Source organism: Cupriavidus sp. UBA2010, assembly GCF_002335265.1.
In the GTDB taxonomy this organism is placed as follows: domain Bacteria; phylum Pseudomonadota; class Gammaproteobacteria; order Burkholderiales; family Burkholderiaceae; genus Cupriavidus; species Cupriavidus metallidurans.
Genome location: NZ_DDCI01000013.1, coordinates 1 through 56,260 on the forward strand (window position 1 = coordinate 1; position 56,260 = coordinate 56,260).

Annotated in this window: 53 protein-coding genes (1 of these 53 cut by a window edge); 33 read left to right on the forward strand and 20 right to left on the reverse strand. The window is 65.9% G+C overall.

The genetic code is table 11. The annotated features are described in order from the left end of the window. Positions 1–331: 331 nt before the first annotated feature. Genes minE through minC form a run of 3 tightly spaced genes read right to left on the reverse strand, consistent with a single transcriptional unit; the run spans position 332 to position 2,311 of the window. Complete coding sequence (gene minE / locus B2246_RS08595) at positions 332–586, reverse strand: cell division topological specificity factor MinE (protein WP_008645119.1); 255 nt, start codon at positions 584–586, stop codon at positions 332–334. 15 nt (positions 587–601) lie between these two features. Further along, positions 602–1,414: a septum site-determining protein MinD gene (minD, locus tag B2246_RS08600; RefSeq protein ID WP_008645118.1), complete on the reverse strand. Its 813-nt coding sequence runs from the start codon at positions 1,412–1,414 to the stop codon at positions 602–604. A 48-nt stretch (positions 1,415–1,462) separates the two neighbouring features. Beyond that, positions 1,463–2,311, reverse strand: a complete 849-nt coding sequence (minC, locus tag B2246_RS08605; protein WP_186425504.1) for a septum site-determining protein MinC — start codon at positions 2,309–2,311, stop codon at positions 1,463–1,465. Between the two features lie 198 nt (positions 2,312–2,509). Here minC and B2246_RS08610 point away from each other — a divergent pair, with 198 nt between their 5' ends. From B2246_RS08610 to B2246_RS08660, 11 genes are all read left to right on the forward strand, one after another. Beyond that, the gene (locus B2246_RS08610; RefSeq protein ID WP_008651792.1) at positions 2,510–3,481 is read left to right on the forward strand and encodes a magnesium and cobalt transport protein CorA; all 972 of its coding nucleotides are present in this window, start codon (positions 2,510–2,512) and stop codon (positions 3,479–3,481) included. Positions 3,482–3,704: 223 nt separating this feature from the next. Beyond that, the gene (locus B2246_RS08615; protein ID WP_008651794.1) at positions 3,705–3,866 is read left to right on the forward strand and encodes a hypothetical protein; all 162 of its coding nucleotides are present in this window, start codon (positions 3,705–3,707) and stop codon (positions 3,864–3,866) included. Then, positions 3,866–3,955 (forward strand): K(+)-transporting ATPase subunit F, encoded by a 90-nt coding sequence (gene kdpF / locus B2246_RS08620; protein WP_008651796.1) that lies wholly within the window; start codon positions 3,866–3,868, stop codon positions 3,953–3,955. The genes B2246_RS08615 and kdpF overlap by 1 nt, the downstream gene beginning before the upstream one ends. After that, the gene (kdpA, locus tag B2246_RS08625; protein WP_035881215.1) at positions 3,955–5,787 is read left to right on the forward strand and encodes a potassium-transporting ATPase subunit KdpA; all 1,833 of its coding nucleotides are present in this window, start codon (positions 3,955–3,957) and stop codon (positions 5,785–5,787) included. Before kdpF ends, kdpA begins: the two co-directional genes overlap by 1 nt. A gap of 18 nt (positions 5,788–5,805) precedes the next feature. After that, complete coding sequence (kdpB, locus tag B2246_RS08630; RefSeq protein ID WP_411860079.1) at positions 5,806–8,046, forward strand: potassium-transporting ATPase subunit KdpB; 2,241 nt, start codon at positions 5,806–5,808, stop codon at positions 8,044–8,046. 21 nt (positions 8,047–8,067) lie between these two features. Continuing rightward, positions 8,068–8,679: a potassium-transporting ATPase subunit KdpC gene (kdpC, locus tag B2246_RS08635; RefSeq protein WP_035881217.1), complete on the forward strand. Its 612-nt coding sequence runs from the start codon at positions 8,068–8,070 to the stop codon at positions 8,677–8,679. 148 nt (positions 8,680–8,827) lie between these two features. Beyond that, the gene (locus B2246_RS08640; protein WP_286880159.1) at positions 8,828–11,731 is read left to right on the forward strand and encodes a sensor histidine kinase; all 2,904 of its coding nucleotides are present in this window, start codon (positions 8,828–8,830) and stop codon (positions 11,729–11,731) included. A 1-nt stretch (position 11,732) separates the two neighbouring features. Beyond that, a complete protein-coding gene (kdpE, locus tag B2246_RS08645) occupies positions 11,733–12,428 on the forward strand; it encodes a two-component system response regulator KdpE (protein WP_035881219.1) in 696 nt (231 codons plus the stop codon). A gap of 138 nt (positions 12,429–12,566) precedes the next feature. After that, a complete protein-coding gene (locus B2246_RS08650) occupies positions 12,567–13,277 on the forward strand; it encodes a tetratricopeptide repeat protein (RefSeq protein WP_035881220.1) in 711 nt (236 codons plus the stop codon). Positions 13,278–13,381: 104 nt separating this feature from the next. Then, on the forward strand, positions 13,382–16,030 hold the full coding sequence (locus tag B2246_RS08655; RefSeq protein ID WP_286962627.1) for a circularly permuted type 2 ATP-grasp protein: 2,649 nt from the start codon (positions 13,382–13,384) through the stop codon (positions 16,028–16,030). Continuing rightward, positions 16,027–16,929, forward strand: coding sequence for a transglutaminase family protein (locus tag B2246_RS08660; RefSeq protein ID WP_286880155.1), 903 nt, complete (start codon positions 16,027–16,029; stop codon positions 16,927–16,929). Before B2246_RS08655 ends, B2246_RS08660 begins: the two co-directional genes overlap by 4 nt. Positions 16,930–17,001: 72 nt before the next feature. Here B2246_RS08660 and gatB read toward each other — a convergent pair whose 3' ends face one another. Genes gatB through gatC form a run of 5 tightly spaced genes read right to left on the reverse strand, consistent with a single transcriptional unit; the run spans position 17,002 to position 21,971 of the window. Further along, positions 17,002–18,498, reverse strand: a complete 1,497-nt coding sequence (gatB, locus tag B2246_RS08665; RefSeq protein ID WP_411860088.1) for an Asp-tRNA(Asn)/Glu-tRNA(Gln) amidotransferase subunit GatB — start codon at positions 18,496–18,498, stop codon at positions 17,002–17,004. A 37-nt stretch (positions 18,499–18,535) separates the two neighbouring features. Continuing rightward, positions 18,536–19,606: a dienelactone hydrolase family protein gene (locus tag B2246_RS08670; RefSeq protein ID WP_186425510.1), complete on the reverse strand. Its 1,071-nt coding sequence runs from the start codon at positions 19,604–19,606 to the stop codon at positions 18,536–18,538. A gap of 33 nt (positions 19,607–19,639) precedes the next feature. Beyond that, positions 19,640–20,113 (reverse strand): hypothetical protein, encoded by a 474-nt coding sequence (locus B2246_RS08675; protein WP_024569258.1) that lies wholly within the window; start codon positions 20,111–20,113, stop codon positions 19,640–19,642. A 7-nt stretch (positions 20,114–20,120) separates the two neighbouring features. Then, complete coding sequence (gene gatA / locus B2246_RS08680) at positions 20,121–21,620, reverse strand: Asp-tRNA(Asn)/Glu-tRNA(Gln) amidotransferase subunit GatA (RefSeq protein ID WP_286880152.1); 1,500 nt, start codon at positions 21,618–21,620, stop codon at positions 20,121–20,123. A gap of 51 nt (positions 21,621–21,671) precedes the next feature. After that, complete coding sequence (gene gatC / locus B2246_RS08685) at positions 21,672–21,971, reverse strand: Asp-tRNA(Asn)/Glu-tRNA(Gln) amidotransferase subunit GatC (RefSeq protein ID WP_008648047.1); 300 nt, start codon at positions 21,969–21,971, stop codon at positions 21,672–21,674. A 965-nt stretch (positions 21,972–22,936) separates the two neighbouring features. On the opposite strand from gatC, the gene B2246_RS08690 reads away from it, so the two are divergent. The 7 genes from B2246_RS08690 (at position 22,937) to B2246_RS08720 (ending at position 31,094) form a co-directional block, all read left to right on the forward strand. Next, entirely contained in the window at positions 22,937–23,980 is a 1,044-nt protein-coding gene (locus B2246_RS08690; RefSeq protein ID WP_008648066.1) for a rod shape-determining protein, read from the forward strand. Positions 23,981–24,122: 142 nt separating this feature from the next. Continuing rightward, a complete protein-coding gene (gene mreC / locus B2246_RS08695) occupies positions 24,123–25,133 on the forward strand; it encodes a rod shape-determining protein MreC (RefSeq protein ID WP_286880109.1) in 1,011 nt (336 codons plus the stop codon). Further along, complete coding sequence (mreD, locus tag B2246_RS08700; RefSeq protein ID WP_008640831.1) at positions 25,130–25,642, forward strand: rod shape-determining protein MreD; 513 nt, start codon at positions 25,130–25,132, stop codon at positions 25,640–25,642. The genes mreC and mreD overlap by 4 nt, the downstream gene beginning before the upstream one ends. Positions 25,643–25,685: 43 nt before the next feature. Continuing rightward, positions 25,686–28,067: a penicillin-binding protein 2 gene (gene mrdA / locus B2246_RS08705; protein ID WP_286880105.1), complete on the forward strand. Its 2,382-nt coding sequence runs from the start codon at positions 25,686–25,688 to the stop codon at positions 28,065–28,067. Between the two features lie 13 nt (positions 28,068–28,080). Then, a complete protein-coding gene (gene rodA, locus B2246_RS08710; RefSeq protein WP_008652644.1) occupies positions 28,081–29,223 on the forward strand; it encodes a rod shape-determining protein RodA in 1,143 nt (380 codons plus the stop codon). 52 nt (positions 29,224–29,275) lie between these two features. Continuing rightward, on the forward strand, positions 29,276–29,947 hold the full coding sequence (locus B2246_RS08715; RefSeq protein WP_035881227.1) for a DUF484 family protein: 672 nt from the start codon (positions 29,276–29,278) through the stop codon (positions 29,945–29,947). Between the two features lie 19 nt (positions 29,948–29,966). Next, complete coding sequence (locus B2246_RS08720; RefSeq protein WP_186425512.1) at positions 29,967–31,094, forward strand: tyrosine recombinase XerC; 1,128 nt, start codon at positions 29,967–29,969, stop codon at positions 31,092–31,094. Here the strand turns inward: B2246_RS08720 and B2246_RS08725 are convergent. Then, on the reverse strand, positions 31,091–32,047 hold the full coding sequence (locus tag B2246_RS08725) for a transcriptional regulator GcvA (protein ID WP_186425513.1): 957 nt from the start codon (positions 32,045–32,047) through the stop codon (positions 31,091–31,093). The genes B2246_RS08720 and B2246_RS08725 overlap by 4 nt on opposite strands. Before the next feature lie 193 nt (positions 32,048–32,240). On the opposite strand from B2246_RS08725, the gene B2246_RS08730 reads away from it, so the two are divergent. The 9 genes from B2246_RS08730 (at position 32,241) to pcp (ending at position 39,796) form a co-directional block, all read left to right on the forward strand. Further along, positions 32,241–32,609 (forward strand): DUF2917 domain-containing protein, encoded by a 369-nt coding sequence (locus B2246_RS08730; protein WP_008646630.1) that lies wholly within the window; start codon positions 32,241–32,243, stop codon positions 32,607–32,609. A 138-nt stretch (positions 32,610–32,747) separates the two neighbouring features. After that, the gene (gene lipB / locus B2246_RS08735; protein WP_286880100.1) at positions 32,748–33,476 is read left to right on the forward strand and encodes a lipoyl(octanoyl) transferase LipB; all 729 of its coding nucleotides are present in this window, start codon (positions 32,748–32,750) and stop codon (positions 33,474–33,476) included. Between the two features lie 76 nt (positions 33,477–33,552). Then, positions 33,553–34,545 carry a lipoyl synthase gene (gene lipA / locus B2246_RS08740; RefSeq protein ID WP_008646626.1) on the forward strand — a complete coding sequence of 331 codons (993 nt, stop codon included), beginning with the start codon at positions 33,553–33,555 and terminating at the stop codon, positions 34,543–34,545. A 340-nt stretch (positions 34,546–34,885) separates the two neighbouring features. Next, positions 34,886–35,536 (forward strand): 5-oxoprolinase subunit PxpB, encoded by a 651-nt coding sequence (gene pxpB / locus B2246_RS08745; RefSeq protein ID WP_008646610.1) that lies wholly within the window; start codon positions 34,886–34,888, stop codon positions 35,534–35,536. Continuing rightward, positions 35,533–36,552, forward strand: a complete 1,020-nt coding sequence (locus tag B2246_RS08750) for a biotin-dependent carboxyltransferase family protein (protein WP_286880098.1) — start codon at positions 35,533–35,535, stop codon at positions 36,550–36,552. Before pxpB ends, B2246_RS08750 begins: the two co-directional genes overlap by 4 nt. 59 nt (positions 36,553–36,611) lie before the next feature. Then, positions 36,612–37,352 carry a 5-oxoprolinase subunit PxpA gene (pxpA, locus tag B2246_RS08755; protein WP_008646606.1) on the forward strand — a complete coding sequence of 247 codons (741 nt, stop codon included), beginning with the start codon at positions 36,612–36,614 and terminating at the stop codon, positions 37,350–37,352. A gap of 67 nt (positions 37,353–37,419) precedes the next feature. Beyond that, entirely contained in the window at positions 37,420–38,163 is a 744-nt protein-coding gene (locus tag B2246_RS08760; protein ID WP_008646604.1) for a DUF969 domain-containing protein, read from the forward strand. A 3-nt stretch (positions 38,164–38,166) separates the two neighbouring features. Then, complete coding sequence (locus B2246_RS08765) at positions 38,167–39,117, forward strand: DUF979 domain-containing protein (protein ID WP_035881231.1); 951 nt, start codon at positions 38,167–38,169, stop codon at positions 39,115–39,117. Positions 39,118–39,130: 13 nt separating this feature from the next. Continuing rightward, positions 39,131–39,796, forward strand: a complete 666-nt coding sequence (gene pcp, locus B2246_RS08770; RefSeq protein ID WP_008646602.1) for a pyroglutamyl-peptidase I — start codon at positions 39,131–39,133, stop codon at positions 39,794–39,796. 16 nt (positions 39,797–39,812) lie between these two features. Here pcp and B2246_RS08775 read toward each other — a convergent pair whose 3' ends face one another. Genes B2246_RS08775 through B2246_RS08795 form a run of 5 tightly spaced genes read right to left on the reverse strand, consistent with a single transcriptional unit; the run spans position 39,813 to position 44,777 of the window. Beyond that, positions 39,813–41,135: a VanZ family protein gene (locus B2246_RS08775; RefSeq protein WP_035881232.1), complete on the reverse strand. Its 1,323-nt coding sequence runs from the start codon at positions 41,133–41,135 to the stop codon at positions 39,813–39,815. Between the two features lie 51 nt (positions 41,136–41,186). Then, positions 41,187–41,825, reverse strand: a complete 639-nt coding sequence (locus B2246_RS08780) for an ABC-type transport auxiliary lipoprotein family protein (protein WP_008648920.1) — start codon at positions 41,823–41,825, stop codon at positions 41,187–41,189. A 44-nt stretch (positions 41,826–41,869) separates the two neighbouring features. Beyond that, the gene (locus tag B2246_RS08785; RefSeq protein ID WP_008648921.1) at positions 41,870–42,811 is read right to left on the reverse strand and encodes an MlaD family protein; all 942 of its coding nucleotides are present in this window, start codon (positions 42,809–42,811) and stop codon (positions 41,870–41,872) included. Then, complete coding sequence (locus B2246_RS08790) at positions 42,811–43,650, reverse strand: ABC transporter ATP-binding protein (protein WP_008648922.1); 840 nt, start codon at positions 43,648–43,650, stop codon at positions 42,811–42,813. The genes B2246_RS08785 and B2246_RS08790 overlap by 1 nt, the downstream gene beginning before the upstream one ends. After that, positions 43,647–44,777 (reverse strand): MlaE family ABC transporter permease, encoded by a 1,131-nt coding sequence (locus tag B2246_RS08795; protein WP_008648923.1) that lies wholly within the window; start codon positions 44,775–44,777, stop codon positions 43,647–43,649. The genes B2246_RS08790 and B2246_RS08795 overlap by 4 nt, the downstream gene beginning before the upstream one ends. A gap of 160 nt (positions 44,778–44,937) precedes the next feature. Here B2246_RS08795 and B2246_RS08800 point away from each other — a divergent pair, with 160 nt between their 5' ends. Genes B2246_RS08800 through B2246_RS08810 form a run of 3 tightly spaced genes read left to right on the forward strand, consistent with a single transcriptional unit; the run spans position 44,938 to position 47,462 of the window. After that, complete coding sequence (locus B2246_RS08800) at positions 44,938–45,795, forward strand: biotin--[acetyl-CoA-carboxylase] ligase (protein WP_008648924.1); 858 nt, start codon at positions 44,938–44,940, stop codon at positions 45,793–45,795. Continuing rightward, positions 45,792–46,625 (forward strand): type III pantothenate kinase, encoded by an 834-nt coding sequence (locus B2246_RS08805; RefSeq protein WP_011514998.1) that lies wholly within the window; start codon positions 45,792–45,794, stop codon positions 46,623–46,625. The genes B2246_RS08800 and B2246_RS08805 overlap by 4 nt, the downstream gene beginning before the upstream one ends. 42 nt (positions 46,626–46,667) lie before the next feature. Beyond that, positions 46,668–47,462: an SPOR domain-containing protein gene (locus tag B2246_RS08810; RefSeq protein ID WP_186425517.1), complete on the forward strand. Its 795-nt coding sequence runs from the start codon at positions 46,668–46,670 to the stop codon at positions 47,460–47,462. A 123-nt stretch (positions 47,463–47,585) separates the two neighbouring features. Here the strand turns inward: B2246_RS08810 and rfaE2 are convergent, their stop codons facing one another. The 6 genes from rfaE2 to B2246_RS08840 form a co-directional block, all read right to left on the reverse strand. After that, positions 47,586–48,077 carry a D-glycero-beta-D-manno-heptose 1-phosphate adenylyltransferase gene (rfaE2, locus tag B2246_RS08815; protein ID WP_008648234.1) on the reverse strand — a complete coding sequence of 164 codons (492 nt, stop codon included), beginning with the start codon at positions 48,075–48,077 and terminating at the stop codon, positions 47,586–47,588. 77 nt (positions 48,078–48,154) lie between these two features. Beyond that, entirely contained in the window at positions 48,155–49,015 is an 861-nt protein-coding gene (locus B2246_RS08820; protein ID WP_008648236.1) for a hypothetical protein, read from the reverse strand. A gap of 129 nt (positions 49,016–49,144) precedes the next feature. Continuing rightward, positions 49,145–50,329: a patatin-like phospholipase family protein gene (locus tag B2246_RS08825; protein WP_234706927.1), complete on the reverse strand. Its 1,185-nt coding sequence runs from the start codon at positions 50,327–50,329 to the stop codon at positions 49,145–49,147. A 68-nt stretch (positions 50,330–50,397) separates the two neighbouring features. Then, positions 50,398–51,291, reverse strand: a complete 894-nt coding sequence (locus tag B2246_RS08830; RefSeq protein ID WP_286880084.1) for a PhaM family polyhydroxyalkanoate granule multifunctional regulatory protein — start codon at positions 51,289–51,291, stop codon at positions 50,398–50,400. Positions 51,292–51,345: 54 nt separating this feature from the next. Beyond that, positions 51,346–52,173: an enoyl-CoA hydratase/isomerase family protein gene (locus B2246_RS08835; protein WP_008648241.1), complete on the reverse strand. Its 828-nt coding sequence runs from the start codon at positions 52,171–52,173 to the stop codon at positions 51,346–51,348. Between the two features lie 380 nt (positions 52,174–52,553). Next, positions 52,554–53,534, reverse strand: coding sequence for a fumarylacetoacetate hydrolase family protein (locus B2246_RS08840; protein WP_008648243.1), 981 nt, complete (start codon positions 53,532–53,534; stop codon positions 52,554–52,556). A 103-nt stretch (positions 53,535–53,637) separates the two neighbouring features. Here B2246_RS08840 and B2246_RS08845 point away from each other — a divergent pair, with 103 nt between their 5' ends. The 3 genes in view from B2246_RS08845 to pcaD are tightly spaced (at most 54 nt apart) and all read left to right on the forward strand, a layout consistent with a single transcriptional unit that may run on beyond the window. Continuing rightward, positions 53,638–54,495, forward strand: coding sequence for an IclR family transcriptional regulator (locus B2246_RS08845; protein ID WP_286880082.1), 858 nt, complete (start codon positions 53,638–53,640; stop codon positions 54,493–54,495). 52 nt (positions 54,496–54,547) lie between these two features. After that, complete coding sequence (locus tag B2246_RS08850; protein WP_286880080.1) at positions 54,548–55,552, forward strand: DUF3108 domain-containing protein; 1,005 nt, start codon at positions 54,548–54,550, stop codon at positions 55,550–55,552. A gap of 54 nt (positions 55,553–55,606) precedes the next feature. Next, positions 55,607–56,260, forward strand: partial view of a 3-oxoadipate enol-lactonase gene (pcaD, locus tag B2246_RS08855; RefSeq protein WP_035881239.1) — the 5' portion only. Its footprint extends 195 nt past the window's final position; only the first 654 of its 849 coding nucleotides appear in the window; it begins with the start codon at positions 55,607–55,609; the stop codon falls past the right edge of the window.

The window sequence follows — 56,260 nt, forward strand, 5'->3', positions numbered from 1 at the left end:
GGACATTTCAACTTAGCCTTGACATAAAACCAAGCAAGAGCAGTGCTTCAGGAGGGGATTTGGTGCAATTCCGTTGGTTTGCCGCTACACAATGCCTCTGAACGCTGAAAATGGTGCGCAGCAGCACGCGCCGTTCTGGTGCAGGGCACGAACGGGCAACGACAGGGCAACGAAAAACAGGGGGATAAACGGAAGTGCGGAGCACAGCGCAGCAGTCGTGGAATACGACTGCTGCGCTGCAATAATCTAATCAAAAATGCGGGTTTTCCCTTAGAAGAAAATGCCGCGGATTTATCGCGGATTTACTTTGGAATTACCCACAGCCTCGATCTCAGGCTTGTGGAATTTCTATCTTGACCTCGAGAACCTCGAGGTTGTCCTGGCGCTCCAGGCTGACGCGCAGGTCCTGATCGCTGATCTTGACGTACTTCGAAATCACGGCCACCAGCTCGCGCTGAAGGGCCGGCAGGTAATCGGCCGGCGCCGAATGGCCCGAACGTTCATGGGCGAGAATGATCTGCAGGCGCTCCTTGGCGACCGATGCGGATTTCTTCTTCTCTCCCAGCAGGAAGGACAGGATCGACATGTGGATGAGCCCTCCTTATTTGTTGCCGAAGATGCGCGAGAACAGCCCCGGCTTCTGATAATCGGTAAAACGCAGCGGCTTGTCCTTGCCCAGGAAGCGGTCCACGATGTCGCCGTAGGCATCGGCGACATCGGTGCCTTCCAGGTGGATCGCCGGCGTGCCCTGGTTGGAGGCATGGAGCACCGCCTCCGATTCCGGAACCACGCCGATCAGCTTGATGCGCAGGATTTCCTGAATATCGGTGAGCGACAGCATCTCGCCACCGTGCACGCGCTTGGGGTTGTAGCGCGTGATCAGCAGGTGTTCCTTGATCGGCTCACCTTCGCTGGCGCGCTTGGTCTTCGACGACAGGATGCCGAGAATGCGGTCCGAATCGCGTACCGACGATACCTCGGGGTTGGTCACGATCAGCGCCTCGTCAGCGAAATACATCGCCATCAGCGCGCCCGTCTCGATGCCGGCCGGCGAGTCGCAGATGATGTACTCGAAGCCCATTTCCTTCAGGTCGTTGATGACCTTCTCCACGCCCTCGCGCGTCAGCGCTTCCTTGTCGCGCGTCTGCGACGCCGGCAGGATGAACAGGTTTTCGCACTTCTTGTCCTTGATCAGCGCCTGGTGCAGGTTCGCTTCGCCCTGCACCACGTTGATCAGGTCATACACCACGCGACGCTCGCAGCCCATGATCAGGTCGAGGTTGCGCAGGCCGACGTCGAAATCGATCACGGCAGTCTTGTGGCCACGCAGGGCCAGACCGGCGGCGAAACTCGCGCTGGTGGTGGTCTTGCCAACGCCCCCCTTGCCGGAGGTCACTACGATGATTTTTGCCATGGCTCTATGGTCCGGTATGAGTGGAATTCGTTCGTTTGCGTGCTGCCGTTACTTCATGCGCAGCGGTTCAAGGATCAGCTTTTCGTCGGCCAGGCGAACCTGTGCCGACTTGCCGAGCACGTCGGCCGGGAGTGTCTGCTCCGCGGTCCGATAGATGCCGGCGATGGAAATCAGTTCGGGCTCCAGGCACGTGCAGAAGATGCGCGCATCGGGATTACCCTTGACACCCGCCAGCGCGCGGCCGCGCAGCGGGGCATAGATATGGATATTGCCTTCGGCGATGACTTCGGCGCCGTAGCTGACCAGATCCAGGATCACCACGTCGCCCTGGGCGTAGATCTGCTGGCCCGAGCGCAGCGGCTTGTCGATCAGCAGCGTGGGGATTGCGCGGGGGGCGGAAGCCGCGTTCGCGGCCGCCATGATCTCGGCGATTTCCGAGGCCTTGCCGTTGACGACGGCGCCCTCGCTGTCCTTGCCCTTGCCGGTGTTCCTGGTCGCCTCGGCGCCCGCCTGTCCGCCTGCCGTCGCGGATTCGGGGTTGCCCGCCTTCTCCTTCGGGGCCTCGTCCTTGCCGCCACGCCGGCTCTGGCTGTCCAGCAGCGGCAGGCCGAAGCCGCCGGCCCAGTCGCGCTGGTCGGCACGGGCCACCACGCCGATGGCACGGGCCCTGAGGGTGGCCAGGGTGTCGATCACACGGTCCAGCGCCAGCGCCCCGTCACCTTCCAGGCGGCGCAGGTCCAGCGCGACGACGTCATCGGAAAAGAAATCGGGGGTTGACTCGAAGCGGGAGAGGAGGTCGTCCCGCACCGCGTCCAGATCGGCGGTATTGAGAGCGAGAAGGAGGGCGTCGACGTTGCCACTGCGCAGCTCGAAGCGTGGCGATTTCTTCTGAGACATAGCCGGGTGACCGTGGAAATGCCACATTCTAACGTCGTATCTCCGGGGAACTGTAACAAATGTCGGACGGCCAGCCCCAGGTGGCCGATGCGGACCACGGGCGCGCCAGCCGCATGTCAAAAAGTGGTGATGGCGGGGATGGTTCACATCAAATGCCTCGGCTTGTTACGATTGCACGTCCTCAAGTACGGAGCATCCATGGGAGCCATCGTTAACTGCGCGGCCTATCGCGAAGGCAGAAAGGTCGGAGATGTGGAGTTCGACGGCATTGCCAGAGCGCTGGCCGAGCCCGGCACCTTCGTCTGGCTGGGGCTGCACGAACCAGACCTGCCGCTGCTGCGCAAGGTGCAGCAGGCGTTCGGTCTGCACGACCTGGCCGTGGAGGACGCGCTGGAGCCACATCAGCGCCCCAAGATCGAGGCCTACGGTGACTCGGTGTTCGTGGTGCTGGGTACCGCGCGCCTGGTCGACGACGAAGTGGTGGTGGGTGAGACGCATCTGTATGTCGGCCCGAACTACGTAGTTTCGGTGCGGCATGGCGCCAGTTCCACCTACACGCCGGTGCGCGAACGCTGCGAGGAAGACCCGCGCGGCATGGCGCATGGCACGGGGTTCGTGCTCTATGCGTTGATGGACTACATCGTCGATCACTACCTGCCGATCGTGACCCGGCTCGAAGAAGCCTTCGAGGCGCTGGAGCAGGACATCTTCCACGACGAGTTCGATCGCGCGGCCATCGAGCGTCTCTATAAGGTCAAGCATCAGGTCTTGCGCCTGCGCAACGTGGTCTATCCGGTCGAAGACATCTGCAGCCAGTTGATCCGCCTGCATGAAGACCTTGTGCCAAAGGACCTGCGCGCGTACTTCCGCGATATCCAGGACCACAGCAGCCGCGTTGTGCGCACACTCGACGTGGTACGAGAGATGCTGACGACGGCCGTCCAGGTCAACCTGGCGCTGGTTACCGTGACGCAGAACGAGGTGGTCAAGCGGCTGGCCGGGTGGGGTGCGATTCTGGCGGTGCCTACCGTCGTGTTCTCGCTTTATGGCATGAACTTCAACTTCATGCCGGAACTGAAGTTCCACTACGCGTATCCCGTGGTGATCGGCTTCACGGCGGCCGCGTGCAGCTTTCTCTGGCGCAAGCTGCACCGCGCGGGCTGGATCTGACGGTTTCGTCGCCATGATTTCCCTTCTCCCGCGTGCCGGAGTGGGGAGATCCTCCTCCTGAAGACATCGGCAGAACAGCCTTCGAGCGCTGGCTGTTGCTGGCCTCCTGCATTTTTATATTTCGTTTACACCCCCCTCCCGCCTCTCTACCCCGTTTTTACCCCCCGATCCCTAACCTGCTATCCGTAAATCACTCAGTCAGGTGTTATCGCCTGCACAAGTCATGGACGGGATCTACTTCCTTGTATTGCTGGCCTTCGGCGCGTTGACGGGCGCGCTGCTGGCTCTTTGCGCCGCGCTTGGCGCCAATCCGCCGGCCAGTCGAGGTAACGGCGAAGCCGCCGCTGCCGATTCCAGGCCAGCCGCCGACAACAGGGGGCAGTAATGGAATGGACTGACCTGCTTAGCGCCGGCCTGGCCGCCGCGCTCTTCATTTACCTGCTCATTGCGCTGTTCCGGCCGGAGAAATTCTGATGTCGACACCGCACTTCACTCAATTTCTCGGACTGCTGGTTCTGTTTCTGGCCATCCTGTTCGTGGTGGGCCCATTTCTGGGCCGCTACATGCGCCGTGCCGTCGAGGAGGGCAACTTCAGCCTGACCGCCTGGGGGCGGCCCATCGAGCGCGTGCTGTATCGCGTGGCCGGTGTGCGTGCCGATGCCGAAATGGGCTGGAAGCAATACGCCATTGCGGTGCTCGTCTTCAACGTGATCGGCGTGATCGCCGTCTACGCGCTCCAGCGCGTGCAGGGTTTGCTGCCACTGAATCCGCAGGCGTTTGGCGCGGTCTCGCCCGATTCGTCGTTCAACACCGCCATCAGCTTTGTCACCAATACGAACTGGCAAGGCTACAGCGGCGAGTCGACGATGAGCTACCTGACGCAGATGCTGGCCCTGACGGTCCAGAACTTCGTCTCCGCAGCCACTGGCATTGCCGTGGTCTTCGCTCTGATCCGTGGCTTCGCGCGCCATACCTCGGCCACGATTGGCAACTTCTGGGTCGATATCACGCGCACCACGCTCTACGTGCTGCTGCCGCTGTCTGTGATCACCGCGCTGCTGCTGGTCAGCCAGGGCGTGATCCAGAACTTCGACGGCTACAAGGACGCGAATCTCGTCACGGCGGTCGAGTACACGCAGCCCAAGGTCGATGCGGCGGGCCAGCCCGTGCTCGACCCGCAAGGCAAGCCCGTGACAGAGGCGATGAGGACGACCACGCAAACGCTGGCGATGGGGCCCGTGGCCTCGCAGGAAGCGATCAAGATGCTCGGCACCAATGGTGGCGGCTTCTTCAACGCGAACTCGGCGCATCCGTATGAGAACCCGACGCCGTTGTCCAATTTCATCGAGATGTTGGCGATCTTCCTGATCCCGGCCGCCCTGTGCTTCACGTTTGGCGAGATGGTGCGGGACCGGCGCCAGGGCGTGGCCGTGCTGGCCTCGATGACGGTGATATTTGTCGTGATGGCCGTGGCGGCGATGGCTTCCGAGCAGCACATCACGGCGGCGCTGTCGTCTCTGCCGATTGACCATGCCGCGTCCGCACTGCAGGCAGGCGGCAATATGGAAGGCAAGGAAGTGCGCTTCGGCATATCGGCCACTTCGCTGTTCGCCACGATCACGACCGCCGCTTCGTGCGGCGCGGTCAACGCCATGCACGACTCGTTCACGGCGATTGGCGGCCTGGTGCCGATGCTGCTGATGCAACTGGGTGAAGTCGTGTTTGGCGGCGTGGGCTCGGGCCTCTACGGGATGCTCGTGTACGCCGTGCTGGCTGTGTTTATCGCGGGCCTGATGATCGGACGCACGCCCGAGTACCTCGGCAAGAAAATCGAGGCCTACGAGATGAAGATGACTGCCGTGGCGATCCTGGTCACACCGCTGCTCGTGCTTGTGGGTACCGCCATCGCGGTGATGCTGGAGCCGGGTCGCGCCGGCGTGTTCAATCCGGGCACGCACGGCTTCTCCGAGATCCTGTATGCGCTGTCGTCGGCGTCGAACAACAACGGCAGCGCGTTCGCCGGCCTTTCCGCCAACACACCGTTCTATAACACGCTTCTGGCCGCGGCCATGTGGTTCGGACGTTTCTGGATCATCGTGCCGGTGCTGGCGATGGCCGGTTCGCTGGCTGCCAAGCGCCGTACGCCAGTCACAGCCGGCACCATGCCGACACATGGCCCGCTGTTCATCGTTTTGCTCGTGGGTTCGGTGCTGCTGGTTGGCGCGCTGACCTATGTGCCGGCACTGGCCCTCGGGCCCGTGGCGGAGCAACTGCAGCCCGCGGCGGTGACCGCGGCTGCGAAGTAATCCTGCGGAGAATCGCACATGCAACAACAATCCACCGCGACACGCTCCAGCGCTGCCGGCACGGCGTCGCGCAATCCGGCACCGGGTTCCACGGTGATGACAGGCGGGGGCCTGCCAGGCCATCCGCGTCCTTCGCGCGGCATGATGTCGCCCGAGCTGGTGAAGCCGGCCATCGTCGATGCCTTCCGCAAGCTGAATCCACGCGATCAGTTGCGCAACCCGGTGATGTTCGTGGTCTACGCCGGCAGCATCCTGACGTCGATCCTGTGCGTGCGTGCCTGGCTGCACCCGACGCCGGGTGGCGAATCGGCCGGCTTCATCCTGGCCGTAACGGTATGGCTCTGGTTCACGGTACTGTTCGCGAACTTCGCCGAAGCCCTGGCTGAAGGTCGCAGCAAGCAGCAGGCCGCCGCGCTGCGCGGACTCAAGACCACCACCATGGCACGCGTGGTGCGCGCCGGCTATCGGGATGCGCGGGATGCGCGCGCGCAGGGGGCCACCGAGCAGCGTGCGGCCACAGAACTGCGCAAGGGCGATGTCGTGCTCGTCGAGGCGGGCGACATGATCCCGGGCGATGGCGAAGTCATCGAGGGCGTGGCGTCGGTCGATGAAAGCGCTATCACTGGCGAATCGGCGCCGGTGATCCGTGAGTCGGGTGGCGACTTCTCGTCGGTCACTGGTGGCACGCGTGTGCTGTCGGACTGGATCATCGTGCGCATCACGGCCAACCCAGGCGAGAGCTTCATCGACCGCATGATCAGCATGGTCGAAGGCGCCAAGCGCCAGAAGACACCGAACGAACTCGCGCTGACGATTCTGCTGGTGGGTCTCACGCTGGTGCTGTTGCTGGCCACAGCCACGCTGCAGCCGTATTCGCTCTACGCGGTGCTGGTGGCCAAGGCCGGCGTGCCGGTCTCGGTGACGGTGCTCGTGGCGCTGCTGGTCTGCCTGATTCCGACCACGATCGGTGGCCTGCTGTCAGCCATCGGCGTAGCCGGTATGAGCCGCATGATGGAAGCGAACGTGATTGCCACGTCGGGCCGCGCGGTGGAAGCGGCGGGCGATGTCGACGTGCTGCTGCTCGACAAGACCGGCACGATCACACATGGCAATCGCCAGGCTTCGCGCTTTATCTGCGCGCCCGGCGTTACCGAGCGTCAGCTCGCCGAGGCCGCGTGGCTGTCGTCGCTGGCCGATGAAACGCCGGAAGGCCGCAGCATCGTTGTGCTGGCACGCCAGCAGTCAGACGTGAGCGCGCCGGAGATGGGCGAGCGGGGACTGGCGGCGCCGGTGTTCGTGCCGTTCACCGCGCAGACGCGCATGAGCGGTGTCGACGTGGCCAATGGCCAGATCGTGCGCAGCGTGCGCAAGGGCGCGGCCGATGCGGTACGCCGTTACGTGACCGAGCGCGCGGGCAAGTTCCCCGATGTGGTGATGCAGGCCGTCGACGATGTGGCGCGCGCCGGCAGCACGCCGCTGGTGGTGGCGGAATCCATCGCGCAGGGCACCGAGGAATCGGTGCGAGTGCTCGGTGTGATCGAGCTCAAGGACATCGTCAAGGCCGGTATCCGCGAGCGCTTTGTCGAACTGCGCAAGATGGGCATCCGCACGGTGATGATCACCGGCGACAACCGGTTGACCGCCGCGTCGATCGCGGCCGAGGCCGGTGTCGACGATTTCCTCGCCGAGGCCACGCCAGAGGCAAAGCTGGCGCTGATTCGCGAGTACCAGAGCGAAGGGCGTCTTGTGGCGATGACCGGCGACGGTACCAACGATGCCCCGGCGCTGGCGCAGGCCGATGTGGCCGTGGCGATGAACAGCGGCACGCAGGCCGCGCGCGAGGCCGGCAATATGGTCGACCTGGACAGCAATCCAACCAAGCTGATCGAGATCGTAGAGATCGGCAAGCAGATGCTGATGACGCGCGGGTCGTTGACCACGTTCAGCGTGGCCAACGACGTGGCCAAGTATTTCGCCATCATCCCGGCCGCGTTCGCCACCACCTATCCGCAGCTCAATCTGCTCAACGTGATGGGCCTGTCGACACCGGGCTCGGCCATCATGTCCGCGGTGATCTTCAATGCGCTCATCATCGTCGCGCTGATTCCGCTGGCGTTGCGCGGCGTGGTGTACCGCCCGCTGGGCGCGGCGGTGCTGCTGCGCCGCAATCTGCTGATCTATGGCCTGGGTGGCATCGTGGTGCCGTTCGTCGGGATCAAGCTGATCGACATGTTGCTGACGATGTTCGGCTGGGTCTGAGCATCGCAAGGAGAATCGCAAATGACTACACAAAGCAATACCGTCGCGCAGGTGCCGCGTCAGACTGGGCTGTTGCGCCCGGCGCTGACTGTTTTCATCGTGCTGTCGGTGGTGACCGGCCTGCTCTATCCCGGCGTTGTCACCGGCATTGCGCGCGCGGTGTTTCCGCATCAGGCAGCGGGCTCGCTGATCGTCAAGGATGGCAAGACGGTCGGTTCCGAACTGATCGGCCAGCCGTTCTCGGACCCGAAGTACTTCTGGGGCCGCCTGTCGGCTACGGCGCCGATGCCTTACAACGGCACGGCGTCGGGCGGCTCAAACCTGGGGCCGACCAATCCGGCGCTGACGGACGCCGCTAAAGCACGTATAGATGCGCTCAGGGAAGCGGACCCGGACAACAAGGCGCCGGTTCCGGTGGATCTGGTGACGGCGTCTGGTAGCGGTCTCGATCCGCATATCAGCCCGGCAGCGGCGCAGTACCAGGCCGCCCGCGTGGCGCGGTTGCGCGGCGTGTCATTAGAGAAGGTCGAGGCGCTGATCGCCGCCAATACCCAAGACCCTGGTCTGGCGGTGCTTGGCGAGCCGGTGGTCAATGTGCTTGCGCTGAACCTGGCGCTGGATGGGCTGAAATAGATCTGGTGGCCGTTGATACCTGGTTTGCCCTCCGTCTTCCCCTCGCCCTTGCCCTGCCCGCGCAGGCGGGAGCGGGGGGAACGCTGAAGGCCTGTGAAACGCTGATGGTTTGCCCCGCCCTCCCGTGTGTGGAGTTGGGGACAGACGCATGTACGCATGGCAATCGCCTGCGTGGCACAATCATCGCCACCAACCGCCGTTGCCGATGACCGATCCAGACACCCGCCCGGACCCCGACGCCCTGCTGCAACGCATGCAGGCGGAGCGCGCGCGTGCCGCTCGCGGCAAACTGCGCGTGTACTTCGGCGCGTCGGCCGGCGTTGGCAAGACCTTCGCCATGCTGGGCGCCGCGCGCGCGTTGCGCGAACAGGGCGTGGACGTGGTGGTCGGCGTGGTCGAGACACATGGCCGCGCCGAGACCGAGGCTCTGCTCGATGGACTCGAGCGACTGCCGCTGCGCGAGGTTCCGTATCGGGACCGCGTTCTGGCGGAGTTCGATCTCGACGGCGCGCTGGCCCGACGCCCCGCGCTGATTCTGGTCGATGAACTCGCGCATTCGAATGCCGCGGGCAGCCGGCACCCGAAACGCTGGCAGGACATCCAGGAACTGCAGGCCACGGGCATCGACGTCTGGACCACGGTCAATGTGCAGCACCTGGACAGCCTCAATCAGGCCGTGGGTGGCATCACCGGTGTGCGCGTCTGGGAGACCGTGCCCGATGCGGTGTTCGACGGCGCCGACGAAGTGGTACTGGTGGACCTGCCCGCCGATGAGCTGCTGCGCCGGTTGCGCGAGGGCAAGGTCTACCTGCCCGATCAGGCGCGCCACGCCGCACGCAATTTCTTCCGCAAAGGCAACCTGATCGCGCTGCGCGAACTCGCGTTGCGGCGGACCGCCGATCGCGTCGACGACGATGTGCGCGCGTATCGACATGCCGAATCGATCGATCTGGTCTGGCGCACGCGCGAAGCCCTCGTGGCGTGCATCGGCACCGGCGACGATGCCGAGCAGGTGGTGCGCAGCGCGCAGCGTCTGGCGGGCCAGCTCGATTGCGACTGGCATGTGGTGACAATCGCCACGCCCCAGTTGATGCCGCCTTCCAACGAGGTCCGCGCGCGCATGCGCGCCGCCATGCAATTGGCAGAGGAACTGGGGGCCCGTACGGAGACGCTCGCCGGCAACGACATGGTCAAGGCGGTGGCAGGCTACGTGCGACGCCACAACCTGACCAAGGTGCTGCTTGGCCGCGCCCCTGCCGACTGGTATGCGCGAGGAAACTGGATCGACAAGGGGCGTGCCTTGCTGGCCCGCGCGCTGTCGCCGATGCTTGGTGTCGGCAACCGGCTGTTCGGCCGGCAGATGTTCGCCGATGCGCTGGCGGCGGGTTGCCCGGAGATCGACGTGATCCGCGTGGCGGCCGACTCCACACGGGCGGACCTGCGTCCGCGAGCGCAGGAAGGGCTATCCACCGCGGCGCACGATGCGGAGGCTGAAGCCGAGCTTGCCCGCGTGCGCCGTCTTAACTATGGCTGGGCCGTGGTCTGGTGCATGGCGGCGACGTTCCTGTCGACGCTGACCAGACCCTGGTTCGACCTGGTCAATATCGCGATGCTGTTCCTGGTTGCCGTGGTAGGCGTGGCGTTGCGTCATGGCCGGGGACCGGCGGCATTGGCATCGGTGATTTCGGTGGCGGCGTTCGACTTCTTCTTCGTGCCGCCCAGAATGTCGTTCGCCGTCAGCGACGTGCAGTACCTGCTGACGTTCTTCGTGCTGCTGGCGGTTGGTCTGGTGATCGGCCAGCTTACGGCGGGACTGCGCGAGCAGGCTCAGGTGTCCGTGCGGCGTGAAACCGATGCGCGCACGCTCTATGAGCTGGCGCGCGAGCTGTCCGCTGCGCTGACGGCGCAGCAGATTGTCGAGATCGGTGGTCGCTTCCTGCGTGCCGCCTTTGACGCGGACGGCACGTTCTTCCTCGTCGCAGAGAACGGACGGCTCATGCCGATGGCCGGCGGAGAAAAGACACCGGAGCCGCGGACAGGCAAAGGCGATGCCATCGACAAGGTGTTGGCGCAATGGGTGTTCGATCACGGTCAGCCCGCGGGTACGGGGACGCACACGCTACCCGGCAGCACGGTGCTGTATCTGCCGCTGAAGGCGCCGATGCAGACGCGCGGCGTGCTGGCCGTGGAGCCGCGCGCGTGGCGGGCGCTGGCGGACCCGGCATTGCGTCGTCAGGCCGATGTCTTTGCCACGCTGATCGCGATCGCGATCGAGCGTATCCATTACGTCGACGTGGCGCAGCGCGCGCTGGTGTCGATCGAGTCGGAACGGCTGCGCAGTTCGCTGCTGGCCGCGGTGTCGCATGATCTGCGCACGCCGCTGACCGGGCTGATCGGCATGGCCGAAACGCTGCAGCGTGCAGAGACGCCGCTGCCGGCCAGCGTCGCGGAGACGGTCGAGGCAATGCGCGTTCAGGCGCAACGGATGCGCACGATGGTCGTCAACCTGCTCGACATGGCGCGCCTGCAGCATCACGACCTGGCGCTCAAGCGCGGCTGGCAATCGCTTGAGGAACTGATTGGCGCGGCGCTGGCGTCGATGCGCGACGTGCTCGGTCGGCACCATGTGGAGGTGATGAATCTTGCGGAGTTGCCGCTGGTGGAGTGCGACGATGTGCTGATGGAGCGTGTGCTGTGCAACCTGCTGGAGAACGCGGCAAAGTACACGCCGGCAGGCACCGCCATCCGCATCCGCGGCGCGGTGGTGGGCGACGAGGTGCAACTGTCAGTGGAAGACGAAGGCCCGGGCGTGCCGTCGGGCCAGGAGCGCTACATCTTCGAGAAATTCACGCGTGGCGAACGCGAATCGGCCACCTCCGGCGTCGGGCTCGGCCTGGCTGTCTGCGAGGCGATCATGCAGGCCCATGGCGGTCGCATCTGGGTGGAGGCCGCCCATCCACATGGTTCGCGATTCACGCTGGCGCTGCCGCGCGGCAATCCACCGGCCATTGAGCCCGAGTCGCTGGACGAACCCATTCCGGATCATCACTGACATGCCTTTCGATTATTCGCCGACCGTGTTGCTGGTCGAGGACGAACCCCACATCCGCCGCTTCGTGCGTGAATCGCTGCAGTCCGAGGGCTGTACGGTGCACGAGGCCGATACGCTCAAGCGCGGCCTGATCGACGCCGGCACGCGCCAGCCGGATGTGGTGATCCTGGACCTCGGCCTGCCTGATGGCGATGGCATGACACTGATCCGCGAGATGCGTACCTGGACCGAGGTGCCCGTGCTGGTGCTATCGGCGCGCACTGGCGAAGCCGACAAGATCGCCGCGCTCGATGCGGGCGCGGACGACTACCTGACCAAGCCGTTCGGCGTCGGTGAGCTGGTGGCGCGCGTGCGCGTGCTGTTGCGCCGGCACGCCAAGGCGAATCCCCAGGGCACGCCCCAGATCACGTTCGGCGACGTGCGCGTGGACCTGGCCAACCGGCTCGTCATGCGCGGCGACGATCAGGTGCATCTGACGCCGATCGAGTACCGCCTGCTGGCCGTGCTGATCGCCCATCGTGGCAAGGTCATGACGCACCGGGAACTGCTGCGCGAGGTCTGGGGCCCCTCGCACTCGGAGAGCAGCCACTACCTGCGGGTCTATATGGGCCACCTGCGCCACAAGCTCGAGGTCGATCCGGCCCAGCCCGCGCATCTGCTGACAGAGGTGGGCGTCGGATATCGGTTCGCCGGCTGAGCTAAATTATAAGTATGAAGAATAATAATGGCGATTAATCTGAGTCGATAATTTTTCATCGACATATCTATTCCCACGGATCGCCCACTACACTGAATCAAACACCCCCAGACGCGCCTAGCCGGATCGGAGCCAGCCATGTCGCAACTTGCCGCCCCAACGATCCGCCAGTCCGTCGTTGCACTGGCGCTGGCCTGCGCCCTGTCCGGATTGAGTGTTTACGCGGCAACCGAGCGACCGCAACCGGCACAGGAACAGACCCAGGCGGCGGTGGCCGCCTACGAGGCTGGCAATTTCGATGTGGCGATCCAGGGCTTTGCCGCGGCCGCGCAGAAAGGCAATCGGCTGGCCCAGTTCGACTACGCGATGATGTTGCTGCGTGGCGAAGGCACGCCGGCGAAGCCGCAGGAGGCGCTGGTCTGGCTGCGCCGCGCGGCAGACAACCAGATGACCCACGCGCAGTTCACATTCGGCGATCTGTACGAACGCGGTGACGTGGTGCCGAAATCGCTGCCCGAGGCCAACCGCTGGTATGAACTCGCGGCGCAGGGGGGGCATGTGCAGGCGCAGGTGGCGCTCGCCACCAATTACTTCACCGGTCGGGGCGTGCCCCTCGACTACGGTCGCGCGTTCCACTGGTACAGCAAGGCCGCCGCAGCCGGCGACGAAGGCGCGCAGTACATCGTCGCCAGCTACTACGAGCGCGGGTATCCGGGCGTGGTGGATCGCGATATCGAACAGGCCAAGCTCTGGTACGCCCGCGCTGCCGCGCATGGCGATCCGGGCGCGCTGGCCAAGCTGCGTTCGCTGCAGGACGAGGGCGCGCAGCCCGCGAAGGGCCCGATGTGAGCGATATGCGTGATATGCCCGGCATGCGCGGCGTGAGCGACGTGGGCGCCGATCCTGTCATACTCGCTGCGCATTGCGCCGATGCATCCCGGAGACCGTAGCCCTTGCCCTCGCAGTCGTCACTGCCTCTTGAAGGACCCGATGCGCCTGCCCTGATGGCTGGGCGACTGGCGTTGCCCGTGCCGGACGGCCACCTCGACGAGTTGCGCTTGCCCGATGGCGCGTTGCGCGAATGCTGGGCCCGCTTCTTCTCGGTACTCGGCGATCCACCGCCAGACGTACTCAATGCCCACGCGACCGCCGTGGCGCGGCAGATTCGCCAGAACGGCGTCACGTACAACATCCGTGCCGACCAGGGCGATGGCGCGCGCGCGTGGCAACTCGAAGTGTTTCCGCTTCTGGTGCCGGAGCAGGACTGGGCCATTATCGAAGCCGGCGTGGCGCAGCGCGCGACGTTGGCCAACGCGATCATGGCCGACATCTACGGCCCACAGTTGCTGCTCAAGCGCGGCCTGCTGCCACCGGGGCTCGTCTACGGGCATCCCGGCTACATGCGGCCGCTAAAGGGGTACCGGCCGCCGGGTGGCAGCTACCTGCAGACCGTGGCGGTGGACCTCGTCCATACCGCGAATGGCTGGACCGTGATTGCGCATCGGACGGAGACACCGTCTGGCATGGGCTATGCGCTCGAAAATCGCCTGATCGTCTCGGGCCAGTTCGCCGAGGCGTTCCGCGAGATGCGTGTGCGGCGGCTCCCGCAGGCGTTCGCCCAGCTGATCTCCACACTCGCGCTGGCGCCGCTGACGCCGTTGACGCCGCAGACGGGCGAGCCCGGCAGCCCCAGACCCTTGCAGACGGGGCGGCAGATCGTGCTGCTATCGCCGGGGCCATACAACGAGACGTTCTTCGAGCACACGTTCCTGGCGCGCTATCTCGGCATCACGCTGGTCGAAGGCAAGGACCTGACCGTGCGCAATGACGTGGTCTATCTGAAGACGTTCGGCGGTCTGGAGCGCGTGGACGTGATCCTGCGTCGCCTCGACGATGTTTTCTGCGACCCCCTCGAACTGCGCGGCGACTCGATGATCGGCGTGCCGGGCCTGCTCGAAGCGATGCGTGCGGGCAATGTGATGGTGTCGAACGTGCCGGGCTCCGGCTTTCTCGAGTCGCCCGCGATCCACGGTTTCCTGCCCGGCGTGGCGCAGGCGTTGCTCGGCGAACCGCTGGTCCTGCCGGCGGTGTCAAGCTGGTGGTGCGGCGAGGCGCCGGCGTGGCAGGAGGCACTGGGTCTGCTCGACGAAGCGTTCGTGATGCCCACCTATCCGCGCACGCCTGCAGACGCGCCGCTTGGCATGGAGCAGGGGTTGCAGAAACTGGCGGACTGGCGCGCGCGCATCGACGCGTCGCCCGATCGCTATACCGTGCAGGCGCCGCTGCCGCTCTCGCATATGCCGTGCTGGGAACCCGACGGCCATGGCGGCGGCCGCATTGGCTCGCGCCCGGCCATGCTGCGGGTTTATGCGATTGCCGATGGCAATGGCGGCTGGCAGGTGATGCCGGGCGGATTCACGCGTCTGGCCCCGCCGCATCGCGAGGCGGTATCGATGCAGATCGGCGGCACCAGTGCCGACACGTGGGTGCTGTCGAGCCAGCCGACGCACGCGGTGCCGCTGACCTCGGCGCGCGCCGGGTTGGCGGCGATGAGCGCAACGACAGGATCGGCGCTTGCCCGGCAGCTGACGGTGTCGAGCCGCGCGGCCGAGAACCTGTACTGGGCGGGCCGCTACGCCGAGCGCGCAGAGAACCTTGTACGTCTGTGCCGGCAGATCCTCGGTTCGATCGAATCGAACGACGAAACCGACGACGGCACGCTGACGATGATCGGCGACCTGGCAACATGGTTCGGGCTGGTGCCGCCGCAGACGCCATCGCCGCGAACATCGTTGCGAGCGTTCGAACATGCCCTCGTTTCCACGCTGGCCAACCCCGACGCGGATTCAGGGCTGGGCCCGACGCTCGCCAGCCATGCCGGCGCGGCCAACGAGATCCGCAATCGGCTCTCGAACGATCACTGGCGCACGATATTGGCCGCGCGTAATGACTTTCGCGATGCGATGCAGGCAGCCTGCCCGGATGGTCCATCGGCGGGGGAGGGCGCTTACGATCGCTCGAAGGTGCTGGCAGCGCTCGAGCACCTGTCGATGCAGCTTGGCGCGATAAGCGGCGCACAGGGCGACCGCATGGCGCGCGACGTGGCGTGGCGGCTGGTATTCATCGGCCGCCATATTGAACGGCTCGGCACGCTGGCGCTGTTCCTGGAAGTGGCCGAGCGCAGCGGCGCGTTGTACTCGCGCAGTGGTGTGGACCTGCTGCTGCATCTGTTCGACAGCACGTTGTCGTTCCGATCGCTGTTTCCCGGCCGCGCCGATGTACCTGCGCTGGTCGATCTGCTCGTGCTCGATCCGACCAATCCGCGCGGCATCTATGGTGTGCTGGATCGCTTGCGCGCCAAGCTCGTGCAACTGCCCACCGGCGCCACGGGGCAGACGCGTGTGCCGCTGGCGGAGATGCTGCCGCCAGCCAGCGCGCTGCCTTCGCGCACGCTGCTGTGCGCGAGCAACCGGCAGGGGCGTCAGACCACGCTCGGGGCGCTGTGCGATCAGCTTGGTGCGCGCATGGCAAAGTTGTCCGAAGAGATCGGCGGCCGCTACTTCAGTCACGCCGGCGTGACGATCGAAACCGAACTGCCATGAGCGACATCGGCACGACCACGCTCAGCGTGCACCACACCACCACCTACCACTACGCATGGCCGGTCGAGCTTGCGCAGCAGCGTGCCGTGGTGACGCCGCCATCCTGCGCGTGGCAGACCGTCGGGGCCCATTCGATCGAGGTGGACCCCGCCCCGTCCCACCAGCACATGCGCACCGACGGGTTCGGCAACAACGTGCTGCATTTCATGCTCGACGTGCCGCACGAGACGATGTGGCTGACAGCTAACAGCACCGTCACACTGAAGCCGCGCTGGCAGGCGCTCGATATCGCCCGCAGCCCGCGCTGGGAAGACGCCGCGGAGCGGCTGCGCTATCGCGCAGGCCAGCCCTTTCATCCCGAGACGGAGTTTGTGTATGCGTCGCCCAACGTCGCATTGCATGACAGCCTGCGCGACTACGCGCTCCGGAGCTTCGGGCCCGGCGTGACGGTTGCGGCTGGCGCCATCGATCTGATGCATCGCATTCACGCCGACTTCGACTATCACAGCGAGATCACGGAGGTGCATACGCCGGCGCTGGAAGCGTTCGCGCTGCGCAGCGGCGTCTGCCAGGACTTCGCACAGGTGATGATCGGCTGCCTGCGCTCGATCGGCCTGCCGGCACGCTACGTCAGCGGTTATCTGTGCACCGATCCGCCGCCAGGCGAGCCGAGGTTGCTGGGCGCCGATGCCTCACATGCATGGGCCGGCGTCTGGTGCCCGGAGAACGGCTGGATCGACCTCGATCCCACCAATGCAATGCTGGCTGACACGCGGCACGTGACGCTGGCTATCGCGCGCGACTATAGCGATGTGCCGCTGCTGCATGGCGTGATCGTGGGGGGCGGGGAGCATACGGTGGGGGTGGAGGTCAGCGTCGTGCCGGTGATGTCGGCATAGCGAACGCCAGGCGCAAAAAAAGCCGGCCACGCTTGATGCATGACCGGCTTCTTCACTTCCAGGGTGCCGATATCAGCCCAGCTTCTTCTTCAGCAGTTCATTGACCTGCGCCGGGTTAGCCTTGCCCTTGGTGGCCTTCATGGCCTGGCCGACCAGTGCGTTGAACGCCTTCTCCTTGCCGGCGCGGAATTCCTCGACTGACTTGGCGTTGGCGGCCAGCACGTCGTCGATGATCTTTTCCAGCTCGCCCGTGTCGGACATCTGCTTCAGGCCCTTGGCCGCGATGATCGCGTCGGCGTCGCCGTCGGACTCGCCAGCCCACATCGCAGGGAACACGTCCTTCTTGGCGGTGTTGTTCGACACCGTGCCGTCCGCAATGCGTGCCAGCAGCTTGGCCAGTTGCGCCGGGCGCACGGGCGCTTCGTCGATCGAGATGCCTTCGCGGTTCAGTTGCGACGCAATCTCGCCCATCACCCAGTTCGCCGCCGGCTTGGCGCTGGCCGCGCCAACGTTGGTCACGACGGCCTCGTAGTAAGCCGCCAGCGACTTCGTCGCCGTGATGGTGCTTGCGTCGTACGCCGACAGGCCGTACTGCGACACGAAGCGTGCCTGCATCGTGGCCGGCAACTCGGGCAGTTCGCTCTTCACGCGCTCGACCCACGCCGCGTCGATCTCCAGCGGCATCAGGTCCGGATCGGGGAAGTAGCGGTAGTCGTGCGCGTCTTCCTTGGTACGCATCGCGCGCGTCTCGCCAGTGTCCGGGTCGAACAGCACGGTGGCCTGCACGATCTCGCGGCCATCCTCGATCTCGGCGATCTGCCACTGCACCTCGTAGTCGATGGCCTGTTGCAGGAAGCGGAACGAGTTCAGGTTCTTGATCTCGCGGCGTGTGCCGAATTTTTCCTGGCCCACCGGACGCACGGACACATTGGCGTCGCAGCGGAAGCTACCTTCCTGCATGTTGCCGTCGCAGATGCCAAGCCACACCACCAGCGAATGCAGGGCCTTGGCATAGGCCACGGCCTCGGCCGAGCTGCGCATGTCGGGCTCGGTCACGATTTCCAGCAGCGGCGTGCCCGCGCGGTTCAGGTCGATGCCGGTCATGCCAGCGAAGTCCTCGTGCAGCGACTTGCCGGCGTCTTCCTCGAGGTGGGCGCGCGTCAGGTTGACGGTCTTTTCATACACGCCTTGCTTGCCTTCCACCTGAATCGTGATCTGGCCGCCTTGCACGACGGGGATCTCGTACTGGCTGATCTGGTAGCCCTTCGGCAGGTCAGGGTAGAAGTAGTTCTTGCGCGCGAAGATGCTGCGTGGCGCAATCGTCGCGCCAATCGACAGGCCGAACTGGATGGCGCGCTCCACGGCGCCGCGGTTCAGCACGGGCAGCACGCCCGGCAACGCCAGGTCCACGGGCGAGGCCTGCGTATTCGGCTCGGCTCCGAACGCGGTGGAGGTGCCGGAGAAAATCTTGGAGGCCGTGGAGAGCTGCGTGTGCGTCTCCAGGCCGATCACCACTTCCCATTGCATGGCGGTTGTTCCTTCGTAAGCCTGATTTGAGTCTTTCTGTATCTGTGTTCGGTGCTCGTCGAGCCAGGTCCCGGTGATATCAGGGATCCGGGCTCGCAAGCCATGAATCGAGCTGTCCCAGCGCGGCCACGCGGGCCACGGCATCGCCGCCCACCGTGACGCCGCCGTTGCGCCGCGCCGCGATCACATCGCGCCGCACATGCAGTTCGCTCGTGCCGTCGAAGCCATGGTACGCGCCCGGATAGATCTCCAGCCGGAAGCGCGCGCCCGGCTGCCGCGACTGCACGGCGTTCTGCAGCATCGCGCAGCGCGTGGCGGGCGTCCAGTCGTCCGCGCCGCCGATCAGCAGCAGCAGCGGCGAGCGCAGCCGGAAGTTGTGCTGTTGCACCGCGCGCTTGCATCCCGGATAGAACGCCACCGCACGGTCCACCGTGGGCGTGCCGCCGGGCCAGGGCCGGCTGGCGTCGATTGTGGCCAGCACGGCTTGCGCCCCGTTGGACCAGCCCAGCAGCACGATGCGGCGGGCATCGATGCCAGGTTGCCGGGCTACCCATCGCATTGCGGCCAGCGCGTCGCCCCGGCGCGTCCGGTCGTCGATCGCGCGCGATTCGAGGGCGTCACCGCAGGTGCCCTGGGCCCTGCCGCGCACGCTGTAGCTGTCCGGCATCAGCACCGCATAGCCACGCTCGGCAAGCCAGTGCGCGTACTCGCGGTAGCGGCTCTGCAACGCGCCGGCCGGATCGATGACTTCCTCGATCGTGCCCGCGCGCTTCGCGGCCACGCGCATGTCGACCAGACCATTGCAACCGTGCAGTGCTACCACCACGGGCAGTGGCTGCGAACGGGGCAGGCCGCCTTCGCGGGGTGTGAACCAGTATCCGGTCAGTTCCGGCGAGCCGCCATCGCCGGGAATGCGCACCCGCTGGGCCGCCGGTTCCAGGGCCGCCGTAGCCGGTGTCACGGGGGCGCTGGCGGAAGCGGTCGGCGCCGGCGACGGTGGTGCCGATGACACAGCAGGCTGCGCGGGCGCGGCCTGCAGGAGCGCCATGCCGATCGCCACTGCCGCCACGCTCGCGCGCAGCCAGCGCCCCGCCATGGTCGGAACCAGCGGCGTGGGGGTCAGCGTGGAAAGGTGCGGTCGGCGCCTCATGATCTGTCGATGGACGGTGTCGCTTAGCGCGTGTTAGCGCGTGCGGGCGCAGTCGCCCGAACCCGGTTCGAACATCACCGGCCATGCCTGCTCATAGATGCCCGGCGTGCAGTGCGCCTGGCAATTCGCGTGCGCCAGCGTGATGCGGCGCGGGTCCTGCCAGACCATCAGCTCGCAGGCGCTGCCGTCGTTGGCGCGCAGTTCGATATGCGGCGTTTTCTTGACCTGACGGAAATCGGCCAGATTGAAGCTGCACGAGCCGCGCTTGCCCACCCAGAGCTTCCACTGGAGCTGCTGCACGGTGTTGTTGGACACGCGCAATTGCGCGTCCTCGCGGAAGCCATCTTCCTCGGTGCGGCGGCAATCGCCGACGAGGTCGATATCGCGCGCGGCGATCGGCGTCGAGCGGCCGCCGAACGGCAGCGGAATGCAGCCGGCCAGCGTCGCCGCCAGGGCCAGGGCCGCGGCGGCGCGCATGCTGACGATGGGCAGGGGGCGTGTTTGCATGGCGTTGTCAGGCCGGACGGCGCAGGTGCCAGTCGGTGGCCTGCTGGAACGCATGGGCCGTCTGCAGCAATTGCGCTTCATCGAAATAGTTGCCGATAAGCTGCAGGCCAACAGGCATGTTGCCTCCGCCAAAGCCGCACGGCACGCTCATGCCGGGCAGGCCCGCCAGGCTGGTGGACAGCGTGAAGATGTCCGCCAGGTACATCTGGACCGGATCGGCAGTCTTCTCGCCGAGCTTCCACGCCACCGTGGGCGCCACCGGACCCATGATCACGTCGCACTGGGTGAACGCGCGCTGGAAGTCGTCGGCGATGATGCGGCGGATCTTCTGAGCCTGCAGGTAGTAGGCGTCGTAGTAGCCGTGCGACAGCACGTACGTGCCCACCATGATGCGGCGCTTGACCTCGGGGCCGAAGCCTTCGGCGCGGCTCTTCTTGTACATGTCGAGCAGGTCGCCATACTGCGCGGCGCGATGGCCGTAGCGCACGCCATCGAAGCGGGACAGGTTCGACGATGCCTCGGCCGGCGCGATGATGTAGTAGACGGGGATCGACAGTTCGGTCTTCGGCAGGGTCACGTCGACCAGCGTCGCGCCCAGCTTCTCGTACTCGGCCAGCGCGGCGCGCAAGGCCTGTTCGACGTCGGCCGAGAGGCCCTTGCCGAAATACTCGCGCGGCAGGCCGATGCGCAGGCCGGCCAGCGGCTGGCTGGCGGTGGCGCCTGCGCGGGGCTGGCCCAGCAGGCGCGTGAAGTCCTCGGTGACGCCGCCCAGTTCCGGGGTCAGGCTGGTCGAATCCTTCGGGTCGAAACCGGCCATGCCGTTGAGCAGCAGCGCGCAGTCCTCTGCCGAATGGGCCATCGGGCCGCCCTGGTCCAGCGACGACGCGAACGCGATCATGCCGTACCGCGATACGCGGCCATACGTCGGCTTGATGCCGGTGATGCCCGAGAACGAGGCCGGCTGGCGAATCGAGCCGCCGGTGTCCGTGCCGGTGGCGGCAGGTGTCAGGCCGGCGGCCACGGCGGCGGCGGAACCGCCCGAGGAGCCACCCGGCACGCGGCTGGTGTCCCACGGGTTGCCCACCGGGCCGAAGAACGAGTTCTCGTTCGACGAGCCCATCGCGAACTCGTCCATGTTGGTCTTGCCCAGCGTGACCATGCCGGCGGCGGCCAGGCGTTCGACCACGGTGGCGTCGAACGGGCTTTCGTAGTTGGCCAGCATCTTCGAGCCGGCGGTGGACTTCCAGCCGCGCGTCACGAAGACGTCCTTGTGGGCGATGGGCACGCCGGTCAGTGGCGTGGCCTGTCCCTGGGCGCGGCGCTCGTCGGCGGCGCGGGCCTGGGCCAGGGTCAGTTCGGGGTCGACGGCGACGAACGCATTGAGGGCGCGGCCGGCCTCGATGCGGGCCAGGTACTCGCGGGCGAGTTCCTCGGCGGAAACGGAGCGCGCCGCCAGGGCATCGGCGATCTGGCGCAGGGAAGTCACGGAATCAGCTGAAAAGGGCATGTCGATGATGGCGTCTGGGTGGTGGGCAACGTGGTATCGGAGACCGCGTTGTCACTCGATGACCTTCGGCACCAGGTAGAGGCCGTTTTCGGTGGCTGGCGCGGGGCGCTGGTAATCGGCGCGGCGGTCGGATTCCGTGACGGCGTCCTCGCGCAGGCGCTGGGCGATGTCGCGCACGGCGGACAGCGGGTGCGCCAGCGGCTCGATGCCGGTGGTGTCCACCGCCTGCATCTGCTCCACGAGCGAGAAGAAATTGTTCAGTTGCGCAAGCGTTTGCTCGGCCTCGGCATCGCTAGTTTCGATGCGGGCCAGATGCGCGATGCGCTTGACGTCGGAGAGTGCGAGAGCCATGGCGTGATGCGGCGCGTGCGCCGGGTTCGGTCCGTTGGACTGGAAGTATCTTGGCCGGATTCGGGGGTGCCGGCCATCTGGGGGCCGGAAGGGCGCTTCGGGTGGCACGGCGGCGGGGTGGCCAGGGCGTGCCGGACTGGTGCGCCCGGGGAGGCGCCCCAGGATCGTCGAAGTTACAAGTTTTTCCGGGGCCAAACGCCCCGAAACAGCGAGAATTATAAGGTATGATTATGCGTTGCAGATTCCCCGCAACGCGCGCTCCACTTCGGATGGGCAGGGATGCCCGATGGTGACGCCGTCGGCACAGTCCAGGCGGTTTTCGCGGTCGACCAGAACGGCCCCGAGACCCGGAACGGACCACTTCCGAGCGTCGGCCGTCGTAGCCGTGCAACACTGGCGGCGCATGATTGCCGTCGGCGCCATACAACAGGGGGACGCACTATCCGGTACAGCGTGGAAGTCCGGCGCGTATTGGACACGGGGTTGCGCGGTGACCATCCTGCGATATGCAGAGGGAAATCATCGCATTTTCAGTCGTAACAATCAGGTTCCTCCGATTAGGCTACTGCCACACGTCAGGTGTATTTAACCTGTCCGGCGCATCTGGCGGCGAACTTTCGCGCAGAGTCTAATCAAAGGTTCCCGTAAGGGGTGCTAACAAAGCGAAGCCTGGTGGGTCTGGCCGGGCGCGGTGAAGGCGTTTGTCCATCGCCGCGCTGCCAGAATCGCCAGAGTCGTTTTGTTAGCACCTCTCGGTTCGGCGCGTGCAGGTCTGCGCCGTTTGCGGAGCGCCGCGGACCGCCGATCCGGCGTGCCAGCGGCATCGGGGCGTGCCAGCATGGCTGGCGCGGGCCGCACGCACCGGGGAGCCGTGAACCATCACCCTTGCAAACGATTCGTGGCCGGGCCGCAGGCGGCGCCGGCCGCTTCGCATACCCGCGAAACAACAGAAGACAGGATTCCTGATGTTCGGATTTCTCCGCAGCTATTTCTCCAACGACCTGGCCATCGACCTGGGCACCGCCAACACCCTGATCTACATGCGCGACAAGGGCATCGTCCTGGACGAGCCGTCGGTCGTGGCTATCCGTCAGGAAGGCGGCCCCAACGCCAAGAAGACGATTACCGCGGTGGGCAAGGAAGCCAAGCAGATGCTGGGCAAGGTGCCAGGCAATATCGAGGCCATCCGCCCGATGAAGGACGGCGTCATTGCCGACTTCACCGTGACCGAGCAGATGCTCAAGCAGTTCATCAAGATGGTGCACGACTCGAAGCTGCTGCGTCCGAGCCCGCGCATCATCATCTGCGTGCCGTGCGGTTCCACCCAGGTGGAACGCCGCGCCATCCGTGAATCGGCCCTGGGCGCCGGCGCCAGCCAGGTGTACCTGATCGAGGAGCCGATGTCGGCGGCGATCGGCGCCGGCCTGCCCGTGTCGGAGCCGTCGGGCTCGATGGTCGTCGATATCGGCGGCGGTACCACCGAGGTGGGCATCATCTCGCTGGGCGGCATGGTCTACAAGGGTTCGGTGCGCGTGGGCGGCGACAAGTTCGACGAGGCGATCGTCAACTACATCCGCCGCAACTACGGCATGCTGATCGGCGAGCAGACCGCCGAAGCGATCAAGAAGGAAATCGGCTCGGCCTTCCCGGGTTCGGAAGTCCGCGAAATGGAAGTCAAGGGCCGCAACCTGTCCGAAGGCATTCCGCGCGCGTTCACGGTGTCGTCGAACGAAATCCTCGAAGCGCTGACCGATCCGCTGAACCAGATCGTCTCGGCCGTGAAGATCGCGCTGGAACAGACCCCGCCGGAACTGGGCGCCGACATCGCCGAGCGCGGCATGATGCTGACCGGCGGCGGCGCGCTGCTGCGTGACCTGGACCGTCTGCTGGCCGAGGAAACCGGCCTGCCGGTGCTGGTGGCCGAAGACCCGCTGACCTGCGTGGTGCGCGGCTCCGGCATGGCGCTGGAGCGTATGGACAAGCTCGGCAGCATCTTCTCGTACGAGTAATGCAACCGGACCCGGCAACGTGGTGAGTCGCGTCGCCGGATCCTCCTCCATCTTGAACGTTTTCTCCGCCAGCCCGGCCCGCCCCGTCCCGCAAGGGACGGGGCGTCGCGCTGGCGGATTGGCATCGCCTGCGCACGGGTAAATGGATTACTCTCCACCGCCGCTCTTCAAGCAAGGCACGTCCGCCGTTGCGCGTCTGGTTATCTTCGTGACGATCGCGCTGGTGCTGCTGATCGTCGACGCGCGCTTTGACGCCATGCGCAACGTGCGCCAGGTGGCTGCCACCGTGCTGATGCCGGTGGAGCGTCTGGTGCTGGTGCCGCGCGACGCCATCCGTGGCGTCTTCGACTATGCCCAGTCTTCCGTCGAACTGGCCAACGAGAACCGCGAACTGCGGCGTGCGGCGCTCGAACAGGCCAACGCCTCGGTACGCCAGGCCCAGCTCGAATCCGAGAACAACCAGCTTCGCAAGCTGCTGAACCTGACGCAGCAATCGACCACGCCGGTGACCCCGGCGGAAATCCTCTACGACGCCCGGGACCCTTACAGCCAGCGCATCGTGATTGACCGCGGCAGCATGCAGGGCCTGCGCGCTGGCTATCCGGTCATCGACGAGCGCGGCGTGATCGGCCAGGTGACGCGCGTTTCCCCGTTCCAGTCGGAAGTCACGTTGCTGACCGACAAGGAACAGGCGATCCCGGTCCAGGTGGTGCGCAACGGTCTGCGCAGCGTGGCCTTCGGCGGCTCACGCGCCGGTCTGCTGGACCTGCGCTTCATGGCGGCATCGGCCGATCTGCAGCAGGGCGACCTGCTGGTGACGTCGGGCCTCGATGGCACCTATCCGCCTGGCCTGCCAGTGGCGAAGATCGTCCAGATCGAACGCAAAGCCGATACGGCGTTCTCCCGCGTGTATTGCGAGCCCGTGGCCGGTGTGCGTTCGCATCGCCAGCTGCTGGTGGTGCGCTATGAGTCGGGCCTTGCCCCGCGCCCGCCGGAGGCAGCCACGTCGCAGAAGGCCGAGCGCGGCGCGCGGTCGGCGGCGGCACGCGCTGGCGCCGAGCAGAAGGCAGACAAGGCGGCCACGCCGGCCGACAAGCCCGCGGACACGCCCACGGCCGCGCCGGCGCAGAAACCCTCGGAGCCCGCACGGTGACGACATCCCAATACCTGCTGCGCCCGGTCAATCCCGCGTTCATCGCGCTGACCTTCGTGCTGGCGTTCCTGATCAACCTGATGCCCTGGGGCGAGACGCTCTGGATCCCGGACGTCGTGGCGCTGGTGCTGGTGTTCTGGAACATCCACCAGCCGCGCAAGGTCGGCATGGGCGTGGCGTTCCTGCTGGGTTTGCTGATGGACGTGCATGACGCCCGCCTGCTTGGCGAACATGCGCTTGCCTACACGCTGCTGGCCTACTTCGCGATCACGATCCACCGCCGCGTGCTGTGGTTTTCGGTCTACGCGCAGGCGCTGCATGTGCTGCCGTTGTTGTTCATCGCGCACGCGGTGCCGGTGGTTATCCGCCTGGCCATGGGCGCGCCGCTGCCCGGCTGGCAACTGCTGCTGGCCCCGGTGATCGAGGCGGTGCTGTGGCCGATGGCCACCAGCCTGCTGCTGGCGCCGCAACGCAGATCGAACGAAGTCGATGAGACGCGTCCGATCTAGTCCCAATCCCTGACGCGCTCACCACGCCGCCCGCAGTACCGCCATGACCGAAATTCGCAACGTCGAACTGGAAATCGGCCGCTTCCGCATCCGCGTGGCGGCCGCCGCCCTGTTCACGGTCGTCTGCTTTGGCCTGCTGTTCTCCCGCTTTCTGTGGCTGCAGTGGTACAAGCACGACCAGTACTCGGCCAAGGCCGAGGACAACCGCATCTCCGTGGCGCCGATCGAGCCGAACCGCGGCATCATCATGGACCGCAACGGGGTGGTGCTGGCGCGCAACTACTCCGCGTACACGCTTGAAATCACGCCGTCCAAGCTGACCGACACGCTCGACAACACAATCGAGGAGCTGGCCACGCTCGTCGATATCCAACCGCGCGACCGTCGCCGCTTCAAGCGGCTGCTGGAGGAGTCGCGCAGCTTCGAAAGCCTGCCGATACGCAGCCAGCTTACCGACGAGGAAGTGGCCCGGTTCTCGGCGCAGCGCTTTCGCTTTCCAGGCGTCGACGTGCGCGCGCGGTTGTTCCGCCAGTATCCGATGGGCGAAGCGGCCAGCCACGTGGTCGGCTACCTGGGTCGCATCTCGCAGCGTGACCAGGAGCGGATCGAGGCCATGGACGAGGCCAACGACGCCGCCGATGGCGACAAGTACGATCCGCGCAAGGACGCCGACAACTACAAGGGCTCCAACTACATCGGCAAGATCGGGCTGGAACAGAGCTACGAGACCGAGCTGCACGGCCTGACGGGCTTCGAGGAGGTGGAGGTCAGCGCGGGTGGGCGGCCGATTCGCACCCTGTCCACGTCGCCGGCCACGCCGGGCAACAACCTGATCCTGTCGCTCGACATCCGCCTGCAGCAACTGGCCGAGCAGCTGTTCGGCGACCGTCGTGGCGCGCTGGTGGCGATCGAGCCCGAAACGGGCGACATCCTGGCCTTCGTGTCCAAGCCGACCTTCGATCCGAACCTGTTCGTCGAAGGCATCGACTCCAAGACCTGGGACGAACTGAACACCTCGCCCGACAAGCCGCTGCTGAACCGACCGTTGCGTGGCACCTATCCGCCGGGCTCGACGTACAAGCCGTTCATGGCGCTGGCCGCGCTGACCACGGGCAAGCGCACCGCCGCCTGGGGGATGCACGATCCGGGGTTCTTCACGCTTGGCAATCACACGTTCCGCGACGACAAGCCCGGCGGCCACGGCTGGGTGGACATGCAGGCGTCGATCGTGCAGTCGTGCGATACCTATTACTACATGCTGGCGCGTGACATGGGCGTCAACGCGATCCACGATTTCATGAAGCCGCTCGGCTTCGGCCAGGTCACTGGCATCGATATCGAGGGCGAAAACCGCGGCATCCTGCCGTCCACGGACTGGAAGCGGAAGGCGTACCGCCGCCCCGAGCAGCAGAAGTGGTATGACGGCGAAACCATTTCGCTGGGCATCGGGCAGGGCTACAACAGCTTCACGATCCTGCAGTTGGCCAACGCGGTGTCGATCCTGGTCAACAACGGCGTGGCGATGAAGCCCCACCTGGTCAAGGCGGTGGAGGATTCGGTCTCGCGCAAGCGCACGCTGACCGTGCCCAAGGAAAGCTATCGCATCCCGCTCAAGCAGGGCGATATCGACGTGATCAAGCGTGCGATGGTTGCCGTGACGCACTCCGGTACCGCCGCACGGGTGTTCGCCGGCGCTGCCTACGAGTCGGCCGGCAAGACCGGTACGGCGCAGACCTACACGCTGGGCAAGAACGAGAAGTACAACCACCACGCGCTGGACGAGCGCAAGCGCGATCACTCGCTCTACACCGCGTTCGCCCCGGCCGATCATCCGAAGATCGCGCTGGCACTGATCGTCGAGAACGCGGGTTTCGGCGCCGCCGTGGCCGCGCCGATCGCGCGCAAGGTGATGGACTACTACCTGCTGGGCAAGTGGCCGGAGGAACTGGCCGCGACGGCCCCGCCGCCTGCGGAGCGCGAGCGCGCTGGCGGCAAGCCGCCCGTCGATACGCCGAGCGTGTTCACGACCGGCCAGACTGCCAATGCCGCCAGTTCCACGGTGATGCAGACGGCACCGGCCGCCGCGTCGGATGCCGCGACGGGCGCCGCCAATGCCGCAGGCGCGAGCGCGGCGGGGGCTTCCGCATCGGTGCCGGCGGCACGGTCGGCATCCGACACGATTGCCAGCCAGCTCGACCCGAATGCCATCGCCCCGGCCTCGGCCGAAGTGACGCTCGATGCGCGGATGCTGCAGGCGCTTGGCCACAGCAAGCCAGCACCGACGCCACCCGCCACGCCGTCGCGCGCAACGCCCGCCTCGGCCCCGGCACCCGCCAAGCCGAAGACGCAGCCCGCCCGGCCCAAGCCCGCCAATGTCGCGGGCCCGGCCTCGGGCTCGGCGGCCCGCAACAACGTTTCAGAGTAACAAGGAGACGCGCATGGACCGACGCCGCGTCGTATCGATCATCAAGTCTGCCCTGACCGGCTTCGACAAGCCGCTGGCCTTGATCGTCTTTCTGCTGTTCGCCACCGGCATCATCGCGCTGTACTCGGCCGCGATCGACATGCCGGGCCGGGTCGAGGACCAGCTGCGCAATATCCTGCTGTCGTATGTGGTGATGCTGGTGATCGCTTACATGCCGACCCAGCTGTTGATGCGGGTTGCCGTGCCGCTCTACACCGTGGGGGTAGCGCTGCTGATCGCCGTGGCGATGTTCGGCCTGATCCGCAAGGGCGCGCGGCGCTGGCTGAATGTGGGGATGGTGATTCAGCCCTCCGAGATCATGAAGATCGCGATGCCACTGATGCTGGCGTGGTACTTCCAGAAGCGCGAGGGGGTGATCAAATGGTTCGACTTCGTCGTGGCGCTGATCATGCTCGGTATTCCGGTCGGCCTGATCGCCAAGCAGCCTGACCTGGGCACCGCGCTGCTGGTGCTGGCCGCCGGCATCTACGTGATCTACTTCGCGGGCCTGACGTGGAAGATCATCCTGCCGATTCTCGGTGCGGGCGTGGTGGTGATCACGCTGATCGTGACTTACCAGAACCAGATCTGTGCGCCGGGCGTGAACTGGCCGATCCTGCACGACTACCAGCAGCACCGTGTCTGCACGCTGCTCGACCCGACCACTGATCCGCTCGGCAAGGGCTTCCACACGATCCAGTCGATCATCGCGATTGGCTCGGGCGGGGTGACCGGCAAGGGCTGGCTCAAGGGCACGCAGACGCACCTCGAATTCATCCCCGAGAAGCACACCGACTTCATTTTCGCCGTGTTCTCCGAGGAGTTCGGGCTGATCGGCAATGCGGTGCTACTGGTCCTGTACCTGCTGCTGATCTTCCGCGGGCTCTATATCGCGGCGAACGCGCCAACGCTGTTCTCGCGTCTGCTGGCCGGCTCCATCACGCTGATCTTCTTCACCTACGCCTTCGTGAACATGGGCATGGTGAGCGGGATCCTGCCGGTGGTGGGCGTGCCGCTGCCGCTGATGAGCTACGGGGGAACCGCGCTGGTGACGCTGGGAATGGGCATCGGCATTCTGATGAGCATTTCCAGACAGAAACGGTTAATACAAACGTAGTGGATGGCGTCTTTGCTACACTGCCATCCAAAATTTGTTCCGGTGGAAGCCCATGAACGCACAAGACGTTGCCGCTTATCTGCAGAGCCATCCGCAGTTTTTCGAAGATCACGCCGAACTGCTGGCGACGGTGCAACTGACCAGCCCACACAGCCATCGGGCGGTGTCGCTGCAGGAGCGCCAGATGGAAATCCTGCGCGAGAAGAACAAGGGTCTGGAACTCAAGCTGGCCGATCTCGTTCGGCACGGCCACGAGAACGATCGCACGCAGCAGCGTATGCATGACTGGCAGATGCGCCTGCTGGCCGAGGCCGATTCCCACGCGCTGCCCTATGCGGTGCGTGACGGCCTGCAGCAGGTGTTCGACGTGCCCGCCGTGGGGCTGCGCCTGTGGACCGTTGGTGAGACCTATGCCCACATGGAAGTGGCGCAGGGTGCCAGCGATGACCTGCGCCTGTTCGCCGAAGGCCTGCGCGCGCCGTTCTGCGGCGCGAACGCCGGTTTCGAGGCCGCTCAACTGCTGGAGCGCGACGACGTCGCATCGCTGGCGATGGTGGCGCTGCGCGTGCCGGCCAAGCCCGACGAGGACGGCCCGGGCGCGGCGTTCGGCCTGCTGGTGCTGGGCTCGCCCGACGCGCGCCGCTTCCATGAAGGCATGGGCACCGCCTATCTGGCCCAGATTGGCGAAGTCGCCGGCGCGGCGCTGAATCGCCTGCGCGACTAAGCGGGGCAAACACTCCCCCATGCGCACGCGCCAGCCGGCACGCAACAGGGCCCATGCGGTCGCTGGGGCCGATGAGGCCGATGAGGCCGATGAGGCGTCGGCCGAGAGGCCGGCCCCAGACCCGCTGGTGGTGCGCTATCTCGACTGGCTGGCCACGAGCCGAAAGCTCGCCGCGCACACGCTGACCAGCTACGGGCACGATCTGTCCGTGTTGCAGTCGCAAGCCATTCGCCTGGCGCCCGGCGTGGCGTTGCTGGCGCTGGAGACCCGCCACATTCGTTCGTTTGCGGCGCGGCTGCATGGCAATGGCCTGTCTGCCCGCACCATCGCACGCACGCTGTCGGCGTGGCGCGGCTTCTATCTCTGGGCGGCGCGGCATGGTCACGGCGTACAGTCCAATCCCGTCGACGGCGTGCGCGCGCCCAAGCGTGGCAGGCCGCTGCCCAAGGCGCTCTCGGTCGAACATGCGGTGGCGCTGGTCGCCCATCGCCAGGACGACACCAACGAATCGCTACGTGATCAGGCTGTCTTTGAGCTGTTCTATTCGAGCGGCCTGCGGCTGTCGGAGCTGATCCAGCTCGACGTCCGCTATACCGAGGACGGCGACTATCGCTCGTCCGGCTGGCTCGATCTCGATGGCGCCGAAGTGACCGTGCTCGGCAAGGGTTCGCGCCGGCGCACCGTGCCGGTGGGCAGCAAGGCGATCCAGGCGCTGAAAGCCTGGATTCACGTGCGCGAGGCGATGTTGCGGCCCGGCGCGCTGCCCGAGGATGCCCACGCGCTGTTTCTTGGCACGCGCGGCCGGCGGTTGCCGATCAGCACGGTGCAGCAGCGCATCAAACGCCAGGCGCTGGCCGCAGGGGTGCCCAGCGATGTTCATCCGCACATGCTGCGCCACTCGTTCGCCACGCATATGCTGCAGTCGTCGGGCGACCTGCGGGCGGTGCAGGAAATGCTGGGCCACGCCAGCATCTCCACCACGCAGATCTACACCTCGCTCGATTTCCAGCACCTGGCCAAGGTCTACGATCAGGCCCATCCGCGCGCCGGTCGGGCAAGCAAGCCGCCCAAGGCATCCAGCGTGAAACCCGGCAAGTCGGACGAATCGGACGAGTTGGCCGAGCCGGACGATTCAGGCGAAGACTAGTTCCACTGCGAGAGGATGTTGCGGAATCGCTCCATCTCGGGCAGCAGCCAGTGCCGGAAGGCCTGGACTTTGGGCGTCTCCAGACTGGTATGCGTGCAGACGAAGTGGAGCAGCCACGGGCACGGAATGCTGACGTCGAACAATCGCACCACCCGGCCGGACAGCAGGTCGTTGTAGGCCAGCGACGAGCGGATCAGTGCCACGCCCTGTCCCTCGGCCGCAGCCTGCAGCAGCAGCGACGAATCCTGCAGCAGCAGGCCCTTCATCGGCTCGGGCCAGTCGAGCCCGGCCGCTTCGAACCACGGTTTCCACGGATCGCCTTCACCCCGCAGCAACGGCATGCCGGCCATGTGGGCCGGTTGCTCGGGCAGGCGGCCGCCGTTGTAGTTCGGGCTGCAGACGGGGAAGAACACATCGTCGAGCAGCCGCTCCACGTAGAGGCCCGGGTAGTGGCCGGTGCCCATGCGCAGCGCGATATCGACCTCCTCGCTGGCGAAGTCGACGAGCGAGTTCGACGACAGCAGTTCGACGTCCAGTTCCGGATGCTGCTCGATGAAGCTGCCGATGCGGGGCGTCAGCCAGCGCGCGGCAAAGGACGGCATGGTGCTGATGGTCAGGCGCTTGTCGCGATTGCCGGCCTGCAGCACGCGCGTGGCATCGGCGATTTGCAACAGCGCGTCACGCACGCGCTCGGCATAGAGACGCCCGTTGGTGGTCAGCATCACGCGCTTGCCCCGGCGCTCGAACAGTTGCTGCCCCAGTTCCTCCTCCAGCGCGCGAATCTGGTGGCTGACCGCGCCGTGCGTGACGAACAATTCGGTGGCGGCCCGCGAAAAGCTCTCGTGGCGCGCCGCGGCCTCGAAGGTGCGCAGCGCGGCCAGCGCGGGCAGGCGCGGAAACTCGCGCTTCCAGCTACGCGGTTCGTCGGGATTCCAGGCTCCGGTCCAGACCATGGTGCTCTCGGCTATGTGAGGTTGGCTAACAAGACACAAGAATATATATCGTTTTGATAGTGGCAGGGCAATCACTAGAATTCACTTCACCGGACACCGCTGAATGCAATGAATAACTGGCCCGGTCCAAATGCCAAGCCAGTTTCTGGACCCCCGCCAAGACAGCTGGAATCCGGACTCACGGAGAGTCATCATGAAAGCCCTGCTCACAACGACCGTCTTCACCCTCGCCCCCGGGGAAGTCACCGCGCTGTCGCTGCACGCGGCACAGCGCCTGTTCGTGGAAGATGCGAAAGGCATGGATGTATGGGTGACCCGCGAAAACGACTCGGAGGATTACTGGCTGCGCTGTGGTTCGAGCCTGATGCTCCGGCGCGGCGATGAGATCGTGCTCAGCGTGGACCCGCGTGCCGCCGGCACGGTACGGTTGGCGCTGATCGCCGAAGCGCGCCGTCCGGCGCTGACGCTGGCCGATGTGCCGCATCTTGCATATCGCGCCGTAAAGCGGCTGGTTCGAGGCACGGAGTGGACGCCCGCGGAAGACAAGATCACCGCCTCCTGATGCCGATGGGGCGGTGCCGGAGCGGCGGCTTAGAATTGTCTGGCCGCCGCGCGACGAACGCTGAACACCGGTATGACGAAGCAAATCGGGTCGGCCCGCGCTCTGCGTAGGCCGGCCCTTTTCGTTACACTCTTGCCCATGCATCCGATTCACGTCATCGACCGGGGCCGCCAGCCGTATCAGCCCTGTTTCGACGCCATGCGGGACTTCACCGCCACCCGCACGTCCGAGACGCCCGACCAGATCTGGCTGGTCGAGCATCCGCCGGTCTACACGCTTGGCCAGGCCGGCGATCCCGCGCATCTGCTCGCCCCCGACGCCACGATCCCGGTCGTGCAGATCGATCGTGGCGGCCAGATCACATACCACGGACCGGGACAGGTCGTGGCCTACCTGCTGCTCGATTTGCGCCGGCGTCACCTGATGGTGCGCGAGCTCGTGCACGATATCGAGCAGGCGGTGCTGGACACGCTCGCGGCGTATAATCTCGCAGCCGAACGCAAGGCCGGCGCCCCGGGCATCTACCTGTCCGACGGTACGCACCAGGGTGCCAAGATCGCCGCGCTTGGTCTCAAGATCCGCAACGGTTGCAGCTATCACGGCGTCAGCCTTAACGTGCAGATGGACCTGTCACCGTTCCTGCGCATCAATCCCTGCGGTTATGCCGGACTGGAAACGGTCGACATGGCTACCGCGGGCGCCGCCTTCACGGTGGCGGACGATGCCGGCGGCACGGTGCATCGGCCCGTCACCGCGACACAACAACCCGAAATCGCACAACGCCTGGCGGCGGCCCTGTGCGAGGTACTGGCAGCACGCGAAGCGCGTGCCCCGGTACCGGGACAAGCCGCTGCCGAGGCCGCCTGAGCATGGCTAGCCCGGCCCGAATCACAGCCTATATTTACAGCCTACATTGCACGCTGACGCGCGTGCGGAGAACAGTATGAGCGACGCCCCGATCGCCACGTCCAGCGAAGTCACGCAATCCCCTGCCGACTACGATCCGACCAAGAAGCAGAAGTCGGCCGAGAAGACCGCTCGCATCCCCATCAAGATCGTGCCGGCGGAAAAGCTCAAGAAGCCGGACTGGATTCGCGTCAAGGCTGCCACTGGCAATTCGCGCTTCTACGAGATCAAGGACATCCTGCGCGCCAACAATCTCGTGACCGTGTGCGAGGAAGCCAGCTGCCCGAACATCGGTGAATGCTTCGGCAAGGGCACGGCCACGTTCATGATCATGGGTGACAAGTGCACGCGTCGCTGCCCGTTCTGCGACGTGGGCCACGGCCGCCCGGACCCGCTCGACGTGAACGAGCCCGGCAACCTGGCGCGCACGATCGCCCAGCTCAAGCTCAACTACGTGGTGATCACCAGCGTCGACCGCGACGACCTGCGTGACGGTGGCGCCCAGCACTACGTCGACTGCATCTCGCAAACGCGCGAGCTGTCGCCGAACACGCGTATCGAAGTCCTGGTGCCGGACTTCCGCGGCCGCCTGGACCGCGCGCTGGACATCCTGCAGGCATGCCCGCCCGACGTGATGAACCACAACATGGAAACCGTGCCGCGCCTGTACAAGCAGGCCCGCCCCGGCGCTGATTACGCGCATTCGCTGAAGCTGCTGCAGGATTTCAAGCGCCGCAACCCCAATGTGCCGACCAAGTCGGGACTGATGGTGGGTCTGGGCGAAACTGACGAGGAAATCCTCGAAGTCATGCGCGACATGCGCGCCCACGACATCGACATGCTGACGATCGGCCAGTACCTGGCGCCGTCGAATCACCACCTGCCGGTTACGCGCTACGTCCACCCGGACACCTTCAAGATGTTCGAAGAAGAGGCGTACAAGATGGGCTTCACCCACGCCGCCGTCGGCGCAATGGTCCGCAGCTCGTATCACGCTGATCAGCAGGCGCATCAGGCGGGGTTTGCCTGATCGATCGACGTTTTCTTGCGCGTCACGAAAAGCGGCCGGATTCTCCGGCCGCTTTTTTTTGCGCCGTACGTCTCCACACCCTTTCAGCAGTCTTTCCATTGAGGTGATGTGTGAATCTCTTTTGCATCTTCTTGGCGTGTTCTTGTCGCTAACGGTGCATAACTACTTAGGGTCAACACCGAGTGCCGTGCACGGGTAAGTTTCGATACCATGAATTTATCGATAAATCGTCGATGAAATTCGATTGAGTCGCGTCGGCTTCATCGGCGAGTCAGCACCGTGGTCTTGTGGCGCCTACACTGCCTGAGACTGCGGGCTGCAGTTACCTCGCGAGTTCCAAATGCCTCAATGCACTGTCCATCGTCTGGCTGAACAGGCGCTGCTTTACAGCGTCGAGCCGCCGGCGTCGCTCGATGTCCAGCGACGTATCTGGGCGATGGCCGCGCGCGCAGCAGACTGGCGGGGCGTGGTCGACGTGGTGCCGGGCATGAACAACCTCACCGTGACCTTCGATGGCACGGCGGACGTGGCAGCGCTGGAGCGCAACCTGAAGCTCGCCTGGGCTTCGGGAGAGGCACGCAATGCGACGGGCAGGCTCGTGGAAGTCCCGGTCCGCTACGGCGGCGAGTTCGGGCCCGATCTGGCCGATGTGGCCGCCCACACGGGCCTGACACCCGCGGAGGTCGTGCGGCGCCATGCCGCTGGCGAGTACGTGGTCTATTTCCTTGGGTTCCAGCCCGGCTTTACCTACATGGGCGGGCTTGCGCCCGAATTGGCCACGCCGCGCCGCCGCGAGCCGCGTCTGGCCGTGCCCGCCGGCGCGGTGGGTATTGGTGGCGAGCAGACCGGCATCTACCCGGCCGTGCTGCCGGGCGGCTGGCAACTGATCGGGCGTACCGACGCCCAGCTATTCGTGGCTGATCGCGATCCGCCGTCGTTGTTCGCGCCCGGCGATACCGTGCGTTTCGTTGCCGAGGAGATCCTGCTGTGATCGAGATCATTCGACCTGGCGCGCAGGCATCGGTGCAGGACCTCGGTCGTGTGGGTTTTCGCCGCTTCGGCGTGGGCCGCTCGGGCGCGGCTGACGACCTGGCGCTGCGCGTGGGCAATCGCCTGCTTGGCAACGATCCCGGCGCGGCGGCGATCGAGTTCACACTGGGCCGCGCCGCCGTGCGTTTCGAGGCCGACATGCGCGTGGCGCTGACGGGCGCCGAATGCAGCGCGAATCTTGACGGTGTCCCGGTCTGGTCGTGGCACGCGTTCGACGTGCGCCGTGGCGAGACGCTCACGCTGCCGTCGCCGCGCGGCGGCACGCGCACCTATCTCTGCGTGGCCGGTGGCATCGACGTGCCCCTGGTCATGAATTCGCGCAGCACCGATCTCAAGTCCGGCTTTGGCGGCTTTGAAGGCCGCGTGTTGCGTGACGGCGATCGCGTGCCCGTAGGCCGGCCCGGCATCGAGCAGGCGCAGGACTGGGTGGGCGTGGCCGCGCCGGGTTGGGCGCTGCCCGGGCAAGACGGTGGCAATGCCATCGCCATCCGCCTGCTGCCCGGCCCCGAGTACGCCGACTTCGAGCCGGCGTCGCAAGCCGCGCTATGGCAGTCCGAATGGACCATCACGCCGCAAAGCAACCGCATGGGCCTGCGTCTGCAAGGTCCCGCATTGGCACGCCGAGCCGAGCGCTCGGCCGACCTGCTGTCGCACGGCGTGGTGCCGGGCGTGATGCAGGTGCCGCCGTCAGGCCAGCCTATCGCCCTGATGAGCGATGCGCAGACCACGGGCGGCTATCCGAAGATCGGCACTGTAATTGGCGCGGACCTGTGGCGACTGGCGCAGGTGCCGCTGGGCGCGACGGTGCGCTTCCGCCAGGTCACGCTCGAGGAAGCCGCCGCCGCGCAGGCCGAGGTGGACCGCTACCTGCGCCAGATCGACCAGGCACTGGCATGGCAGCGCGACGGCATGCAGATCGCAGCACGGCGCCGCGCGACCACGCGCTTTGTCGCCTGAACGCCCAGACGACGCAACGAACAACGAACTCTGCCCCTACATATCCCCGGAGGACGCACATGCAAATCGATCTGAATGCCGACCTCGGCGAAGGCTGCGGCAACGACGAAGCCCTGCTGGCGCTGATCAGCTCCGCCAACATCGCCTGCGGCTGGCACGCGGGCGATGCCGCCACGATGCTGCAAACCGTGAAATGGGCGTTGGCCAACGAGGTGTCGATCGGCGCGCATCCGAGCTTTCCGGATCGCGAGAACTTCGGCCGCACCGAGATGCAGCGCGATCCCGAGGCGGTCTATGCCGATGTGCTGTACCAGATCGGCGCGCTCGATGCGATGGTGCGCGCGCAGGGCGGCGAACTCGCCCACGTGAAGCCGCATGGCGCGCTCTACAACATGGCCGTGCGCGACGCAAAGCTGTGCGAGGCGATCGTGCGCGCCGTGCGTGACTACGACTCCGACCTGGTCTTCTTTGGCCTGGCCAACAGCCAGATGATCGACATCGCGCGCGCGGCGGGCCTGCGCGTGAAAGAAGAAGTCTTCGCCGACCGTGGCTACAACCCCGATGGCACGCTGGTCAAGCGTGGCACGCCGGGCGCGCTGCACGAGGACGAGGAAGTGGCCCTGAACCAGACGCTGTCGATGATCCGCGACAAGCAGGTGCGCGCGATCGATGGCACCTGGGTACCGATTCGCGCCGAAACCGTGTGTCTGCACGGCGACGGTGCTCACGCGCTTGCCTTCGCGCGCCGCATCCGGGAACGGCTCGGCGCGGAAGGCATTGCCATCCGTGCCGGCAACTGACGGGCCATCACGACAGGCTCACTCACGCGCTGGTTTTGCTCCCCCCAAACCTTATCCGGTGCACTCCATGGAAACCGCACTCAATCTTTGGCCCCTGCTAGGGGTCGGCGTCATCATCCTTGGCTTTGTTCTGCGGTTCAATCCCATGATGGTGGTGGCCGCGGCTGCTATCGTCACCGGATTGGCCGCGTCGATGCCTGTCATGCAGATCTTCACGGCGATCGGCACGGCATTCGTCAAGGCGCGCAACCTGCCGCTGATCATCCTGCTGCCGCTGGCGGTGATCGGCCTGCTCGAGCGTCATGGGCTGCGCGAGCATGCCCAGGCGTGGATCTCGCGAATCGCATCGGCTACCGTTGGCCGCCTGCTGATCGTCTACCTGGGTGTGCGTGAACTCACCGCTGCGGTGGGGCTGACGAGCCTGGGCGGCCATCCGCAGATGGTGCGCCCGCTGCTGGCGCCGATGGCCGAAGGCGCGGCCGAGAACCGGTTCGGTCATCTGCCCGAACCGGTGCGCCAACGCATCCTGGCGTTCTGTGCCGCAACCGACAACGTTGGCCTGTTCTTCGGTGAGGACATCTTTGTGGCCTTCGGCGCCATCGCGCTGATGCACACGTTCCTGCTGTCATCGAACATCGACGTCGAGCCGCTGCACATCGCCGTCTGGGGCATCCCCACCGCCATCTGCGCGTTCCTGATCCATGCCGTGCGCCTGAAGCGCCTCGATGGCTGGCTCGAGCGCGAACTCGGTGGCAAGCAAGCCGCCGGCACGCCGGCCACTGCTGTAGCCAACGCAGCGAAAGGGGAGTAAGCCATGATTGTCTCGATCGACTATCTCTACTGGCTGGCCGGCTTCGTCCTGCTGATCACGGCCCTGATGACGTTCACGGACAAGACGCACCCGCGTCGGCTGTCCACGGGGCTGTTCTGGCTGCTGTACGCGGTCATCTTTCTCGTCGGCGACAAGATCCCGCCCGCGATTGTTGGCGTGGGCGCGGTGGTGATGGCGCTGATCGCCGGATTCGGCGGCGTGGGGCAGGGCAAGCATGGCAGCCTGCCCGACGAAGAGCGTCGCGCCAGCGCGCGCCGCCTGGGCAACAAGCTGTTCATTCCCGCGCTGCTGATCCCGCTGGTCACGGTGCTCGGTACCGTGCTGTTCAAGGATGTGAAGATCGCCGGACTGGCGCTGCTCGATCCGAAGAACGTCACGTTCGTGTCGCTGGGCATCGGCTGTATCGTCTCGCTGATCGTGGTCTGCTGGCTCACACGCGACACGGTGACGCAAAGCATGCGTGAATCGCGTCGCCTGATCGAATCGCTTGGCTGGGCGCTGGTGCTGCCGCAGATGCTGGCGATGCTGGGTCTGGTGTTTGCCGATGCCGGCGTGGGCAAGGCCGTGGCGCACCTGACCACGGCGTACATCAACATGGACTACAAGCTCGTGGCCGTGGCGGTGTACTGCGTGGGCATGGCGCTGTTCACGATCATCATGGGCAACGGCTTTGCCGCGTTCCCGGTGATGACCGGTGGTGTTGGCGTGCCGATCCTGGTCGGCATGTTCAATGCGAACCCGGCCGTGATGGCGGCGATCGGCATGTTCTCCGGCTATTGCGGCACGCTGATGACGCCGATGGCAGCGAACTTCAACATCGTGCCTGCCGCGTTGCTGGAACTGGAAGACAAGAACGCCGTGATCCGCGCGCAGGTGCCTACCGCGCTGTGCATCCTGGTGGCCAATATCATCCTGCTGTACTTCCTGATGTAACCGGAGCCTGACCATGACCACCCGTACTGTCCTGCTGACCGGCTTCGAGCCGTTCGAGAACGAACCGGTGAATCCGTCCTGGGAGGCGGTGCGGGCGCTCGATGGCGAGCGCGTGGGCGATGCCTTGATCGTTGCGCGGCAGTTGCCCTGCGTCTTCGGCAAGGCCATTGAGGCAATGGACGCGCTGGTCGATACGCTACGCCCTGACGTGGTGATCGCCGTCGGGCAGGCCGGCGGCCGCACCGAGCTGTCGATCGAGCGCGTGGCGATCAATGTCGACGATGCCCGCATTGCCGACAACGCCGGAGCCCAGCCGATCGACGCGCCGATCGCCAAGGATGGCCCGGTCGCGTATTTCTCGACCCTGCCGATCAAGGCGATCGTGCGCGACATGCGCGCGGCCGGCGTGCCTGCGATGGTCTCGCAGACCGCAGGTACCTTCGTCTGCAACCATGTCTTCTATGGGCTGATGCACGTGCTTGCCCATCGCAAGACGGGCAGCACCGCGACCACGCGCGGGGGATTCATCCACATTCCCTATCTGCCTGAACAGGCCGCACGCCATCCGGGGGCGCCGAGCCTCGCACTCGATACGCTGATCGCGGGGTTGCGCGTGGCGGTGGCCACGTCGCTATCGACGGACGCGGATATTCGCGAGGGCGGCGGGCAACTGCACTAGCAGGAGCGGAGCGGCCTCAGGATTGCGGCCGCTTCGATTCCTGCTGCGCTTCCGTCGCGGCCGCCACCGCGCGCTCGGTGGCGCGGCGCCTCGCGCGCCGCACCAGCCGGCGTCGCACGCTGGCCTGCTCGAATCGCCAGATGATGTAGAAGAACGCCAGGAGCGGCCATAGCCAGCCCAGCCATTGCGCGAGGCTGTTGAAATGGATAAAGCGGCCCATGCGCCAGCCTTGCTCCGAAATCCAAGCGTACGGGTTCGACGGCAGCACGTTGGTCAGCACGATCAGCGTCGCCAGCGCCAGCGTGGCGAGGATCGCCCGCAGCCAGCGTGGCAGGCGCAACAGCAGCACCAGCACCAGCGAACTCGTCAGCAGCGCGAAGCGCCCCCCCTCGGACAGCCAGTTGAAGGCGTTGTCGTCCGGGAACTGCAGCTCGGCTACCGCGGCCTTGATGATGAGCGCGGCAGTCAGCAGGCCCGCCAGGATGCGCAGCATCGGCGCGGTGCGCCGCATGGCGATCGAGGCGAACAGGCCGGTGCCGATCCAGCTCGATGCTGTGACCATCGTCTCCAGCATCAACTGGCCCTGCATATCGTCAGGGCGCAGACCGATGTTGTCCTGCCATGCGATCAGCGCAGGGAAGTAGGCCTGCACCAGCTCCATCGGCCACGAGTCCGGGTCGGTCAGCCATTCCCGCACGATCCCGCCCATGCCGAACAGATGCTCCTGCGGGAAGATCTGCGCGAACGGCCAGAGCAGGATCAGGATGATCGCGAAGCTCGCGTACGGCTCGAACCACGCGTAGCGCAGTCGCGTCAGGGTGCCGCGGTCCACCAGCGCACTGGTGAACGGCGCCACCACGGCCGCGCCGAGCAGTGAGCCCAGCGCATTCGTGATCAGGTCAATGTTCGAGGAGATGCGCGTTGGCAGCCAGGTCTGCAGCGCCTCCATCGAGCCGGACAGCAGCGCGCCGGCCACCAGCGCGATCAGCGTGGCCCGCGCGCCGGACACGCGCGGATGCAGAGACAGCACAACGAGCGCGCCGAACGGGCAGTAGCCGAGCACATTGGTCAGCAGATCGAACTCGGTGATGTAGCGCGGCTTCGGCGCGGTCAGGAAGGCGAATGCCGAGACGCCGTTGTTGACCCATCCGGTGAACGGATAGAGGCTCGCGTACACCACGAGCAGTGTGAAGCAGAGCAGGCCCACGCGCGCCACCGGCGAGTGACGCGGCAGCAGCGCGACTTCGAGTTCGGACTGGCGCGTGTCCTCCGGTTGGCTCCGCTGCGGCTCCGGAGGCTCTGGGGAGTGGGGAGAGGGCGGGGGCGTTGCCTGTGCCATGACTACGGTAGGACGTCGAACGATGTGACCGACACGGCTACCACTCTACGCTCATCGGCGCTGCGGGGCCGGCGGCGCGGTCGATGCCTGCGCGCCATCGAGCGGGAGCGTCGCGGTCCAGTCTAGGATCGCGGCGATCACGGCATCGACGCTGGTCGAAAGTGCCTTGACGCCACCCTGGCCGTCCGCGCTTGGCGCCGGCTGTTCGGCGACGAACGTTTTCTGTCCGATCAAGCCCTTGTGGTAGACCGTGGCGCGGGCTCGAACCACGCCGCGGCTGCTGGTCGGGGAGTCGAAGACCTGTTCGAAGGCGAGCAGATCAACCTTGAGCGCCGGGATCGTCGTATCGCCCGACCATGACAGCGGGCCGCGAGCGGCCACAGCGTCGCGGAGGCGATCGTTGAACAGGTGCTGCGGGGAGTCTACCCAACGCTGCGTCGAGTACGCCTGCAGTCGCTGTGCCTGCGTGTACTGGAGCCGGTAGTAGATGCCGCTGCCGTCCATCCAGATCGGCCCGTCGGTCTGCGTGATGCGCAGCTTTGGCAACGGTGCCGGCGGCTGAGATGGCGCCGCTGCCAGCGGGCCGAAATCATAGGTGGTCGAAGGCGGCTGCGAGGACAGCACGCTGCAACCCGACAGCGCGATCAGCAGGCCCAGCGCGGTGAATCGGAGAGCGGAGGCGATGGTCATGGTGAATTTCCGTCGAGTTACCGTCAAATGTGGGGCCCTGCGGATCAGGGCGCCTTGAAACCCGGCTCGCCCGGGCCAGGCGTGAGCGATGGTCCACCGAACAGCACGCTGCTTGGCTTGTCGTTGAACTGGCTAGCGGCGCGGTCGATGCTGCGCACCGCCTGGCGTGACTCGCGTGCCAGTCCGTTGATCTGTGGCAGCGTTTCCTGATTCACGATAGTGGTGGTGGACTGTACTGAATCGGCAGCCACCTGCAGGTCGTTGCCAACGCGGTTGACCGTGCGCATGACCGTGCCGTCGGGGTTGCCGATCTCATCGGTCAGCCGCTTCGTCGACACCAGCGCTGCGTTCAGGTTGTCCACGGCCTTGGGCAGCTTCTCGGCGGCCGGCTGCAGGGTCGACTTCAGATGCGAGTAGTCGTCTGCGGTCTTGTGCACGGCCCGGATGGCCGCCATCAACTCGTCGCGGTTGGCGGGCTGGAACATGCTGTCGAGCGATGCCATCAGTGTTTCGGCCTGCGTCAGCAGTGAATCGCCGCGCTTTTCCAGTTCCTCGAAGAAACCGGGCCGCATCACGATGCGCGCGGGCTCGCGTGCCGACGTCTTCAACGGCGGCGAGCTCGTCGTGTCGCCCTCCGTGCGCTCGGAATCGTCGAGCTGCACGTAGGCAATGCCGGTCACGCCCTGAAAGCCTAGCGTGGCATACGTGGTGCGCGTGATTGGCGTGTCATGGTTGATGCTGATACGGACGATGATCTGGCCCGGCACCTGCGGATCGAACTTGATCGACAAGACCTTGCCGACCTCGAGTCCGCGATATTTCACGTCGGCCTGCGGCCCCAGTCCGTTCACCGTCGATCGCGTGATCAGGTCGTACGGCACGCGCACGGTGTGATCGCTGCTGAACCAGAACAGCGAAACGGAAACCAGGATGGCAAGGCCGATGGTGAACACGCCGGCCAGGAAGGCGTTTGACTTGTTTTCCATCAGACTTCTCCAGGATGCGCGTCCGGCGCGCCGGGGCCCTTGGGAGCCGGCAGCGCCTGGAGCGCGCGCTGGGCGCGTTCGCCCAGGAAATATTCGCGAATGAATGGGTGGTCGACCTTGATCACCTCGGGAATTGGCGCAGCGGCCAGCACTCGATGGTCGGCCAGCACGGCCACGCGATCGGACAGCGCCACCAGCGTGTCGAGGTCGTGCGTGATCATGACCACGGTCAGGCCGAGCTCACGGCGCAGTTCGCGGATCAGGGCCACATAGTCGTCCGAGGCCATCGGGTCGAGGCCGGCGGTCGGCTCGTCCAGAAACACCAGCTCGGGTTCCAGCGCCAGCGCGCGGGCCAGCCCGACGCGCTTGATCATGCCGCCGGACAGGTCGGACGGCATCTTGTCGGCGTCCTTGGCGGAGAGCCCCACCAGTTGCAGCTTGAGCAGCGATGCCCGGCAGATGAGATCGTCCGGCAGCGCGCGCATTTCGCGCAGCGGCAGCGCGACATTGTCGATCACCGACAGCGCGGAGAACAGCGCGCCACGCTGGAACTGCAGCCCCCAGCGGCTGCGCAGGGCCTGCAACTGGTCAGCGGACAGTTCCGCGGGATTCTCACCGAAGACCCGGATCGTGCCCGAGGTCGGACGGTCCAGGCCGACGATCTGGCGCAGCAGCACGGTCTTGCCCGAGCCAGACCCGCCAACGATCGACAGCACCTCGCCGCGATAGACCTCGAGGTTCAGATCCTTGTGAACCACGTTGTCGCCGAAGCGCTTCTCGAGGTTGCGCACCTCGATGATCGTCTCGCGCGGGGTGCCGCGCTCAATGGTTGGACTCATATGCCGATGTCCTTGAACAGGATCGCGAACACGGCGTCGGCGATGATGACCACGGTGATCGACGTCACCACCGACGCGGTCGTGCCCTGGCCCAGGCTCTGCGTATTGGGTTTGACGCGCAGGCCGAAGTGGCAGGCTGTCAGCGCGATCAGCATGCCGAAGACCACGCCCTTGCACAGGCCGAACCACAGGTTGGCAACCGGCACGGCATCGGGCAACTGGCGCAGGAAGTACACGTAGCTGATGTCGAGCTGCAGGCGCGCGGCGACCATGCCGCCGAACAGCGCCAGCAGGTCGGTCCAGGCGACGAGCAGTGGCATGGAGATGGCCAGTGCGATCACGCGCGGCATGACCAGCCGGAAGCCATGGGAAATCCCCATCACGGACATCGCGTCGAGTTCCTCGGTCACCCGCATCACGCCGATCTGCGCGGTGATGGCCGAGCCGGAGCGGCCGGCGATCAGGATCGCGGCCAGCACCGGACCGAGCTCGCGGATAACGGCCATGCCGAGAATATTGACGATGAACGTGCTGGCGCCAAATATCCGCAACTGATTGGCCGACAGGTAGGACAGCACGATGCCGATCAGGAAGGCGACCAGCGCCGTGATGCCGAGCGCCTTGTAGCCGACGTTGTAGATATTCGCGGAGATTTCGCGCCAGGGGCCGCGATGCGGCGCGCGCAGGAAGCGCAGCAGGTCGAATACCAGTTGCCCGAGCATCGTGACGCCGACGCCGAGCTGGGCCAGAAACGACAGCACGCTCGCACCGACGATCGTCACCGGGTTGAAGCGTTCGACCATGTGCTTCTTCCATCCCTCGGTGCGCAGGCCGGCGATGCGCGCGAACACGCGCTTCTGGCCGTCATTGAGCGACACGTTGTCAGGCATGTGGCCATTCCAGGCCTGCCAGATCAGTTGTGCGCCGATATGGTCGAGGCGCGTGATGCCATCGAGGGACCACTCGGCGTGGCGCGGCGCCTCGGACAGTTCGTGCAGTTGCGCGCGCAGGCCACGTGCTTCATGGCATCCGGCTAGCGCAACGGCCGTCCACTCTCCCTGCAACTGCACGCGGAAGTCGGTGTCCTGGCGCGATATCTCAATGACGGGTGTCGGCTGGCGTTCCAAATGAGGCTGATGTGATGGGCGAGTCTCGATTCTATGCTACTGGCCGCCCGCATGGCGATCAGACACCTTCTGACACGGTGGCGGCTACAATCTCGCCAGACCGCGCCGCGCGGGTTTGATTCCCTGAAATTCCCCGAATTTCGAGTTCCTTGCTTTCGACATGTCAGAAGCCCCCGACCGTTCCCCATCCGCCCCCGACTGGCGCATCGATGCCGATTCCCTGCATCGCGAGCTTGGAGCGGGTGCCGCGCACGCCTGGGCCGTCGAGGTGGTCGAGGAAACCGGCTCGACCAATGCCGACCTGACCCTGGCTTGCCGTGCCGCGCCATGGTCGGACGATGCGTGCAGCGTGCGGGTGGCCTATCGCCAGACAGCGGGCCGTGGCCGGCATGGCCGCCCGTGGCGGGGGCAAGCTGGCCTGACTTTCTCGGTGGCGATGCCGCTGGCGCTGGCGCCAGCGCGCCTGAGCGGACTGAGTCTTGCCGTCGGACTGGCGCTGGCCGAGGCGCTGGAGGACGTGGACGCGGCGCTTGGCGCGCGCGTTGGCCTGAAATGGCCGAACGATCTCCAGATCGACGGCCGCAAGCTGTCGGGCATCCTGATCGAATCGGTACCTGCCGGGCCGGAGCGGGTCTGGGCCGTGATCGGCATTGGCCTGAATCTGGTGCGTGACCCGGAGATGGAAGCCGCCCTGGGCCGCGATCTGGCTGGCGTGGCCGAGGCCATGACGACGTTCGATCCGCAACGGGACCCGACGCGCATCCTGGCTGCGATCGCGAACCGGTTGGCGCGGATGCGCGAGGCATTCCTGGTGGATGGCTTCGCGCCGATGGCGTCGCGCTGGTCTGCGCGGGATGCATTCCGCGATGAGCCGGTGCGCCTGCTGCACGATGGCGTGGTGCAGGCCGAAGGGCTGGCGCGTGGCGTGGATGGCGAAGGCTACCTGCTGCTGCACACGCCCGAGGGGCTGCAGCGCATCGCCAGTGGCGAAGTCTCGCTGCGCGGAGCCGGTGCATGAGTCGGCTCCTGATCGACATCGGCAACACACGCCTCAAATGGGCGTGGTGCGATGACGCGCCCGTGGCTGCGGAGCATGTCGTCGAGGGTGGCGCGGTTCTGCCCTCGCCTTGGCGACACGGCGGCGCGGCGGCGCACGCCGTGCCGGCGGAACGCTCGGCGCTGGTCGGCACATGGCGGCAACTCGCCGCCGGGACCACGCCCGAGATCTGGATCGCCAACGTGGCCGGCCCGACCATCGCGGCGGCCATGGAAGCCGTGATGGAAGACGCATTTGGCGCGGTGTCGCCACATTGGGTACGTACCACGGCCGCGCACGGCGACCTCGTCAACGGCTATCGCGAGCCCACGCAGCTTGGCGTGGACCGCTGGGTCGGCAGTATCGGCGCGCACCGGTGGTTGCCCGGCGAGACCCTGCTGATCGTGACGGCGGGCACGGCCACCACACTCGATATCGTCACGGCCACGGCGGATGGCGCCCGCTTCGAGGGCGGGCTGATCCTGCCCGGCCTCGAACTGATGCTCGGCACGCTGGCCCGCAATACTGCGCAATTGCCTGAACTCGATGTGCTCGACACCGGCGCGGGCGCCGAACGAGCCGTTCGGGCGTTGGGCGCGGACAACACTCACGATGCGATCGCGGCTGGCTGTCTGGCCGCGCAGGCCGGTGCCATCGAGCGTTCCTGGCGTGCGCTCGCGGGACGCGGCCCGGTCCGCTGCCTGCTCTCGGGCGGCGCGCGGCACGCGGTGGCTGGCGCGCTCGCGATGCCGTTCGAGATGCACGATAATCTCGTGCTGCTCGGGTTGCACGCCATGGCGCTGCCTGCCTGACATACCTGCGCAACCCCTATCCGTCGCCTGTCATTCGTCACCATGCTCCGCAAAGGTTTCAACGCCCTGCTGCTGATCCTGCTGCTCGTCAACCTTTGGCTTGCGGCGGCCGTGGCCGGCAAGTTCGGCCCGGAGCCACTGGCCGGGTGGGCAGAAAGCCCGCGCGAGCCGCAACGCCTGGGGCAACAGGCGCGGGTGGAGCGGATGCAGATCCAGCCGCCGAGGGCGGCGGCGGCCGCAGAGGAGGCAGTGGATCCGGCATCGTCCCCGGCCGTGCCACGCGCGGCCCAGCCGGCGGCCATCTCCAGCACCGCGCGGACATCCGCCGATAGTTGCATGGAGGTGGGCGGCTTCACGGCGCAGAACGTGCAGCGCGCGATCGAGGACCTGAAGGCGATTGCCGTGACCGCACCCCTGCCGATGGAGCAGTTCGAGCGATCGGAGCAGGTGCGGTGGTGGGTTCATCTGCCGGCCCAGCCGACGCGCGAGAACGCCGATCGAAAGCTGGCGGAGCTGCGTCGCCGCAAGGTCACCGACGTATCGGTGGTGGCGGGCGAGAATCCCGAGTCGTACACGGTTTCGCTCGGACTGTTCCGTGACCGCGAGCGTGCCGACAAATTCCTGGAAGTGTTGCGCGGGCAGGGCGTGCGCACCGCGCAGATCAGCGATGCGCCGAGAGCGATCGCGCGGCAGTGGCTGCGCGTGGCGCACGCCGACGATGCCGTGCGCGCGCGGATGGACGAAGTGAGGCTGCGCTATGGCGGCGATGTGCTGCAGGACTGCCGCCCGGTGACCCAGGCGCGCGGCGAGCCAGTCGCGGCGCGCGCCGAGGGTTAAGAGGTGGTTTCAAAATGAAGCGAAGCGGTTCTGGCTGGACGCGGGGCCGCAGACAGTACCAGTCGTACGGCAAGGCCCTGCAACGACGCCAGAGTCTTTCTGAAACGGCTTCTAAATGCCGGCTCAGCCGCCGCGTACCTTCGTCAGCAGCTTGGTGGTCGAGCGGTCGTGCAGGAACTGGATCGCGTACGCCTGTCCGCCCCAGCTACGCACCAGCCGCGTTTCCTCCAGCGTGTCGATGTCGTAGTCGCCGCCCTTCACATAAACGTCCGGCCGCACCAGCCGGATCAGTTCCACCGGTGTCTTCTCGCGGAACATCGCCACCAGATCCACAGACGCAAGCGCGGCCAGCAGCGCCATGCGGTCGGCATCGTGATTGAGCGGGCGGTCGTCGCCCTTGCCGAGCATCTTCACCGAAGCGTCGCTGTTCACCCCGACCACCAGGCTGGCGCCCATCGCGCGCGCCTGCGCCAGATACGTGGCGTGGCCGCGGTGGAGGATGTCGAACACGCCGTTGGTGAAGACCAGCGGGCGCGGCAGCTTTGCCACTGCGGCGTGCAGGGCCGCGACATCGTCGGCGGGGACCAGCTTGGATTCGAAGGCGGGTGCGTTCATGGGTCGTGGAGAAAGAAAAACCCCATCGTATCCGATGGGGTTTGGCATGTTCAGGCGCTCAAGCGGGGTCGGAACACTCAGGCCTGGGCAGGCTGGGCACCGCCGCCCTGCAGGCTGACGTTCAGTTCCTTGCGGTAGCGGTTCAGGTCCTGCACCGTGTCGAACGTGCGCTCGAACAGCAGCGACATGTTGTGCAGAATCCGCTCGATGACCTTCTTTTCCCAGATCTCGTCGAAGCGGATCTGTTCGTCGAGCCAGTGCTCGAGCCAGTCCGGATCGGGCAGGCGGGACTGCACCGTGTCGTTCGGGAACAGCGCCTTGTTCACGTGCAGGTTGGTCGGGTGCAGCGGCTTTTCCGTGCGACGGGCCGACGCCATCAGCACGCCGATCTTGGCGAACGCGGCACGCGCGTTGTCGCCAAACTGGTTCAGGTACTTCTTCATGTAGCGCAGGTAGGCGCCGCCATGGCGTGCCTCGTCCTGCGACAGCGTGCGGTAGATATGCTTGATCACCGGTTCCGAGTGCCATTCGGCGGCACGGCGGTACCAGTGGTTCAGGCGAATCTCGCCGCAGAAATGCAGCATCAACGTTTCCAGCGGCGGAGCCGGATCGAACTCGAAGCGCACGGCGTGCAGCTCTTCCTCGGTCGGCACCAGGTCCGGACGGAAACGGCGCAGGTACTCCATCAGCACCAGCGAGTGCTTCTGTTCCTCGAAGAACCAGATGCTCATGAACGCCGAAAAGTCGGAGTCGTGGCGGTTGTCGCGCAGGAACATCTCCGTGGCGGGCAGGGCCGACCATTCGGTGATGGCATTCATGCGGATGGTTTTCGCCTGGTCGTCAGTGAGCAGGCTGGCGTCGAAGGTATCCCAGGGGATGTCCTTGTCCATATGCCAGCGGACCGCCTCCAACGATTTGAACAGTTCGGGGTAGAGCATGCTAAGCCTTTGAAATTACGGGCGGATTCTACCAGACAAGAATTATTCTCGAATGATTTCTCTACTCCGTTGTAGCCCGGATCGTAGCGATTTCAATCGGATTGCCGCTTGTTGTCGCAAAAAGTGGCGCTATTGCGACACTTCTGTCACTTCTTTTTTGACCGGCGTGGTTTCCGGCACCACACCATAGAGGAAAGCGGCGATCTGGTCGCCCTGGGCGGCCGCGTCACGTTCGCCCAGCGCCAGCAAGGCCTGGGTGAACTCGGGTTCGAACAACAGATAGCTCGCGAACGCGGCGCCGCGCGCCTCGGTGCCGCCCAGTGGCGACAGGAACGCGCGCACGGTGCGTGGCAGGCGATTCAGGTGCTCGGCCGCGATGGCCTCGATCGGCTCGCTGGGTGAAATCGTCATGACCTGCACTGGGCGCCAGCCTTCGGTGTCGTTGGCCATCTCGGGCATCCGCGACAGCAGCCGGTTGATGTGCATGAGTCGCTCGATGTCGGCCTGCAGGCCATCCAGGAAGATGCTGGCCAGGGCCTGGCCGCCAACCTGCGCCAGCGACGGATAGCCGCCTGATGGCACGGTATCGAACCAGCCGGCCCGCTGGCGCGACGCGGCGCCGATGGCCAGGATGCGCGACGCGCCAAGGTGAATCGCGGGCGATAGCGGCGACATCTGCCGCATCGTGCCGTCGCCGAACCATTCGTGATGGCCTTCGAGTTCGAGCGGTATGGCCGGGAACAGGAACGGAATCGAGGCCGATGCCAGCAGGTGATCGACGCCAATCGCGGACTCCACGGCCATGCGCTGGCTGCGTTGCCATCCGTGGATACGGCGGTGAGACTGATAGAACGTGACATGGCGGCCGGTGCTGTACGACAGCGCCGTGACCGCGAAGGCTTGCAGTACGCCGGCGTCCAGACTGGCCTGGACGCGCTCCGGCTCGAACAGCTCGGTCAGGAAGCTGCCGAGCGGCGCATTGTCGAACAGCGCGCGTGGCGATGACCGCCGCGTGACCCAGCCGAAGGCCAGCGAGGACAGCCATCGCGCGCCGGAAACGCCCACGCGCAGCACGTCGGTCCGGTAGACGTCGTCGGCGTGCAGGCTGTGCCAGAGCGCTGACAGCTTGTCCGTGGCCGCGCGGAAGTCGGCGGCGCCGACCGCCAGGCCCGCGCCATTGATCGCACCCGCGGATGTCCCGGCGATGATGCCGAACGGCAGCGGGCAATGCGCCAGCCCAAGACGTGCGGCGATCTTCGCGATGCCGGACAGCACACCGGCCTGGTACGCGGCCCGCGCGCCACCGCCCATCATCACCAGAGCGGTGCTCTGGCGCTGGCGGGCGCGGGCCGAAGCCTCCGCCGAATGTGCGGAGAGCGCGCTCACTCGAACGTGTCCTCCGGCGTGCCGGGCGCGGGTGGGGTCTGAGGCTTGGCCGTTGATTTCCCGGCCGGTGCCTTTCGGGCTGCGGGTTTCTTTGCAGACGACTTGCCCGATGTCTTCGCCGCTGGCTTTGTCGCCGATTTTGCGGATTTCCTGGCTACGGTCTTTGTTCCCGCCTTCTTCGTCCCGGACGTCTTCGCCCCCTTGGGCGTAGGGCCGGACTTGTTATCGCCGGCGCTCGTGGCGCTCTTGGTGCTCGTAGCAGACTCGCTGCCTGCCGGGCCGACGCTGAAGCCACCAAGGTTGCTGAACGGCGTGACATTGGCCGCCGCTGCCGCGCTGCTGGCGATCTGGTTGAACTGTTGCTGCATCAGGTCCCACCACAGCGATGCATTGGGCGGCACCGGGGCGGGTCCGGTGGAAGTGGCCGAGGCTTCGGCACCAGCTTCGGGGCCGGATTCGGGCGGCGCGTCGATGTCGTCATCGGCGGGCTCGTCATTTTCCGCATCGGCTTGTGCTTCCGAGACCGTCTTGCCGGTGCCGTACTCGTGATGCGGCGCGGCGCTCGGCGCGCTGGCGGCGCGCGCCACGTTTTCCATCGCGCTCTGCATGGCATCGGGGGAGAGCGCGCTGCCAAACGTCTGCAGCGCCACCAGCGTGGCGCGTTGCACTTCAAGGCCCTGGATGGTCGTGCGCAACAGGCTCGAGTTGAGCTGCAGCCAGCTTTCCACTGCCTTGAGGTCGTGAATCCGCTTGTCGATGCCCTCGAGATCCATCGGGGGCGTCATCGCGCTCAGGCCGGGCATCAGCCCGCTGGGCATTCCGCTGCCGGAAGCCCAGAGCTTGCGAAGGAACTCGTAGCTGTTGGTGAAATCGGGTAACTGTCCGAACATGGTCGCGCAACTCCGTCTGACATGGTCGTCCCGAACCGTGAGCAGGACGATCGGTTACTTGAATTCGGGCGGCCGCTTCTGACGCAGGCTCGCCATGCCTTCGTGCACGTCGGGGCCGGCAAAGCCCATGAATTCGAGCGCCAGCGAGGTATCGAACGCGGGTCCGGCCATACGCAGCCAGTTGTTGAGCGCGTACTTGGTCCAGCGGATGGCGGTCTGCGATCCGGCCGCAAGCCGGTTGGCCACCTCGAACGCTTTCGCGACCAGTTCGTCTTCCTCCACCGCCAGCGACACCAGGCCGATCCGCTCGGCTTCCTCGCCGCTGACCGACTCGCACAGCATCAGATAGTACTTGGCCTTGGCCATTCCGCACAGCAACGGCCAGACGATGGCGGCATGATCGCCGGCGGCCACACCCAGCCGGGTATGGCCATCCACGATGCGCGCGGTCTTTGCCGCGATCGAGATATCGGCCAGCAGCCCGGCTACCAGCCCCGCGCCAACGGCCGGGCCATGCATCGCGGAGACGATCGGCTTGTCGCAGTTGATGACGTTGTAGACCAGGTCACGTGCCTCATGCCAGACGCGGGTGCGCGTCTCGAAATCATTGGCCATCTCCTCGACCAGCCCGAGGTCGCCGCCGGCCGAGAAGCCCTTGCCTTCGCCACGGATCAGCGCCACGCGGATTTCGGGTTCTGCCGAAATATCACGCCAGATCTCGGCCAGTTCGCGGTGCATGGAGGCGTCGGCGGTGGCCAGTTTCTGGTTGGCCGATTGGGCCGCGCCCATGATCACCTCGAGGATGGGGCCGTGGCGGCGCAGGGTCAGGGCGCGATAGCGCGCCAGGCGCGGGGGCAGGGTATTGGCGTCGGAAGTGGTCATTTGGGCGGGTATCGAAGAAGTTTCGGGCCGCCGGGCAGGGGACTGGATGTCCGAAAGAGGCGAAGGAGCGCGAAGGGACGCAAGGAAGACGCGTCGAATGCAATTCCCCGACCGGCTGGTCGGGGAATTATAGGCCCAGGAACGCCTGGCGCGGCAAGGCTTGCGTGCCTTAGAGGCGCTATCAAAAAGATTCTGGCGTTGTTGCGCGGCCTTGGCCAGTCCACTTGTACTGTCTGCGGCCGCGCCCTTGCAGGGCGCGCATGTGCTCGCAGGCACGTGCCGTTCCGCAGGCGGCTCGCATACGAGCCGAAACCCCTGCTTCACCCTAGCCAGAACCGCTTCGCTTCATTTTGATAGCGCCTCTTATGGGCCGGTGCCCGTTATGGCGCGGCCACCACCTGGTCGATTGCGCCGAAGATCGACTTGTGTTCGGCGTCGAACATCTCGATACGGACGGCATCGCCGTACTTCATGAACTCGGTCTCGGGCTTGCCGCTGTCGATCGTCTCGATCATGCGTTTTTCGGCGATGCAGCAGTACCCCTTGCTGCGATCGACGTTCGAAATCGTGCCCGAGCCGACGATGCTGCCCGCGCGCACGTTGCGCGTCCTGCAGATGTGGGCAATCAGCTGGCCGAAGTCGAACACCATATCGGTGCCGCAGTCGGGCGAGCCCACCTTCTTGCTGTTCCAGTGGACCACCATCGGGCGATGCACGCGGCGCTCGCGCCAGGCGTCGCCGAGTTCGTCCGGCGTGACCGCCACCGGCGAAAACGCCGTGGCCGGCTTGCTCTGGAAGAAGCCGAAGCCTTTGCCGAGTTCGGCCGGGATCAGGTTGCGTAGCGAAACATCGTTGGCCAGCATCACCAGCCGGATGGCCTCCCCGGCCTGGTCGGGGGTGGCGCCCATGCGCACGTCGCCGGTGATCACGGCCACTTCGGCCTCGAAATCGATGCCGAAGGCCTCGCTGGCGCAGACGATGTCGTCCTGCGGGCCGATGAAGTCGTCGGAGCCGCCCTGGTACATCAGCGGGTCGGTCCAGAACTCGGGTGGCATCTCGGCGCCGCGCGCCTTGCGTACCAGTTCCACGTGGTTCACGTAGGCCGAGCCGTCGGCCCACTGGTACGCGCGCGGCAGCGGCGCCATGCAGTCCTTGGTCTGGAACGGGAACGGGTGGCGTGACCGGCCGGCGTTCAGCGCGTCATACAGGTCCTGGAGCTGCGGCGCGTAGAAGGCCCAGTCGTCGAGCACAGTCTGGAGCTTGCCTGCGATATCGGTGGCGAAGTGCGCGGTTTTCAAGTCGCGCGAGACAACGACGAGCTGGCCGTCGCGCGAACCATCCTTCAGGGTGGCGAGTTTCATGCGGAGTCGAACATAGGCAAATCGGATGGGCCACAGTCTACCGGAGCGGCGCGGGCGCACCGTATAGAATGGCCGGCAATACCGATACGCTTGCCAGGAACGCATGACCGCAGCCGAAGACGACGATACCCGGGACGATATTGCCGATGACACCAGGCGTGCCGGCATCCAGTCCATCGAGGTGGGATTCCGGCTGCTGCAGGCGCTGGCCGCGTCGCCGCGCGCGATGATGCTGCGCGACCTGGCCGCGGCGGCGGACATGAGTCCGGCCAAGGCGCACCGCTATCTGGTCAGCTTCCAGCGGCTGGGCGCCGTGACGCAGGACGCCGTGAGCCAGCGCTACGACCTTGGCCCGTTCGCGCTGCAGCTTGGCCTGGCCGGGCTGAACCGGCTTGACCCGGTGCGCAAGGCGCGCCCGATCCTGTCGCAGCTGCGTGACGAGATCGACCAGACGGCCGGTATCGCCGTGTGGGGCAACCACGGGCCGACCATCGTCCACTGGGAGGAATCGAGCCAGCCGGTCAGCGCCAGCCTGCGGCTCGGTGACGTCATGCCGATGCTTAACTCGGCCACGGGCCGCCTTTATGGGGCTTATCTGTCGCGCCGCCAGACGCTGCCGCTGATCGAGCGGGAACTGGCCACGCGTGGCACCGTCCCACTGCCTGACATGCCGGTATCGCTGGACGAATATGACGCGATCTGCGCGGACGTGCGAGAGCACGGCGCGGCACGCACGCGCGGCGGGGTGTTGCCGGGCATCAATGCGATCTCCACGCCCGTGTTCGACGCGAATGGCCATCTGGCGATGGCGCTGATCGTGCTCGGCGCGCAGAGCGTATTCGATGCAGAATGGGGCGGTATGGTGGATCGGCGCGTGCGCGATATCGCCCGGCAAATCTCTTCGGAACTCGGTTACCTTGACGGCAGCCAACGGGCCGGACAAACCGGTCAAACCTCGTAGTCGGTCGCGGGGCGGCATGCTGAGCTGGTGGCAGCGCCGTCGCAGATGGATTGTGGTCATTCTGTTGGTGGTGGCCGCCCATTTGCTGGCGCTGCTGCGTCTGGTTCATGCGCCGGCGCCGAGCCTGCCCGATATCGAGCCGAGCCCTACGCTCAGCGCCATCCTGCTGCCGCCGCCCAAGCCACCGGCTCCGCCGGCGCCTCCTCCGCCCGTGCCCGCGCCACGACCGGCGCCGCAACCGCCAGCCCCTTCAGCACCCCCAAAACCTGCGCCACCGGAGTCCGCGCCGGCACTCGCCACGGCGGAAAGCGGCCAGACCGCGGCAACCACCGGATCAGGCGGAGAGGGATCGGCGGCGGCCGCGCCGCCCGCAGTGACGCCGGCAACCCCAGCCGCCCCACCGAGCCCGCCCGCGCCCAGGTACGACGCACCGCCGTCGGTGGTGCTGCGCTACGCCAGTTTCGTCAACGGCGTGCAGAACCCCGATGGCCGGATCACGTGGCAGCAGGACGGTCAGCACTACCGGCTGGCGGTGGAAACCCGCGTGCTCTGGTTCCGCTTCGCGTTCCAGAGCACGGGCGACATAAGCGACGGGGGATTGAATCCCACCCGTTACGAGGAAGCCCGGCGCAGCAAGGTCGAAGTCGCCCGCTTTGATCGCACGGCAGGCACAGTGGTGTTTGAAACGCGTGGCGGACAGGTGCCAATGCCGTCAGCATTCCAGGACCGCTTCAGCGTGTTCCTGCAACTGGTTGGGTGGGCGCGGGGCGATCCGCAGCGCTACGCGACCCCGGGCGTGACGGAGACGTTCAACGTGTCCGACACGCGGGAAGTGGAAGTCATGCAGGTGCAGTACGTTGGCGAACAGGACATTGATATCGGTATCGACAGGGTGCGCACGAAGCACTTCGTGCGCCTGCCGCGCCACCCGAACGACAAACGCAAGGTGGAAATCTGGCTGGCGCCGTCCCTGAACTGGATGCCGGCGCGTCTGCGTCAGACGGAGCCTGATGGCACTCAGATCGATCTCGTCTATCGTAGTAGTGAGACACATTGACGAATGCGCCTTGGGAGCCGGTGGGTGGCGCCATGACCGTACGGAGACTGACATATGTCTGACACTTCCGCATCGACCGCGTCGCAAACGAACCGGCTTCAGGTCGGGGATGTGCATTTGCAAGTGCGCGTCGATGGTGCCGAAGGCCCTTGGGTGATCCTGGCCCATGCGCTCGGTGCGAATCTGACTTTGTGGGATGACACCGCGCGGCACCTTGCCGCACGCTATCGCGTGCTGCGTTTCGACATGCGGGGCCATGGTGGTAGCGATGCGCCGGTGGGCGCCTACACCATGGCGCGGCTGGCCGACGACGTGGTGGCGCTGATGGACGAACTCGATATCGCGCAGGCCCACTTCTGTGGGGTGTCGGTGGGCGGCATGGTGGCGCAGACGTTGGGCGTGCGCCATCCGGAGCGGCTGTTGTCGCTGACGCTGGTGGACACGATTCACCACACGCCGCTGGAAGCCCGGGCGATGTGGGCCGACCGGATCGGACAGGTGGAAGCGCATGGCATGCGCGGGACCGTCGAGTCGACGTTGAATCGGTGGCTGACCGCACCGTTCCGCGAGCGGCACCCAGAAATCGTCGAGAGAATCAGGAAAATGTTGCTGGAAACACCGGTGCGCGGCTATGTTGGTGTAGCGCAGGCGATCGAAGCCTTCGATCTGGCCCGCGCGATCTCCCGGATTCACTGTCCGACGCTGGTG

What these genes read in the sequence shown, in the direction of transcription:
- B2246_RS08725 (WP_186425513.1), bottom strand. Translation starts at nt 32,047, where the DNA reads ATGGTCTGGACCGGAGCCTGGAATCCCGACGAACCGCGTAGCTGGAAG.
- B2246_RS08810 (WP_186425517.1), top strand. Translation starts at nt 46,668, where the DNA reads ATGCTCCGCAAAGGTTTCAACGCCCTGCTGCTGATCCTGCTGCTCGTC.
- kdpA (WP_035881215.1), top strand. Translation starts at nt 3,955, where the DNA reads ATGTCGACACCGCACTTCACTCAATTTCTCGGACTGCTGGTTCTGTTT.
- kdpE (WP_035881219.1), top strand. Translation starts at nt 11,733, where the DNA reads ATGCCTTTCGATTATTCGCCGACCGTGTTGCTGGTCGAGGACGAACCC.
- B2246_RS08840 (WP_008648243.1), bottom strand. Translation starts at nt 53,534, where the DNA reads ATGAAACTCGCCACCCTGAAGGATGGTTCGCGCGACGGCCAGCTCGTC.
- B2246_RS08660 (WP_286880155.1), top strand. Translation starts at nt 16,027, where the DNA reads ATGAGCGACATCGGCACGACCACGCTCAGCGTGCACCACACCACCACC.
- B2246_RS08675 (WP_024569258.1), bottom strand. Translation starts at nt 20,113, where the DNA reads ATGCAAACACGCCCCCTGCCCATCGTCAGCATGCGCGCCGCCGCGGCC.
- gatA (WP_286880152.1), bottom strand. Translation starts at nt 21,620, where the DNA reads ATGCCCTTTTCAGCTGATTCCGTGACTTCCCTGCGCCAGATCGCCGAT.
- B2246_RS08775 (WP_035881232.1), bottom strand. Translation starts at nt 41,135, where the DNA reads ATGGCACAGGCAACGCCCCCGCCCTCTCCCCACTCCCCAGAGCCTCCG.
- B2246_RS08780 (WP_008648920.1), bottom strand. Translation starts at nt 41,825, where the DNA reads ATGACCATCGCCTCCGCTCTCCGATTCACCGCGCTGGGCCTGCTGATC.
- kdpF (WP_008651796.1), top strand. Translation starts at nt 3,866, where the DNA reads ATGGAATGGACTGACCTGCTTAGCGCCGGCCTGGCCGCCGCGCTCTTC.
- B2246_RS08760 (WP_008646604.1), top strand. Translation starts at nt 37,420, where the DNA reads ATGGAAACCGCACTCAATCTTTGGCCCCTGCTAGGGGTCGGCGTCATC.
- kdpC (WP_035881217.1), top strand. Translation starts at nt 8,068, where the DNA reads ATGACTACACAAAGCAATACCGTCGCGCAGGTGCCGCGTCAGACTGGG.
- B2246_RS08640 (WP_286880159.1), top strand. Translation starts at nt 8,828, where the DNA reads ATGTACGCATGGCAATCGCCTGCGTGGCACAATCATCGCCACCAACCG.
- B2246_RS08615 (WP_008651794.1), top strand. Translation starts at nt 3,705, where the DNA reads ATGGACGGGATCTACTTCCTTGTATTGCTGGCCTTCGGCGCGTTGACG.
- minE (WP_008645119.1), bottom strand. Translation starts at nt 586, where the DNA reads ATGTCGATCCTGTCCTTCCTGCTGGGAGAGAAGAAGAAATCCGCATCG.
- B2246_RS08720 (WP_186425512.1), top strand. Translation starts at nt 29,967, where the DNA reads ATGCGCACGCGCCAGCCGGCACGCAACAGGGCCCATGCGGTCGCTGGG.
- B2246_RS08835 (WP_008648241.1), bottom strand. Translation starts at nt 52,173, where the DNA reads ATGACCACTTCCGACGCCAATACCCTGCCCCCGCGCCTGGCGCGCTAT.
- B2246_RS08650 (WP_035881220.1), top strand. Translation starts at nt 12,567, where the DNA reads ATGTCGCAACTTGCCGCCCCAACGATCCGCCAGTCCGTCGTTGCACTG.
- pcp (WP_008646602.1), top strand. Translation starts at nt 39,131, where the DNA reads ATGACCACCCGTACTGTCCTGCTGACCGGCTTCGAGCCGTTCGAGAAC.
- B2246_RS08825 (WP_234706927.1), bottom strand. Translation starts at nt 50,329, where the DNA reads ATGATGGGCGGTGGCGCGCGGGCCGCGTACCAGGCCGGTGTGCTGTCC.
- lipA (WP_008646626.1), top strand. Translation starts at nt 33,553, where the DNA reads ATGAGCGACGCCCCGATCGCCACGTCCAGCGAAGTCACGCAATCCCCT.
- B2246_RS08785 (WP_008648921.1), bottom strand. Translation starts at nt 42,811, where the DNA reads ATGGAAAACAAGTCAAACGCCTTCCTGGCCGGCGTGTTCACCATCGGC.
- pxpA (WP_008646606.1), top strand. Translation starts at nt 36,612, where the DNA reads ATGCAAATCGATCTGAATGCCGACCTCGGCGAAGGCTGCGGCAACGAC.
- B2246_RS08715 (WP_035881227.1), top strand. Translation starts at nt 29,276, where the DNA reads ATGAACGCACAAGACGTTGCCGCTTATCTGCAGAGCCATCCGCAGTTT.
- B2246_RS08830 (WP_286880084.1), bottom strand. Translation starts at nt 51,291, where the DNA reads ATGTTCGGACAGTTACCCGATTTCACCAACAGCTACGAGTTCCTTCGC.
- mrdA (WP_286880105.1), top strand. Translation starts at nt 25,686, where the DNA reads ATGACCGAAATTCGCAACGTCGAACTGGAAATCGGCCGCTTCCGCATC.
- B2246_RS08670 (WP_186425510.1), bottom strand. Translation starts at nt 19,606, where the DNA reads ATGAGGCGCCGACCGCACCTTTCCACGCTGACCCCCACGCCGCTGGTT.
- pxpB (WP_008646610.1), top strand. Translation starts at nt 34,886, where the DNA reads ATGCCTCAATGCACTGTCCATCGTCTGGCTGAACAGGCGCTGCTTTAC.
- B2246_RS08820 (WP_008648236.1), bottom strand. Translation starts at nt 49,015, where the DNA reads ATGCTCTACCCCGAACTGTTCAAATCGTTGGAGGCGGTCCGCTGGCAT.
- minD (WP_008645118.1), bottom strand. Translation starts at nt 1,414, where the DNA reads ATGGCAAAAATCATCGTAGTGACCTCCGGCAAGGGGGGCGTTGGCAAG.
- lipB (WP_286880100.1), top strand. Translation starts at nt 32,748, where the DNA reads ATGCATCCGATTCACGTCATCGACCGGGGCCGCCAGCCGTATCAGCCC.
- rodA (WP_008652644.1), top strand. Translation starts at nt 28,081, where the DNA reads ATGGACCGACGCCGCGTCGTATCGATCATCAAGTCTGCCCTGACCGGC.
- mreC (WP_286880109.1), top strand. Translation starts at nt 24,123, where the DNA reads ATGGATTACTCTCCACCGCCGCTCTTCAAGCAAGGCACGTCCGCCGTT.
- gatC (WP_008648047.1), bottom strand. Translation starts at nt 21,971, where the DNA reads ATGGCTCTCGCACTCTCCGACGTCAAGCGCATCGCGCATCTGGCCCGC.
- minC (WP_186425504.1), bottom strand. Translation starts at nt 2,311, where the DNA reads ATGTCTCAGAAGAAATCGCCACGCTTCGAGCTGCGCAGTGGCAACGTC.
- kdpB (WP_411860079.1), top strand. Translation starts at nt 5,806, where the DNA reads ATGCAACAACAATCCACCGCGACACGCTCCAGCGCTGCCGGCACGGCG.
- B2246_RS08800 (WP_008648924.1), top strand. Translation starts at nt 44,938, where the DNA reads ATGTCAGAAGCCCCCGACCGTTCCCCATCCGCCCCCGACTGGCGCATC.
- B2246_RS08790 (WP_008648922.1), bottom strand. Translation starts at nt 43,650, where the DNA reads ATGAGTCCAACCATTGAGCGCGGCACCCCGCGCGAGACGATCATCGAG.
- B2246_RS08730 (WP_008646630.1), top strand. Translation starts at nt 32,241, where the DNA reads ATGAAAGCCCTGCTCACAACGACCGTCTTCACCCTCGCCCCCGGGGAA.
- B2246_RS08765 (WP_035881231.1), top strand. Translation starts at nt 38,167, where the DNA reads ATGATTGTCTCGATCGACTATCTCTACTGGCTGGCCGGCTTCGTCCTG.
- B2246_RS08845 (WP_286880082.1), top strand. Translation starts at nt 53,638, where the DNA reads ATGACCGCAGCCGAAGACGACGATACCCGGGACGATATTGCCGATGAC.
- rfaE2 (WP_008648234.1), bottom strand. Translation starts at nt 48,077, where the DNA reads ATGAACGCACCCGCCTTCGAATCCAAGCTGGTCCCCGCCGACGATGTC.
- B2246_RS08690 (WP_008648066.1), top strand. Translation starts at nt 22,937, where the DNA reads ATGTTCGGATTTCTCCGCAGCTATTTCTCCAACGACCTGGCCATCGAC.
- B2246_RS08805 (WP_011514998.1), top strand. Translation starts at nt 45,792, where the DNA reads ATGAGTCGGCTCCTGATCGACATCGGCAACACACGCCTCAAATGGGCG.
- B2246_RS08610 (WP_008651792.1), top strand. Translation starts at nt 2,510, where the DNA reads ATGGGAGCCATCGTTAACTGCGCGGCCTATCGCGAAGGCAGAAAGGTC.